Genomic DNA, 57,671 nt, shown 5'->3' with positions numbered 1-57,671 from the left:
AGCTTTGCCGCTTTTTCTACGGCATCCAACACCTCTTTTTTCCCCGTGAACTCATAGTAGGAAATAAGGGCATTCAGGATGCGGCTTTGCGTCCAGAGCTCCCCGTTTTCGCCTTTGAGCATACTCAGGCGATGGCTTTTTTTGTAGATACCAATGTAACCGTCTTCCTCCTGGTGCTGCAGCACATAGTTCACAATGGAATCTGCTTTCTGGATCAGTTTCGGATTGCCGGTTATGAAAGCACTCCGCACCACCAGGTCGGCAAAGTAGCCTTCGTGTTCGCCCCACCACCAGGTTGTTTTCCGTATCGTGTAATCTCCTTTTTTGTCGATATCGAAGTTGGTCACCTTATCCGGCCCGAATACCTTGTGCTTCATGGTAGGCTGCATCTTGTCAATAGCAGACAGGTAACCCTGGGTCATGTCCCGTTCCACCAGGTTCCGGAGCCAGCCGCCTGCCTCCACTTCGCTCAGCCTTAAAAGTTTAAAACCTTTTAAATTTACCTGGTCGTCGGGCTTGAATGCAACAAGCCCGGCAAACAGCACTAACAAACCGAAAAGTATTCCTTTTTTCATAAGTATATATTAAAAAATTATGCGCGGCCTATCAGCCTTAAAAATGCCGGCTTACCCGGCAGCCATGTTTCTGCTACCACAGGTATAAGCTGCTGAACCTTCAGGACCAGCAGTAAAACAATATTAAGTATCCAGGCGCAGGAGGCTTATAACTATTTTAGTTTATGCTGTAACAATTGTGTATTGCAGCAAAAAGGCTAACAAATAGTAGCAAACCGAACAATAAAAAGAGGTACTCCTGTTATGCGCCTCTAATGTTTGCATGTTTTTACAGAAGATTCCGGCAACCCGATACAGCCACCTTTGCCTGCGCAAGAGACTACCCTGCTATAAAAGGAAAGCGGCTACCGGAATCCGGCAGCCGCTTTCCTTTTATGGCAGCATCTGTTACAGGTGCCGGATGTACTATTGAAGATTCGGATTGATATTCACCTCACCCAACGGAACAGGCCAGGTTTCATCCTGCCCCACCCTGAATGCTTTTTTGGTCACAAACCAGCGTTTTTCCGGATCTGCAAATGCGCCATCCTTTCGTAGGGTTTTAGCTGTTGGGAAAGGGGCTCCAAAAAACCTGCCTTGCAGCACTGTTCCTGCTATACCCCAGCGTAGCAAGTCCCAGTAACGGATGCCTTCGCAGGCGAGCTCATTTCTGCGCTCCCGGCGCAGTATAATGCGTAGTGCTGCCGGATCGGTAGTTGTTACCGGTGGCATGTTTACCGAGGCCCTACCTCTTACTTTATTCACGGTAGCGTCCAGCAAGCCCTGGTCTATGGCATCTCCAGCTTCCAGCTTTGCTTCCAGGTAGCTCAGCAGCACCTCTGCGTACCTGATAACGGGAATATCATTGCCGACCCGCTGCGGGTCACCGGCATAAGACTCCACCATATACTTTCGCAGCGCATATCCTGTGCGAGTAGCAGCTTTTGCATTTGTTACCTGGTCAGCAGACGTAGTTGAATCCGGGTGGCTCACATATTTTAAACCACCGAACGTAGCACCATTTACAAATATCGTGTAGCCAAGCCTCGGGTCCCTGTTCTTCCTGATATCGGTGTGGTCATACCTGGGATCTGAAAAGGAGAATGGGGTGCCATCGGTAAACTCATACGATTCCACCAGATTGCCCAGTGGGCAGAAGAACACCCAGCCTCCTGCCACCGCCATATGTGTTTTTTGCCTCAGGGCGTTGCCCAGCAGGTTCTCCACAAACACACTGCTGAAGATTATCTCGTTGCTGGTTTCATTTGAACCGTTGAAGAGGCTTTCGTAGTTGGGGTCTATGATATTGTCGTTAAAATCGATGATGGCTTTGTAGGTCTTTGCCGCATCAGCAAATTTACCGGCTGCCAGTTCCGATCTTCCCTGAAAAGCAAGGGCAGCCTGTTTAGAAGCTCTTCCAAACTCAGCGGAAGGAATGTCCTTATGACGGGGCAGGTCGGCAGCAGCAGCAGCAAATTCACTGATAATAAACTCGACTACCGCTTGTTTCGACGTTTTTGTTATGGTGTTGGCCTCATCTACGGTCAGCACTTTGGTTACAAGCGGTACCGCGCCGAAGTGTTGGGACAGGTAAAAATATTCTGCAGCCCGTAGAAAGCGAGCTTCAGCCACCATACGCTTAAGCTTTTCCTGAGAAACCGGGGCTTTTACAACATTTTCCATAAAGTAGTTACACCGGGCAATTTTGGAATAGCTGTTGCTCCAGTAATGCTGCAGCAATCCGTTGTTATTTACCAGCGTACCGTTTGTCAGCCTGTTCAAGGGTGAGCTGTCGCCTCTTCTGTCATAGGCATTATCGGTTGCCATTTCCGGAAAAAGCAATCCGGAATAAGACCACCAGTCAGTCGGATTTACATCTCCGCCATTATACCGGTGGTTTCCCCTGTACACACCCGTCAGCGCTAACAGCGTATTCTGCTCAGATGTCCAGAAGGTAGTATTGGAGAAACTGGACAGAGGACTTTTATCTAACTCCTTTTCACAGGAAACGGACACAAACAGCAGCAGCAGGAACAACGCCGGTACTTTGCCAAAACGATTTTTATATATCTTTTCCATACACATATTCATTTAAAAACCAGCAGTAACGCCAAAAGTATAATTAGCCATGATCGGATAGTAGTTGATGAACCCGGCATTGATTTCAGGATCCCAACCCTCCCTGTAGTTACTAAGGGTAAGCAGGTTCTCAGCACTAAGGTTAAAACGCAGGTTGGCCAGTCCTACTCGTTTAACTGCAGCAGCAGACAGCGCATAACTTAACTGTATGTTCCTTAGTTTAATGTACGATGCATCTAATACCCAGTAATCTGACAGCACGGTATTGGGGGTGCCACTGTTAGGCACCAGCTCGAACCGGGGATATTTTGCATCAGGATTCGGGTTTGCTTCTGTCCATCTTTCCTCCATCTGCCAGCGCTGCACATTACCATCGTTTGTAAAGAAAGCATGTCCGGCATGGTTGGTAAGGCGGCCCTGCACACCCGACACCGCCTGCACCAGTGCGTTTATACTGAAGTCCCTGAAGCTTCCGCCCAGTGATAAGCCATAAGAGTATTTAGGAATAGTGCTGCCAATGATAGTGCGATCATAAGCCGCGTTAACCACACCATCGGGTACACCGTCCGGTCCGCTTATGTCTTTGTATTTCACATCTCCCGGCTTGGGAGAAGGATTAATGGCAGACTGATTACTGGTTTTGGTATAGTTATCCACATCTGCCGCATCCACGTACAGGCCGTCTGAAATATAGCCATAGTAAGGCCCGATAGGATAACCAACAAACAGGTTAGAACCGTTGCCTACCATGCCATTTGGCTGAACGATATTGGCTATGCCAAGATCCAGCACTTCATTGTTGACGATAGAAAAATTGGCTGCCATAAAATAGTTGAAACTGCCGATACTGTTCCGGTGATCAAGTGTAAATTCCCACCCTCTGTTTTCCAGCGAACCGGAGTTTGTTCTGCCTATGCCAAACCCCAACACGTTAGAAACACTGGCGTTTGGCGAAACCAGGATATCGTAGGTGTAGCGGTTATAGTAGGTGGCGCTAAAGCCCAACTTCCCGTTCCAAAGCCCGGCATCCAGACCTACATCATATGTTCTGGTAGACTCCCAGTGGATGTTGGGGTCTACAAGTGTTGTGTTGGCAACACCTGTATTTACACTGTTGCCAAAGCCATAATTCTAGTTGGTGCTGAATACCTCCTGGTACGGGTAGTTGCCAATATTCTGGTTACCCAGTACGCCATAAGACGCCTTCAGCTTTAGCTCGTTCAGGAAATCAAGCCTGTTCTGCAGAAACTTCTCTTCCAGAATCCGCCAGCCAACTGCCACCGACGGGAAAAAGGCGTATTTGCGGTGTTTGGGGAAGCGGGAAGAGCCATCGTAACGCATGGTGCCTTCTGCTAAATATTTATTGGCGTAGTTGTATTTAACCCTGCCAAAGTAAGAGTCAAGGGCCGATTCGCCGGCACTGCCTCCGTTGGTCAGCCCGTCCACAGCGCCTGCATCCAGTACTGTAATGACGTTGCTCGGAAAATCGATTCTGGATGCACTTGTGTTCTCGTTAAAATAAGCTTCGTAAGAATGCCCTGCCAGCAGGCTGACAGTATGTTTGCCAACGTCGCGGGTGTATTCCGCTAACTGCTGCAGCGTTTTGTAGGTAGCATGTGCGTTCTCTACATGTAAGGTAGAAGGGCCCAAAAAGACATTGGCATTAAGCCGTTGCGTTGCCAGGAAACTATCTTCCCTTCCGTTCATTTGTGTGTAGCCGGCAATTGCAGAAAGCTTCAGTCCTTTCACTACCTCCCAGTCCAGCCTCATATTACCGTTCAGGTCGGTTGTTTTGTTTTGATAGAAGCCGTCGCTTTCAAGCAGCGAAATGGGCGTACCATTGCCCACTGCCCCCAGTCCATAATCTCCGTTGCTTAGTTTGGCCGGGTAAATGGCCGGGAACCGCACCGCCTGACCGATAATTCCCAGAGTTCCTTTCTCGCCTGCCGATACGGAGGCCGGGCTGTTTGGCTGGTGGTCGACTACATGTATGCTGGAGAGCCTGGTTGTAAGCTTTAAGGCAGAAGAAAGTTCAGACGTCAGGTTCAGGCGCAGGTTGTACCGGTTAAAATTGTTTTCCGGGATAATACCATTCTGGTACATATAGCCCATCGACAGTAAATACTCTGAACCTGCGTTCTTTTTAGCAACAGTAAAATTATGGCCGGTCTGCAGCGAGTTATCGTTAAAAATTTCGTCGATGTAATTGATGTTCGGGTAATTATCCGGGTCGCTGCCATCCTTAAACTTCCGGATCTCTTCATCCAAATAACCACCTGCGCCACCGCCGGTAGCTTCATTCATCAGGGTGGCATATTCCCAGGAATTAACAAACTTTGGAAAGTTGGTAGGCCGCTGAATGCCTGCATAAGCGTTATAAGTAATACTAAGCTTTTCGCTTTTCCCAGTTTTAGTAGTAATGAGAATAACACCGTTTGCTGCCCTCGATCCATATATGGCTGCAGATGATGCATCTTTCAGGACAGACACGTTCTCGACATCATTCGGGTCGATATCATTCATCGAGTTCACCGGTATGCCGTCTACCAGAATCAGGGGTGCTGCCCCTGCTCCGAACGAACCTACTCCACGTATCTGGATGCTTCCGCCCGGCGCTCCCGGCAAACCGGAACGCTGAATAACGGTTACGCCCGGCATCTGCCCTGTAAGTGCCTGTTGCAGCTGGGGGGTAGTTCTGTCGTTGATTTCCCGGGCGCCTACCTGAGAAACAGACCCAATCACTTCCGACTTTTTCTGGGTTCCATACCCTACTACAACTACTGCATCCAGGCTCTGCGATACCGGATGCATTTTTACATCTATCCTGGCCCTGGAGCCGACCCGGACTTCCTGCTCAGTATATCCGACAAATGAAAATACCAGGATGCTGCTTTCATTTATTACTTGTAAGGAGTAGTTGCCATTCAGATCGGTGGTTGTTCCTGTTGTGGTTCCTTTTATCCTGACACTAACACCTGGCAAGCCCTCTCCTTTATCGTCCTGTACCTGCCCGGTAACATTAACAGGCGTTTTTGCTTCCGGTTCAACCGGCATTCTCCTGATGATCACGGTTTTATTTTCGATCACATAGGTGAGGGGCTGTCCGGAAAAACATTTATCGAGCGCCTCCGGAAGGGTAGCATTTTCAAGAGTTAGACTAACCGGCTTTACGTCCTTCAGCATCTGAATATTGTACAGGAAGTTGTACCCACTCTGTTTCTTTATTTTGATTAATACCTGCTCCAGCGGCGAGTTCCTTTCTGACAATGTAATGCGCTGCGCATTACTGGCTGCACTTACCTGCAGTAACAGCGCAATATTAAGGATTAGGGTAAGCTTTGTTACAACCAACGGCTTGCCCGGAAAGCTGTTTATCAACTTGCTTATTGCGTGCGTATAAAAATTCATACATTTGTGTAGTTTAGGTTTAAATTGTGAGGGATAACATCAACAGCTATTCTTCAATGACGAATCTGACATGTACCAGGGGCGCGGCAACGTTCCTGGTACTTTTTAGCGGAAAAAGCTTCTGAACCTATGGCATAACCGTTACCCTCCTTCCTTCAATTTTATAGTGTACAGCCCCTGTTAGTTCTAACATTCTCAGAACTTCGGTTACATTTTCGGAGCGCGAAACCGTACCGGCAAAATCTTTCCCCGCCATATCGCCCTGGTAGGTAACATCTACATCGTACCACCTGGAAACTTTCCGCATTATACTTTTAATGTCTTCGTTATTGAACGTAAACAACCCGTTTTTCCAGGCTATAGCTTCTTCCACATCAGCGGCCCCTACCTGTATGTTTCCTTTTTCCTTGTTTAAAACAGCCCGCTGGCCCGGCTCCAGCAGTACCTTCTCTGCAGTGGTACTCACCTTTACAGCTCCTTCCAGAAGTGTTGTTTTCAGGTCTTTTTCATTTTCGTAGGCCATTATATTGAAATGGGTACCCAGTACTTCCACCTCCATGCCGTTCACCGCTACCTTAAATGGCTTGTCTTTATTTTTTGCAACTTCAAAATAGGCTTCACCGGTCAGCATTACCTTCCTGACAGAGCCCCTGAACGCCGCCGGAAACCGCAGGGAGGAAGCCGCATTCAGCCATACTTTCGTACCATCTGCCAGTACTACCTGGTACTGCCCGCCCCGGGGCGTCGCAATCCTGTTATATTGCTCTTCCTGGTTGCCTGTGCCGGCAGCATCTTTATAAGCAACCTGACCTTCGTGCAGAACAATCCTGACAGGCCCCTGACCGGGTAAGGTACCTTTCCGGGTATTATCCAGCTCCACTTCAGAGCCGTCTGCCAATGTCAGAATTGCTTTATTTGTTCCGGGAGCAATCTCTTCAGCGGCACTTTCCGCTGCATTGGCTATTTGCTCCTGCACATCTGGCGGCTTGTTTAACAACATATAAACGCTCCCGGAAAGCAACAGCAAAGCGAGCGATGCCGCTATAAACCAGCTCCTGAGCTGAACATCCTTGCCACGTTCAGGCTGATTAATTGTATCTTTCAGCCTGCTGTAAATCAAGTGTTTTGTTTCATCCTGGTCTCCCATCGCCTCGGTTTCCCAGGCCTGGTCTTTCAGTTCAAACTCGTCCTGCCAGTTTTTTAACAGTTCTTCTTCCCGGGGCGTACACCTGCCCGAAAGATATTTCTCATAAAGCTTTATATATTCGTCTCTGGTCATTGCTATGGCTGCTGCGCTTTCTACAGCTATAGAGACATATGCGCAGGCGCACACACATGTTTTTTTCAGATTTTTTTATTTTACACCTGAACAGCCTGGAGCAGTGGCTTTGGTGGCTCGTGGTGCAGAAAAACGAAAACCGGAATTATCTGTGAGGCCGGGATAATTCGCGGTTTTTCCAGGGTTCCAGCATGTGGTGGTTGCGGGGTAACAGACACTAAATTATACAGAACTGCAGGGAGTCGCTTTACTGAAGCAGGCTATGATTACGGGGCAAAGCCACAGTGCCCGCCTTTAATATATTCGGGGCAAATTATTCAAAAAAGCTTTTACGCACGAACATTAATTAGTATATTGAGATTCTTAATTACTCCCTGGTATAAACCAGCTGTATTAATTACTCTGAGCGCTTCGCATCATCCGGCAAACACAAAGCGCATGCACGGCAATTAAAATCTCTATATATATCTAGTGCGTATGTCATCTACTAAAACGGATGCTGCTTTATGGGAAGCTATCAGGCAGGATGATGCCCATTCATTTTCAGTTCTGTTTGACCGTTACTGGTCTACGCTGTTTACCACCGCTTTTGCTTACTGTAAAGACAGGGAAGCCTGTTCTGAAATTGTGCACGACATTTTTCTAAACCTCTGGCAAAAGCGGGGTCAGCTGCAGATCAGTTCATTCCCCCATTACCTGAAGGCCGCTACCCGCTACCATACTTACCGGCACATGCAGTCGGCAAAGGTAATTCCGCTGCTTTATTCTGAGGATCTGCATGCTGTCAGGGTGGAGAGCACCCACCACAGCGGAGAGGAAGAAATGCGTTATACGGAGCTGGAAAGCCAACTGGAAAATTCGTTGGAAAACCTGCCCAAACGTTGCCGTGAGATATTTTGTTTAAGCCGGAAAGAGGACTTAACCAACGACGAAATAGCTGACCGGCTGGGTATTTCGAAGCGAACCGTAGAAAACCAGCTAACGCATGCGTTGCAGCATCTCAGGCTGGTTCTGAAAGAACTGGTTACCTGTTTTATTTTGTTTGCACTTAGCCAGAATAGCTAGTGCAAACAAAATAAAAACAAGATTTATGACAGGATTGCAGGATTTTTTCCCGCTAAACAGGATAATTACAGCGCAGTAACACTGAAAAACCCACTGCACCTGCCACCACTCCCTCTGCTCCTCACAGCACCCTAGAGCGCCTTGGCACGACCGCCTTTGTCCACAATTTCCTGCAGGATGCGCTGCATCTCTTTTACCTTCTCCGGATTGGCGGCAGCTACATTTTTCTCCTCCCGCACGTCCTGCTTCAGGTTGAACAACTGCGGCTTTAACATCACGCCACCATCAATGTCCTTGTTCTTCATCCAGTCCGGCACCCTGGAACCCGGGGCAATGTATTTCCAGTCTCCGGCACGCAGGGCCAGCACAAAGGCTTCTTCTATGAGCGTTTCGCGGCCTTTGCCGGAGTGGCCGAGCCAGGTCTGGAGCATGTTTTCGCTGTCGGGAGCATCGCCTTCTTCCAACTCCTGCCCTGCCAGGGCTGCCAGCGAAGCAAACAAATCTATCTGGCTTACCAGTGCGTTGTTTACCCCGGGTTTTATAACGCCTGGCCAGTAAGTAATGGTGGGCACCCTGGTACCTGCCTCATATGCACTGTATTTGCCTCCCCTGAACGAGCCAAAGGGGTCGTGGTCGCCGAGCAGTTCCACGGCCTGGTCGGCATAGCCATCATCCAGCACCGGGCCATTGTCGCTGGTGAAGATGATGAGGGTATTATCAGCAACTCCCGCTTTTTCCAGTGCCTTCATGATTTCGCCTGTCACCCAGTCCATCTGCACAATAGCGTCGCCGCGTGGACCCATGCTGCTCTTGCCCGCGAAGCGCGGGTGGATGATGCGCGGCACGTGGATGTCGTGGAAGGAGAAGTACAGGAAGAAAGGATTGTCTTTGTTTTTGCTGATAAAGGTGCGGGCCTTCTGCGTGAGCACATCCGGAAAGTCTTCGTCTTTCCAGCGGGCTGCTTTACCGCCCGCCATATAGCCAATGCGGCTCACGCCGTTGATGATGGTCTGGCTGTGCTGCGTGTCGGCTTTCATCGATAAGAGATCAGGATGCGAAAGGCCGGTTGGCTCGTTTCCTACCTTCCCGGCATAACTTACCAGTATCGGGTCGTTCGGGTCCAGGCCCACGACGCGGTGATTTTCCGTGTAAACAGTTGGCACACGGTCGCCGGTGGCGGGGATGAGGAAGCTGTAATCGAAACCAATTTCGTTCGGACCGGGCGCAATGGAATCGTTCCAGTTGATAGAGCCATCGCCCAGGCCCAGGTGCCATTTGCCCACCACACCGGTTTTATAGCCTGCTTTCTGCAGCATGCCTGCAATAGTTGGCGTACCCGGACGAATCAGCAGCGGGGCATCGCCGGGCAGAATAGCCGCCTCGTTGCGGAATGCGTGTTTGCCCGTGAGCAGTGAAAAGCGCGAAGGCGTACAGGTGGCGGCGGTGCTGTGGGCATCGGTAAACCGCACGCCCTCCCGGGCCAGGCGGTCTACGTTGGGGGTTTCCACACCTTTTGCGCCATAGCTGCCCAGGTCGCCGTAGCCTAAGTCATCCACATAAATAACCACGATGTTGGGCTTTTTCCCTTTTACATTTTCGACATAGGCATTCTCCTTACCCGGACCGGAACAGGAAACCAGGAGTGCCAGGAGCATCAGGTACAGTAGTCTTTTCATGCTAGTTGTGTATGAAATCAAGTTGTTGCTTTTTGGTTTAATCATCGTCATCGGCAGCTCTTGCTTTATTACCTTTTCTGCCATTTGCCCTCCCGGTTGCCCGTGTCATCTCTCGCTCCTGCTGCGGGGTCTTGATGGTAGCCATGGGAGCTTTGGTGGCTTTCATCCAGGCCTGCAGATCTTGCAGCATTTCGTCGCGTTTGGCTGGGTTGGAAGCCGCTATGTTGTGGTGCTCGCCCGGGTCAGCTTTGAGGTTGTAAAGCTCAACCGCGTTATTTGTAGCGCGTTTGTCCCATCCGCCATCAAGTTGCCATTCCTCGTGGTACAGCATCACCTTGTAATCGCCCTTGCGCATCACGGTAACAGGCTGGGTTCGCCAGTCGTTGTTTCTGCCTCTGATAACGGGTCGGTCCAGGTAGCCCGGGAAATGCCAGAATATTTTATCGCGGGTAGTGGAGGTTTTCTGCCCGGTAAAAAGCGGCAGCAGGTTTTCGCCGTCGAGTTGGGTATTGGCCGGGAGTTTAACGTTAGCGGCAGCTACAAAAGTCGGGTAAAAATCAATGTTGGTGATGGGGGTTTCATTTACAGCACCTGCTTTTATATGGCCCGGCCAGCGGACAATAAAAGGTTCGCGGATGCCGCCTTCGTAAAAGGAGCCTTTGTTCCCCCTGAGGGGTTCCTGGATGGTATTCTGGGCGCCGCCATTATCGGATGTAAAAACTACCAACGTGTTTTTATCCAGTCCTTCCTTTTTGAGGTGCGCCAGCAGCTGCCCTACGCTGGCATCAAAATCGTAGATACAGGCGGCATACATCGGGTCTTTATTATATTTCCCTGGTTTTTTAGACTTAAATTTTTCGAGCGATTCCGGCCTTGCCTGGTGCGGACCATGAACGGCATGGTGCGAAACAAACGCAAAGAAGGGTTTATTTTTGTTTGCCGAAATAAAATCGCAGGCCGCCTGTGTGATTCCGAAAATGCCTTTGGGGTCGTCTGTTGCCTTAACTTTCCGGTTTTTCCAGTCGGCATCAGATTCCTTGAATATATCAAAACCGTGGTTATCAGGCATCGTTTTGGTTCTTTCGTCACCGATATGCCATTTGCCGAACTGACCTGTGGTATAGCCTCCGCTTTTCAGGGCTTTGGCCATCGTAAAGAAAGCAGGCTTGAGATAAGTTGTATTTGGAACCGGAGCCAGCCGCATTGCCTCTGTAGGGCCTTTTGCCGTGATGGCAACAGCAAATACACCATGTCTTGGGTTATACAACCCCGAGATCATACAGGCACGGCTGGGGGCACAGTTGGCACCACTGGCGTAAGCGTTTGTAAACCGCATTCCCTCCTTTGCCAGCTTATCGATATGAGGGGTTTCGTAATAATCAGCACCGTTAAAGCCTACATCCATAAAGCCCAGGTCATCGGCGAAGATCAGTACGATATTGGGTTTGTCTGATGATGCAGCTTTCTGGGCAAAAGCCGACTGGCGCAGCAGCAGGTTTATTCCCAGGAAAAGAAGGAGTGGTACTATCCGGTTTTTTGTCATATAATTTACATTTTACAGATGTTACGCTAGACGTTTTTTTGTCCCCCTTTGAAGGGGGTTGGGGTTGATTTACACCTGCGAACAAAATACTGCTGTACTGGTTGTAGTTCACATTTTTTCCTTCAGCCCGTGCATCATCCCCCTTACCCCCTTCAAAGGGGGACTTTTTCTTAACTTGTTATTTTTGCGTAACATTACATTTTCACGGCCATCACTTTGTTATTCTTGCGGCTCTCTTCGGCCATAAAACCCATGAGGTGCGACTCGATGGAGGCATCGATGGTAGAAGTGAGCAACCTGGGATTCTGCTGCGCCACGGCCTGCACAAAATCGCGCACCAGCAGGAAATCGCCGCCGCCGTGGCCGCTGTCTTTGTACTCTTCCACGTCCTCGGCTTTGGGCACCAACGTCACCGATTTGCGGGTGCGGAAGTCGGTGACCACCAGTTCCTGCATGTCGCCCACCATGTCGCCCATCGAGCCCATAACGCGGGTGCGGCGGCCGGCATAGGAGGTAAAGGCCTCCATGGAGAAACTGGCCGTGATGTTATCTGCGAAGCGAATGCTGGCGATGTAATGGTCGGGCTGGTCGTTCTCCATGCGGTAAACACACCGGCCGTAGTTGGTGGTATTCAGTTTCTCCATTATCTCCGCATCGTGTTTCGACTTATCAGGAGACAAGTCCAGTACCTTTACCCGGAAACTGCGCCGTTCGTAATATTCCTTAATGGCGGAATACGGGCACTCCCGCTCCACTTTACAGCCGTCGGTACAGCGGGCAGTGCTTCCTTCCGGGGCATTTTCTTTGCGGAACCACTTCAGGTCGCCCATGGCTACAATCTGCCTGCTGGGCTTATCGACCAGCCATTTGATAATATCGAGGTCGTGGCAGGATTTCCCCAGGATGATAGGAGTACTTTCCTTGGAATTATGCCAGTTGCCGCGCACGTAGGAATGGGCCATATGCGTGTGGTTGATGGGCTCCAGGTGCTGTACGCTCACAATCTCGCCGATGGTTCCCTGCGAGAGCAGTTCCTTCATCTTCACAAAATAAGGCGCATAGCGCAGCACGTGGCAAACGGCTACAATACGCCCGGTCTTTTTAGCCAGCGCCAGTATCTCGCGGCACTCTTTCTCGGTGGGTGCAATCGGTTTTTCCAGCAGCACATCGTAGCCCATCGCCAGGGCTTTCATGCAGGGACCGTAGTGCAGGTTGTCGGGCGTGGAAATAATAACAGCATCTGCAAATTTGGGTTGTTTGAAAACATCTTCCCAGGTATCGAAACGGTTCCCCGCTGTAATCTTATGGTCTTTGGCGTACTTGTCGTTACGGAAGCTGTTGGGGTCCGCCACCCCTACAATCTTTAGCTGCTGCGGAAACCTGGTGGCATAGCGGCCATACACCGTGCCCCGTCCGCCGGCACCCAACGTGATCGCGGTTACAGGTTTGGCCATGGTGGTATGCAACGGGTTTGGAGGCAAGCTGTAGGCATATTCATTTTTGCCCAGTTGGGCTAGCGTTTCGCCGCTTATAATGGTGGCACCTACCGTGATGCCCAGGGTTTTTAAGAGGTTTCTGCGGTTCATTGTTGGTTGTTCCTAAACTTCTGTTCTCGATGTGGATGGCTGTAGCTACCAGACAAGCTGTTACAGCAGCTCTATCAAAAATAGCGGAATCGGTACCGGCGGCTTATCACGATTGTGGCTATTCCTAAGACAATTGTAGCGTCCTGTAAAATTGCAGTGCAGGTGAAGGGTATGCAGCCGGTTTACAGGAGGAGCAGAGGCTGTGGTGACAGGTGCAGAAAAGAAATAAGCAGTTATGGTAGGGACAGTCCCTGCAAACAAAACAGCAGTACCTCCGGAAGAACGTCCTCCGGAGGTGCTGCTGTAAAAATCAATCCCAGCTTATTCTTTAATAAAGCGGGAGGTGTAGGTTTGTTTCTCGCCTGTTACCTTCACCACATAAATACCTGCTTTCAGCGACTTGATGCGCTTGTTCAGTTTCTCGTTGATAGTTGCCAGCGAGCCTTTTTGCGTGAACATGGTGTTGCCGTTACTGTCGAGCAAGCGGAGCGTCAGGTGCTGGTTCTCTGCTTCTTCTGCAACCGTTAGTGTTACCTGGTTTTTAACCGGGTTCGGGTACACGAATACGCCGCCGTTTTCTTTTACCAGCGTTACCATTACCGGTTTCCCGTAAACGTTGCTGCCATCATGGGCTGTTTTTCGGAGGCGGTAGAAGGACCTGCCGTAGTGCGGGTTGTTGTCGAAGCTTTCGTACAGCACGGGCGCATCAGCTTCCGGGTCGTGTGCTATCACAATGCCTGTTTCTTCAAACGTCTTCCCGTCTTTGGATCTTTCTACGGTATAAGAGGCATAGTCGCCTTCGGAGTCGGTGGTCCAGCTCAGCCTTACTGAATTTTCGGCAGGCGTAGCGCTGAAGTGCCTGGCATGTGCCTTCAGAATCTCCGATTTCATCATGACCATAAGCGCGTTGGCGTTAGGCCGCTCGGAGTTATCGGATGGGCGGTTGCGTGTTTCGTAGGTGCCGTCTTTGGCGCGCATCAGGAAGGTAGTGGAGCCGCCGCCGTCGAGGTTCGCAGCATCGGTGGCGCCAATAGCCTGGTAGATTTTAGACATATCCCGCAGCGATAAACCGGCAGAGTGACCTACCCGGCGTCCGTCTACCCACATGAACACCACATGCTTCGGACTCAGTACACCTACGGTAGTGCGGGGCTCAATGCTCTGGTCGATCAGGTGTTCGGTCATTATTTCGCCGTAGTGCACCAGGTAAAAGCGACCGCCAATAGCTTCTTTGAGTACGGAAGCCGTGGCATCGTAAATACGCTTGTCGCCTACCTCGGCTGTGCCGTCGTTTTTGATACCAAAGTAGAATTTACCTTTTGGAGACTCTTTGATGATTTCGCCGTTTTTATGCACCACGCCATCCGGCTCGCCTGTCCAGGAATAGTAGTCGCCGTTGCTGGCAGCCACTACCTGCCGTTTGCCGTTTGCAGCATTCTTATAAGGAATCATGTCGCGGATGGTCTGGCGGGCCCAGGTGCTTTTGTTGTAAGGAGTACCGGCCTCAATAGTTACATTCGGGTTGTTCAGGTTTACTTTCAGGAAGAAAAGTGCAATGGGCACGCCCCTGTTGCTGATGTAGGACAGGTTGGTTTCTTCCACACCCGGATAGCGCTGGTAGGTTACGTTTGATTTTATTTCGCGGATCAGGTTTGTTTTCTGCTGGATAAGCGAAGCGAATTCCCTGGAAGAAACATCCACGTAGGGTTTCTCCTTTATCGTACCCGGGGTAAAGGCTACGCCTCTGAATTGCGTTTTGGCCGGTGCCTGTGCCAGTACAGCTGGCGCATGGGTAGCAGCATCGAAGGTAGTGGAAATGGCGCCTTCGTCTGCAAATTTCAATAAGGCATTTCTGGTAACGGCATACAGCACGACATTACCGGCAACAATATCTCCGGTTAAGCCCAAAATATCATCAGTGGTACCGGCAACTGTTACAGCGCCTTTAGCCACCCACTGGCCTCCTTCGAACACCCACTTATAAAGGCTGCCCTCTTCGCTGTCGGTTACGTAGAGCAGGTCCGGTTCCGGTGTGCTGGTGTCATGGTCGAGCATGAGCATCTGGTCGGGCGATGCAGAAGTCGGATTGCCTGGCAACGGTGTACCTGCTGTTACGTTACCGGGTCTGTAGGTATAGCCTTCGCCTACTTTGCCTATTTTAGGACCGTTGCTGCCATCGCTGGTAGTGTAGTAAAGTTGTTCGTTGTAGATGTAAACGGAGTTATAGCCGGCGGCATCGTTCAGAATAATGGAGTCGTTTTTGGCGGCGGTTCCTACTGCTTTGTGCCTGATACCGGTGGCTGCACTGGAACCGACGTACCAGACACTGGCGCCGTTATGGGTAATGGCACCACGCGGATTAGCCAGGTTGGCTCTTACTCCCGTGCGGGTGTCGATGTATCCGTCGGGCGTAATAACGCCAATGGTACGCTGTGTGGTGTTGGAGTAGGTTGTCCAGTCGGGTTCTGTAATAGGTTTTGTATTGTACCCAATCATGGTCAGGAAATAGCCGTTGGGCGAGAGCGTAATTAATCCTTCCTTATGCCGGATACTACCCGATAAGATGCGGTTACCGCTGTCATCGTCGTCATCTTCGGAAGAAGAAGTGGTAGGCATCGCCAGCGACTGCACTTTGTTACCGGTCAAATCGAATTCATCAATAAACACCGGTACTGCCCGGTTGGTATTAAGCGGTGGCAAATTAGTAACGCCATCGCCGTAGCGGGAGATAACCAGGTTGCCGGGCACAAAGGCCTGTCCGAAGGCAAGGCTGCTACAGACAAAAGCTGCAAAAAACAGTAAGCGTTTTTTCATGCTGAAGAGCGTGTTTTTTAGTGAAACATAAATTGGAGCCATCATCCTGCCAAGCGGCCTGATGTTGACAGACAATATTAAGCTCCTCTTATATAAGCCACTATCACAATTGTAGAAACAACTAACACATATTAGTTAAATGAGTAAACTGACGAAACTTTATCTCCATAATAAGCGTGCCTGCTGCTGCTTATGAGGTGCAGAGGGTGTGGTGGCTGGAGCAGAACTGTTTTTACCTTGGCCTGCTGCCATCGCCTGGTCTTTATGCAGTGTTATGAATAATAAAAAAGCGCTTCAGGCCTGCTTTGGTAAACAAGCCTGAAGCGCAGCAAAGCATACTCCGGAGAGCGTGTTACAAGCTCAGTTTCTTAGCTTCCTTTTACCGGGAAAGTGAGTTTTCGGAGCGTTGTAGAGCCAAGCGGGTACAACTTCTCGGTTTTCTCTTTGCCATCTACCTCAAACGTGGCAGTCAGGAAACTGTAGGGCACATCCCATGGATAAGCCTTGTTGGCTGCCCGGTTACGGGACACCGACATGCCTGAATTTTTAGCTCCGGGTTTCAGCACCAGCTTGTACTTCTCAAAAATCTGGCTGGCCTGCTCCGGGTTCTGCGGAAACATGTTAAAGGCATAAAACCCTGGCTTAAACGTCTTCACGGTATCGCGGCGCTCCTGTATGGGCAGGCTGTAGAGCAGCGGGCCGTTCTGTACGTACGATTCACCGTTTACGGCCTTCAGCGCTTCTACTTTGCTGTCGAAGGTTACCGTTATTTTGTCGCCTGTTTTCCATTTACCCGTAACTACGTAATAGCCGTCTTCAAACTTTGTTGTAGCCTTACGGGCATTCACATTAGTCTTTGTTGCCCATTTTGGTTTGCGGAACAGCACCGAAAATTCGGCTGGTTTGTCTGTGGTAATTTTAAAGGTTACCTGGTTTTCGAAAGGATATTCCGTTACTTCGTTGATAGTTACGTTGGCACCGTTGATAGCAGTAGACACGGAAGATGGTCCGAAGGCGGTAGCTACCAGTCCTTTTTCGTCCTGGGTTTTCATCCAGAGGTTGCTCACGAAGTAGGGGTACAGTTTGCCCGCGCTCAGGTTGCAGCAGGCCGGGTTGTGGTTGGCCGAATACTGGAACCGGAAGTTATCGTTTTTAGGATAGGCTTCTTTGCGGTTGTCCATAGAACAATACGACAGCGCCGACATATCTGCCAGGCGGGCACCCTGACTTGCATTGAAAACCACATTCTCGATCTCATCGGCCAGGGCAGCGTTGCCCGATTTCTGCAGGCCTGAGAACGAACTGATTACCCGCTCGGTCATGGTGCAGAACTCGTAGTGCAGGTCCGGGTTACCGGCACGTTCTTCTACCAGCTCATCGCTCACCAAAGCGCCACTGGGCACTGTAGAGGCGTTCATCTTGTAAAAGATGTTGTTAAAGGCAGTCTGGAATTTCGGGTCTTTGGTAAGGGTTGCCAGCCAGAGCACCGTGCGGTTTCCTTCAACAATATGCACGCCATGCTCTATAAACAACTGGTCCCGGTTCAGGAGCTTGGCCATCTGGTTGTCTTTGTTGTTGGTGATTTTGCTGGTGGAGTAGTCGTTGTAGAGCCAGAGGCCAAAGTCGGCATAAGTCTGGTTGCCTGTATAGCGGTGCAGCATCTCCAGGGTCTCTAAAAACATGAGGCCGTGCGAGGTGCCGCCACCATTGCTTTTAGGCGCTTTAAAATACGATGCTTTGCCGGGGCCATAATGCGCCATGGTTAGTTGCACAGCCCTTTCCACAGCCTGCAGCACTTCCCGCTTTCCGGTAAATTCGTAGTAAGCCAGCAGCGCCCCCAGCATTCTGCTCTGTGCCCACAGCTCCCCGTTTTCGCCTTTGAGCTTGTTCAGTCGGATGTCTTTCTGATAGATACCGATATAGCCATCCGCCTCCTGGTGTTTCAGTACGTGGTTTACAATAGAGTCGGCTTTGTGTATCAGTTCCTGGTCACCGGTCAGGAACCCGTTCCGGATAATCAGGTCGGCCCAGTAGCCTTCATGCTCGCCCCACCACCAGGTTTCTTTCCGGATGGTGTAGTCGCCGTTCTTGTCGATGCGCATGTTCGATACTTTAGCAGGCCCAAACACATTGTGCTTCAGCGTTGGCTGCGTTTCTTCCAGGATAGAGAGGTAACCCTGCTTCATGTCGCGGAGCATCAGGTTCTTAATCCAGCCTTCGGGCTTTACTTCGCTCAGGGGGAGCAGCTTTAAACTTTTTGGACCGGCAGGCTTCATTTCGGCCGTAAACGAAGCAAAAATGGCGGATGTAACCAGCACGCCTGCTAATAGTACTTTTTTCATTAAAGGTAGTATGGTTAAAATAGGAGAAATTCAAATGCTTTTCGGTTTACTTCCGGAGTATTGCGCTGTGCAGGGTGCCGTCCGGTGCCTTAAAATCAAGGCCCAACAACCGGGCAACCACAGGCGCAACATCCTGTACCCCCATCTGTTTGATAACAACGCCTTTGTTTATACCGGCACCTGTTGCGATAAACCCGGTCCTGATTTCCTGAAAATCCGGGAAGTACCCGTGGGTACCGCCTTTCTTGGCGGGCTTTACGGCTTCCCCTTCCTGTGCCCCGCCATAGGCTACCCCTTTTGCAAAGGCCAGCGCCAGCACTGGCTCCGGATTGGCACCAACGGCATCCATTTCTTTCCGGTCTACCACCCGGAACAGCTTCTTCTGATGGGCGGGTAAATTTGCCAGCAGCTGCTGTACTTTCCGCAGTGTTTCAGTATCGTTTTTGTCTTTCAGGTACAGGAAAGCAGCACCGCCCGCCGGATGAAATTTTGCTTTCCAGCCGTTGTTACCGAGTAAGCCGTTTTGTGCCAGCCAGACGTTCGGCGAAAGGCTCGTGGTTCTGGTAACCATGCCGTGGTCGCCGGTAATAATGATGGCCGTCTGGTTTTTAATACCGGCTTTCTCAACCGTTTTCAGCACTGCCCCCACCAGGCTGTCGACCAGCACCAGCGACTCCCGGATATGGTTTCCATCTCTGCCATAACTGTGCCCGGCATGGTCCATCGACAGGAAGTGAATAGCCATCAGGTTGGGTTTCTGGGTGGCAATAATATGGTTCGCCATCCGGCCAACGGTCCTGTCTAAATTGTCGTGGTTGAAATCGGATCTTTTGAACTTCGTGTTGGTGGCCTTTTCGATATCATCCAGTAAGGTGGCCGGCGAAACAAGCGGACGTGTAATACTCAGCTGGTCTGTCTGCTCATCTTCATCTGCCCGGCGCACCGGGAAATTAAAATCGATCGGGGCACCTACGGTTACGGGCCACATAATAGAGCCCGATTTCATCCCGGCTTTTTTAACGGCATCCCAGAGCGTAGGTGTTTTGATATAGTTGCTCTCCCAGTACCACTGCCCTTTAGCTGCTCCATAAGGCGAATTGTAGTAAACGCCATGGCGTGCAGGCAGCGCACCTGTTACCAGGGTGGTATGCGAAGGGTAAGTGACCGACGGAAACACACTGTTCACGCCTTCGGCATAAACACCCTCGGCTAATAACTTTTGCAGGTTTGGCGCAGGCCACGAACTATCCCTGTAAAAATCAGGACGAAACCCATCGATGCTGATCAGGATTACATGTTTTGCCGACTGGCTGAAAGCAGACGCTCCAAAAACCAGGTACAGGACAACAGCTAAGTAAATTCGTTTCATATAAATCAGTTATTTTTTACGGGAACAAGTTCTACATCATCAATCCATACCTCGTCGCCAGGGTTTAGCTTACCAAAATAGAGCGCTAACTGGTAAGGACCGTTTCCCGGTATCCTGAAAGGTTTGGAAGAGGCAAGCGCTCCTTTTGCAGAAGTGTGTATTTCTTCGTCCACCACTTTATCAGCCTTTCCGTCCGGTTTTTCGAGCCGCAGGAAGAAGGAGGTGTTTTTGTTCGCTTTTGAGTTCAGCCTGACGACATACTCCTGCCCTGCATCCGCTTTAAAATTCCAGATCATGGCCAGGGCATTGGGTTTGTCTCCGGGTTTAAGCATGGTAACTTTTACGGCATTCTTTCCGCTCATTTTACCACTTGGGTCCAGTTCTACGCTGCCTTTTACGCCCTGGGCCTGCTTTACATTCCAGCCCCCCAGTTTGTCGTCGAAGCTGCCGTTGATGCTCCTTTTATAAACTTCCATGCGCACGTTGTACTTGCGGGTATCCATCGGGAAAGCACCTATGCTTTCGGCCCACTTATGCCATGCTTCGTACATGGAGTTTACCCGGTCCGGGTATTTAGCTGCCAGGTTGTTCATTTCAGAAGGGTCGGCATCCATGTCAAACAGCTCCAGGCTGTTTTTGGAGAGTTCCGCATCTTCTGCCGTCTTGGCTACCAGTTTCCATTTGCCGTCGCGCATGGCAATGTTGGCTTCGTGCTCCCAGTAAATTACGCCCCGGTGGTTTGTCTGCCCTTTAAAGTGCGGCGCCAGGCTTTTGCCTACCATTTGCGGAATCGCTTTCCCTTTGTAGACCTGTGGATAGCTGGCTTTGCCAAGCTCTACACAGGTAGCCATGATGTCGGCCACATGCCCGTATTCGTTCACGAACTTGTTGTGGAGCTTTTTATCGATACCAGCCGGCCAGTGTGCAATGAGCGGTGAGGCAATGCCGCCTTCGTAGGTGTAGTGTTTGTATTCTTTAAAAGGGGTGCTGCCCAGGTTGGCCCACTGGATGCGGTAACTCTCAAAAGTGTCTTCCTGGCCGTTTACTTCTTTGCTTTTCCCGCTGCTGATAAACTCGGCGCAAGCGCCGTTATCGCTCATAAACAGGATAAGCGTGTTGTCCAGTTGGTTCTTCTCTTTCAGCTTCTGCACAATGCGGCCGATGCCCTGGTCCATGTTATCGATCTGGGCGGCATAAATAGCCATACGCATGGCCATCTCGTCCTGCTTTGCCTTCGGCAGCGACTCCCAGGCTTCCACTTCGGCATCGCGCGGCGAGAGCGGTACATTTTTAGCCAGCAGGCCCAGCTGCTTCTGTTTCTCGTACCGCTGCCGGCGCAGCTTGTCCCATCCGGCTTTGTAGAGTTCCTTGTATTTGTCTATGTCCTTCTGCAGGGCGTGCAGCGGCCAGTGTGGCGCGGTATAGGCTACGTACATAAACAGGGGATCATTTTTGCGGGTAGCAAAATGCTTGTCGATGTACTGCACGCTGGTGTCGCTGATGGCATCGGTCAGGTAAAAGTTATCGGGCGCTTTGTACCGTTCGTTGTTGCTGTAGATAAAGGGCGTAAAGTAGTTGGCTCCCCCGGGGATGATACCAAAGTACTGGTCGAAGCCCCGTTGCTTAGGCCAGTTGTCGGTTACCATGCCGTTGATTTTTCTTTCGTTGGTCAGGTGCCATTTGCCGGTCATGTAGGTACCGTAGCCTGCCTCTTTCATTACCTCAGCGATGGTCACACACTGGTCGTTCAGGTTGCCTGCATACGCCGGCGTTCCCAGATCGGCAGCTGCCATCCAGCCCATCCCTGCCTGGTGGGGATACAAACCGGTCATGAGCGAGGCGCGGGTCGGGCAGCAGCGGGCGGCGTTGTAGAACTGCTTGTAGCGCACGCCCCCTTCCGCCAGCTTATCCAGCGTCGGGGTTTTTACTTCGCCACCGTAGCTTCCGATATCCGAAAAGCCCAGGTCGTCGGCCAGGATAACAATTATATTCGGCCGCTGTTGCGCTTTCCCGGTAAATGCCAGGCCACACAGTAAAAACAGCAGTGCCGTGGTCTTCACAAAGCTCTTCATATCCATAAAATTCACTTCAAAAAAATTTACTGCAGCTGTCACCATTTCCGCTGCTCCTTAGTTAGTCAATATTTTGTTCTGCACCTGCCACCATAGCCACTGCTCCGGCTTAAAGCACCACAAACACAGAAGAACGGGCCGGAACAGATTTGGAAAATTTATCTTTGTGCGCCCCTAAGCTTTTGGCACCGTACACCTCTTTTACAGTTTTGCTTCCTTTCAGGCCCAGGTCGCTCCAGTTGAGCGTAATTTCTTTGCTGGCGGTGGCGTCGCGGTTGAGGAGCAGTACAGCGTACCGTCCGTCCTTCAGCTTTTTGGCCCAGACCTCTGCTTTGCCTTCTGCTTTAATGCGATGGCCCTGCTCGGTCGGGTCCTGGTTGATAGCGATAGCTTGTTTGTTGGTAATAAGCTGCTTTTCTTCCTCCGTCATCACGCGGGGGTCGTTGCCTAAAAACAGTGGGGAGCTCATGATGCACCAGAGGGCAAAGTGCGCTTTCTGTTCTTCCAGGGTCAGCCCCTGGCTGCCTGTTACCAGCATATCAGGATCGTTCCAGTAACCGGCGCCTGCTCTTTTATAGTGCCTGTTGTTTTTCTCCACAATAGCCATTACACTGCCGGGCTTTTCCGAATCAAAAATAGCCCCGCCGGATTGTTTGGATTTGATATCGCCGGTGGTGCGGCCCATGTTCGTAAGTACCGGGTACCAGTCGAAGAACTGGTAGGCGCTGGCGCTGAGTACCATGTCGCGCCCGCTGTCTTTCATCAGCCTGCTCCAGGTGGCATAGGCCGTCTCGAGGTTAGTTGGTTTTTGCCAACCTGCTTTCCAGCGGGGGTCGTTGCGGGGGTAATCGGGTTGCTCGTCCATCGAGAAACGGCACTTATCCAGTTTTATAAAATCCACGCCCCAGTCGGCCATCTGTTTCACGTGAATTTCTTCGTGGCCCCAGCCTCCTACTTTGTCCATGCCGCAATCATGCGAACCGGGGGTCGTGTGCAGGCCAAACTTCAATCCTTTGGAATGGGCATAATCGGCCAGAGCTTTCATGCCGCCCGGAAACCTTTCGGGGTGCACCAGCAACTCCCCGTTCGGGCCGAGTTTGGTATCGCGCCAGCCGCCGTCTACCACCACGTAGTTATAACCGGCCTCTTTTAGTCCGCTGGCTGCCATAGCGTCTATCACCTCCCGGATTAATTTTTCGTTGATGGCTTCTTTCCCGAACCAGTTCCAGCTGTTCCAGCCCATGGGCGGCGTATTGCCCAGCTCTTTCCGTACCTGCGCCTGCGAACCTGTAAAAACGAAGGCCAGTAGCAGGGTGAATAAGATTCTCATGTTGCAGTGTTACCCTTTGTTATTGCTGTGTTACCGTCCACTCCTTTGGCGCCCTGAAACCTTTCCGGCCTTCTGCGTAAGGTGGCACTGTTACCTTCGACTGAATGGCATCGTATCTGGCAAGCGCTGCTTTCAGGGCAGCATATTCTTTCGGAAACTTTTTGGCCACATTCTCTTTTTCGGACGGGTCTTTCGCTATCTGGAAAAGCTGGTCTTCCTTTAACTCCATTTTCGGGTTCTTATCCGAAGCCGTAATCAGTTTCCAGTTGTTGTTCACGATAGCGCCGGAGCCGAGGTAAAAATTGCGGTCAATCTCCTGCTTTTTACCAGTCAGCACCTGAACCATGCTCATGCCATCAAAAGGATTTTTGGGTTGATCGTTTACACCCGCAATTTCCAGCAAGGTCGGCATCACATCAACATAGCCCATCACCTGGTTTATTTTACCGGAAGCTTTCATGCCATTGGGCCACCTGATTACAGCCGGTACACGCACGCCGCCTTCCCACTCCGTAAATTTTGCACCTCTCAGTTCTCCACTGGAAGAGCCGCCTATATGGGGCGCCGGGCCGTTGTCGCTAAAGAAAAGTACAATTGTATTGTCATCTATTTTCAGGTCTTTGAGCGTTTTCATGATTCTGCCGATGTTACTGTCCATGTTGGAAACCATGGCCGAATAGGTTTGCTCCTGGGTATTGCCTCTGCCGGACTTGCTCTCGGCTTCGTCGTTCTGATTGCCACCGAAAGCTGGTTTGCTGCTGTCGTAGCCGTACTGCTCCATGTCTTCTTTTTTAGCCTGCAATGGTCCGTGCGGGGCATTGTAGGCCAGGTAGATAAAGAACGGCGACTGCCCGTTGTAGCTTTTGATGTTGCGTATAGCTTCGTCGGTAAGTAAATCGGTGGAGTACCCTTTGTCGCGGCTCATACTAAAATCGTTGTGCCAGTCGAGGCCGCCTTCTCTTTTATGGGTAAAATAGTCGATCGCCCCGTTCAGGTGCCCATAAAAGTGCGTGAAGCCGCGGCTCATGGGGTGATATTTGATGTCGGAGTGGCCCAGGTGCCACTTGCCCAGCATCGCCCTGTTTTTGTAGCCCGCCTTTGCCAGCATCTCCGGCAGAAACACCTCGTCGCTATCAACCCCAAATTTAGACCAGGGTGGAATAACAGTGGTGCGCAACCCAAAACGGTCCGGGTAACGCCCTGTCAGCAAGCCGGCCCGGGTAGGCGAGCATACCGCCGCCACATAAAAGCGGTTCAGCTCCGTTCCCTCTTTCGCCAGCTGGTCGATGCTGGGCGTTTTGATGCTGCTGCCATGATAGCCCACGTCTCCCCAGCCCATATCATCGGCCAGGATAACAATAATATTCGGTTTCTTGCCCGACACCTGGGCGCTACTTCCAAACGCCTGCAAAAGCAGCAGGACCAACAATACGAAAAACCTGTTTATCAACTTCATATACATTTTTATCTTACAATCATTCTCTGGCTAGAAGAGCGGTATTAACTTTTTTTCCTATTTGACGCATTTTTCTTTTTGGGTGCGCCGGGTGCAGCCTGTTTTTCTGCCACGTCCTCATTTTTGTAGGGCACCGACTTCTGGAACCGGCCCGGTATAGCCTTAGCCAGTTCTGCAATAACCGGTTTCATAGCTGCTTTCGCGGCCACGTTGTGATGTTCGTAGGGGTCGGTCTGGTGATCGTACAGCTCTTCCGAACCATCCGGGTAGCGGATGTACCGGTATCGCTCGCTCCGCACCGAGGAGTAGTTCTCGCCGAATGTTGTTAAACCCGGGCGGTTCCACTGGTATTCCGGATTGTGCAGCACAGGTACCAGGCTCTGCCCATCCAGTTTCTGTTTAGGCGGTGTCAGGCCGCAGTACTCTACCAGCGTTGGGTAAATATCGATCATGTTGGCTGTCTGCGGGCAGGTATACGCTTTTCCGCCGGGCAGCCTGATCAGGAATGGCACGACATCGGCCTGTTCCCATAAGGTTTGTTTGGTCCAGTGGTCTTTGGTGCCGGTATGAAAGCCGTTGTCCGATGCAAACACTACAATGGTATTTGCTGCATAGGGGCTTTTATCCAGCGCTTCCAGCACGCGCCCCAGGTTCCAGTCGGCAAAAGAGGTGTTGGCGCAGTATGCTTTGAGGTAATCCTGCCAGGCTTCTTCCAGCGAAGTACCTTTCCTGGTTAACTGCTGCATCCCCTGCGACAAGTCCTTTCCCATTGGCGGCACATCCGCCAGGTCATTCTTCACATAACCGGGCGGCTTCGGGAATTTAACGCCATCGTACAGGTCAAAAAAACGTTTGGGTGCGGTATAAGGCGAATGTGGCCGGTAAAGCCCGTAATACATAAAAAAAGGCTTCTTATGCTGCTGCCCCAGAAAAGCAGTGGCTGCATCGGCATTTACTACATCCGTAAAGTCCGTATCGGGTCCTTCCCAGGGTTTTATATCCATCCAATGCCCCCTGCCGGTTTCAAAGGGCCCGTAGTTGCCGTGGAAAACCTGATTATCGAACATGTCTTTTTCACGTGTACCGGGCAGTTTTACATGGAAGGTTTTGCCGCCGCCCCAGGTGGTGTACCCATTCCGCTTAAACAGTTCCGGCATAGCTTCCACTTCGGTCAGCAGGCCGGAAGCGTTCCACACATCCGGCCCGTTGCGGTACACGCCCGTATGGTGCGGATATTTCCCGCTAAAAAAGGAAGCGCGTGACGGAACGCAGACCGGGGCTGCACAAACGGCGTTCTTAAAAACGTAGGACTGCGAAACCAGCTTTTCAATGGCAGGCACTTTGAGCACCGGGTAATCTTTTAAAAGGCTCCACATATTCATGTCGTCTACCACGATGAAGAGCACGTTTGGTTTCTGTGGCGGCGCCTGTGTATCCGGCGCCCCCCTGAACGCAGCCTGTGCCAGGCCAGTAAGCAGCAGGAGAAAAGGCAGGATGTGTGCGATTCGCTTTATCATAAACTATTGGTTTCCTTTTTTTGTCCGGATGGGTTTGCGCCGGCTTTTGTAGCTGCCACGAAGCGCTCTGCCCGTGGCAACGCCTAACAGGCATTAGCAATTGCACAAATATACTTCTTCCGGGAAAGCTGACTTATAATTATTGTGGCTTTTGCTGTCAGAATTGTAGCTGTTATGACGGATAGTAACAGGTAAAGTGTTGAAGAGCTGCCTGGTGCCCTGTTCAGGACTGTAAAAATTCTGCTGCTCCTGCCACCACAACCACTGCTGCTGTGCTGCACCGCTTACATCGTCTCTTTAGCCGCCAGTTTCTGCTCCAGCTTAAAGCCGGTGGTAAGGCGGATGTCTTTGGAGGAGCTGCCGATGGCTATTTCAAATTCGCCAGGCTCGGCTTTCCAGTTGTGGGTTTTGACGTCCCAGAAAGCCAGGTCCTGCGGCTGCACCCAGAAACCGACATTTTTGCTTTCGCCAGGCTTCAGGTACACCTTCTGGAAAGCTTTCAGTTCTTTTACCGGACGCTCCACCGATGCTTCTTTGTCGGCTATGTAGAGCTGCACCACCTCAGCGGCGGCCTGTTTACCGGTGTTCTTCAGCCTGAACTGGATGTAAAGCGAATCTTTTTCGCTGATAACAGGTTTTGAAATTTTGGGACTGCTGTAGCTGAAGGAGGAATAAGAGAGGCCATGCCCGAAGGGGAACAGCACTGGTTTATTGTAGCGTTCGTACCACCTGTAGCCCATAAAAACACCCTCGTTGTAAGGAATGTGCACCAGCTGGTGCGGCTTTACATGTTTGGCCAGTTCCTTTTTGCTATCTTTTTCGTTGCCCTTCCAGTACTCTTTGTAGTGCGAGTTTTCACCGTGCCAGTAGGGTTGGCCGCCCAGGTAGTTAAACTGCGGGTCCGGCGAATCGCGGAAGTCCTGCTCCAGCGTGAAAGGCAGCCGGCCCGATGGGCTCACTTTGCCGCTGATAATATTGGCCAGCGCATTTCCCCGCTCCTGCCCCAGGAAGAAGGTCCACAATACGCCTTTTACTTTGTCCAGCCAGGGCATGGGCAGCCCGTTGGCCGAGTTCACCAGCACAATTACGTTCGGGTTGAGGGAGGCCAGGCGCTCAATCTCTTCTGCTACGTCTTCGGGCGCTTCAAACGGCACATCGTAGCCTTCGCCTGCTTTCTTGTTCAGGCGGTACAGCACCACATCCGCCTTTTTCACCTGCTCGTCTGCAGGCTTTTCAATTACTTCGAAGTTTTTGCCGTACACCTGCTTCAGGCCTGCGGCGTAGTTGGTGTGGTCGTAGCCGGCTACAAAACCACTGCCCGTGCCGCTATGCAGTTCCGCCGGACCAGTCAGCAAAATTTTCTTCCCGGCCTTCACCGGCAGAATGTTGCCTTCGTTTTTCAGGAGGCAGATGGCTTCTTCGGCCACCTGCCGGGCAGTAACCTTATGAGCGGGTAAGGTGCTGAGGAGGCCCTGGTCTTTGGGGGAGCGGTCGTACACGCCCATCTCGAAGAGGGTGAACAGGTTGGGGTAAATCATTTTTTCCAGCTCCGCTTCCACTTCCGCTTTGCGGCCCGGATACCGCTGCACAAACTGCTGGATGTATTGCTTGAAGGTGATGTTGCCGGGCATGAGCAGGCTCAGTCCTGAACCTGCTACCAGGTACTGGAGGTCGGGGTGGTAGTTGGTGTTCTGCCAATCGGTCATGGCCACGCCGGTAAAGCCAAACTCCCTGCGCATCACGTCCATGAGCAGGGGCTGGTGCATGGAGGCCGGAATGCCGTTGATGGCGTTGTTGCCCGACATCATGCCTTTGAGCTTCGCCTGCTTCACAGCCGCCTCCCAGGGCGGCAGGTAAATTTCGCGCAGGGTGCGCTCGTCCAGGTCGCTGCTGGCAATGTGGCGGACAAATTCCTGGTCGTTGGCGATGAAGTGTTTGGCCGTGGCAATGACGCCCAGGCTCTGCAAGCCGCTGATGTAGTTGACGGCGATGGCGGAGGTAAGGAAAGGGTCTTCGCCCATGTACTCGTAGTTGCGGCCACCCACCGACAGGCGCTGCATGTTGATACCCGGCCCCAGCAGGATATCGATGCCGTGTATTTTACATTCCTCCCCGATGCTTTTGCCAAACGCTTTGGCAAGCGCAGGATTCCAGGTAGCTGCCAGTGCGATCATGGGTGGGAAAGAAGTGCTCTTATCGTCGCTGGCAATCGACTTGAGGCGGATGCCCTGCGAGGCGTCGGCCATGGTAGCTGGTCGCAGCCCCAGCCGCGGAATGCCCGGAAAGCCAAAGTTTACATGTCCGCCTGTCAGCCGCAGCTTTTCGTCAAATGTCAGGTGCTTCAGCACATCTTTCGCCCTCGCTTCGGGGCTCAGGTTGGCATTCTGGTACACCGCCCCAGCAGGAAAAGCTTTGAAGGCAGTTAATGGCTGCAGTTCTTTGTCGTCTATCCGCTGGGCGAATAGCGAGGAGGCCGTGAGGCAACAGGCAAGCAATGCTGGTAGAATTTTCATGGGAAGCGTATTTGATAAATCTTTTTGTCAGGGCTAAATTACACACCCCCGGGTACAGCCTTTGTAACAGAAGTGGCTATTGCTAGCATATTTGTAGACGGTCGTACCTGTAGCTGCTGCTCAAACGGCAAACCCGGCAGGTTTTTAAAACATGAGTGTCCGAAACCTTTTCTGCACCTGCCTCCATTGCCTCTGCTGCAAAAGCACCTGCAGCAAAGACCTCGCTTGTGCGCAGCTCCTGCGAGTGTCTGGGCCTTTGCTTCAAACGCTTACTATCTTGCTTTTAAAAAATTGCTTTGGGATTTACAGGAATGTCTCTTTAGCAGGCTTTTCTGCCGTCAGACACTCACAGGAGCTGCGCACAAGCGAGGTCTTTTGCCTGGTTTTATTTCTCCAAAAATGCCAAGAATTTGAAACCTCCCCTCTCACGCCAGAATCCCCTTCACCACCTCTCCCGCTACATCTGTCAGCCGGAAGCGGCGGCCCTGGCTTTTGTAGACCATGCGCTCGTGGTCGATGCCCATCAGGTGCAGCACGGTGGCCTGCAGGTCGTGCACGTGTACCGGGTTTTCGGTGATGTTGTAACCAAACTCGTCGGTGGCGCCATAGGTGAAGCCTTTTTTGATGCCTGCTCCTGCCATAAAAATAGTGAAGCAGCGGGGATGGTGGTCGCGGCCAAAGTTATCCAGCGTAAGCTTGCCCTGCGAATAGTTCGTGCGCCCGAACTCGCCGCCCCATATCACGAGCGTCTCATCCAGCAGGCCGCGTTGCTTCAGGTCGTTGATGAGGGCAGCCGAAGCCTGGTCCACTGATTTGGCCATCAGCTTGATGTCTTTGGGCAGGTTGGCGTGCTGGTCCCAGCCCTGGTGGTAGAGCTGCACAAAGCGTACGTCTTTTTCGAGCAGGCGGCGGGCGAGCAGGCAGTTGGCGGCAAAGGTACCGGGCTTTCTGGCATCCTCGCCGTACATGTTGTAGATGTAGTCGGGCTCTTTGCTGATGTCGAGGGTGGCGGGCACGGAGCTTTGCATGCGGTAGGCCATTTCGTACTGCGAAATGCGGGAATTGATTTCCTCGTCCTGCACATTTTTATATTGCAGCTGGTGCAGCTCGTTCAGGTGGTCGAGCATGCGGCGGCGGCTGGCCTGGTCCATTCCCTTCGGGTCGTTGAGGTAATACACGGGGCTGTCGCCGGAGCGGAAAATAACGCCCTGGTGCTCCGATGGCAGAAAGCCGTTGCCCCAGAGCTTGGCATACAGCGGCTGGTCCCCGCTACGGGCCCGCGACAACAGCACCACAAAGGCCGGCAGGTTCTGGTTTTCGCTGCCCAGTCCGTAGCTTATCCAGGAGCCCATGCTGGGCCTGCCCGCCTGCTGACTGCCGGTCTGGAAGAAGGTGATGGCCGGGTCGTGGTTAATGGCTTCGGTGTGCATGGACTTGATAAAGCAAAGCTCATCCACCACCTTCGCCGTATGCGGCATCAGGTCCGATACCCAGGCGCGGCTTTTGCCGTGCTGCTGAAACTGCGTTTTGCCCATCGCCAGCGGAAAAGATTTCTGGTTGGAGGTCATGCCCGTCAGGCGCTGACTGCCCCGAATGGACGCCGGCAATTCCTGCCCGAACATATCAGCCAGCTTCGGCTTGTAATCGAACAGCTCGAACTGCGACGGACCGCCGCTCTGGAACAGGTACACCACCCGCTTTACCTTTGGCGGGAAGTGTGGTAACACCAGCCGGTCGTTGTCGGCAGCCAGCAGCGATTGGGGCAATAAAGAAGACAAAGCTGCCAGGCCTACGCCTGCCATCGCGCCGCGGGTCAGGAATTCCCGCCGGCTCATCTGTCGTGCTACTTCATCGTGGTGGTGACACATGGCTTTCCTTTTTTAGCGTTTGATGATAAATTCGTCGAAATTCATGAGCGTACTGGCTACCACGGCGCAGGTGGCAACAGTGGCGACAGGCAGACGCTTGTCGCGCGGGTACTCTCCCTCCTGCAGCAGCTTTTCTGCGCGTGCGGGGTTGGCTTTGTAGGTTGCCAGTTCCTGCCGGTACAGCTTTAGCAGGATGGCTAGTTCCTCTTTCCGGGGATGGCGGCTGGTCAGGCTGCGGAAGGCATGGGTAATCTGCTTTTCCGGGGAGTCTCCTCCCGTCCGCACCATGTGCTCTGCCAGCACCCGGGCGGCCTCCACAAACTGCACATCGTTCAGCAGCACCAGGGCCTGCAGCGGCGTGCTGGTTTTCTGGCGCTGGATGGTACACATGTAGCGGTCCGGGGCATCAAAATTAATCATGGCCGGGTGCGGAGCGCTGCGTTTCCAGATGGTGTACATGCTGCGGCGGTAAAGGCTGTCGCCGTGGTCCTGCTTGTAGTTCATGTCGTTGCGCACGGCCAGCGCTTCCCATACCCCCGGCGGCTGGTAGGGGTGTACGCTTCTGCCGCCGATGGTGCGCACCAGCAGCCCGCTGGCCGCCAGCGCATTGTCGCGTATTATCTCAGCGGAGAGGCGGTAGGAAGGGGCGCGACTGAAGAGTTTATTGTCCGGGTCTTTGGCCTTGTGCTGCGGCGAAGGCACCGACTGCTGACGGTAGGTAGCCGACATCACCATGGTTTTGAGCAAGCGCTTCACATCCCAGCCGCTTTCGCGGAAGGTCACGCTGAGCCAGTCCAGCAGTTCGGGGTGCGAAGGCAGCTCGCCCTGGTTCCCGAAATCATCCGGCGTTTTTACGATGCCCTGCCCGAAGCACTGCTGCCAGAACCGGTTTACTGCCACCCGCGCAAACAGGGGCTGCTGTTCGCTTGCCAGCCACTGCGCCAGGCCCAGCCGGTTTTGTGGCAGGTTCTTGTCGAAAGGCAGAATGTAGCCGGGCGTGCTTGGGCGCACCTGTTCGGTTGGCAAATCGTACAGCCCGCGGTCCAGCAGGAACGTAGCCCGCGGCTGGGGCAGCTCCTGGTAAATCATCACTTCTTCCTGGTCGGTGAGCAGGTCGTTTTCCTGGCCCCGCAGCTTTACCAGTTTATGCTGCAGTTGAGCATAATCTTTGTCGATGGCCAGCACATAGTAGCGGAACAGCTTCTCTTTTTGCATTGCGCTAAGATCAGATGCAGGCCTTTGCAGCAGCTGCTGTAACAGGTTTTCCTGCCCTGCCAGTTGCAGCACCTCTAGTTCAGACAAGGCACGTTTATAAGCCCTGAACTCATCAAAAGCCACATCGGTAACCGATCCCCTGAACTCACGGCCCAGCATGAACCGCTGTACACCGGAGTTGTTCTTTTTATGCCGGGCATGGAGCAGGCTCTGCTGCAGGTTATCGTTTAGCACCTTTACCGGCACAAGCTTTCCATCAATATAGAATTTCACACCTTTGGCTTTGCTGCTGCCATCGTAGTTAAGCAGCAGGTGGTGCCACTGCTGCGTGGCCAGCTTTAGCGTGGTCCTTAACTCGATGCCGTTGGCGGGGTACACGTGGGTCAGCTTGATGGAGAGTGTCTGGTCTTCGTTCAATTCGCAGTGGTAGCCCCGCCACCCGTTCAGGTCACCGCCGGTTTTGCTGAACAGCGGTCCTTTTTCATTATTTTTAAACGTTTTCACCCACACACTGATGGCAAAAGGCTGGTGCCGGTCCAGGTCCAGCACCTTGTTGAAGGTAACGCCCATATCGCCTTCTACTTTTAAGGCCTTTCCGGATTTACCGGGTACCTGTACCGGCGCCTTGCCCTCTAAATTAGTGGAGCGCGTGGCCGTGAGCACCTGCGGCACAGGATCTTCTTCCTGCTTTGCCCTGGCACCAGTAACGGGCTTTCTTGCAGGTGCAGCTTTGCCCTTTTTTCCTTTTGCCACAGGAGCCTGCTTCTTAGGCCTTATCACCGGCAGGGTATCGTTGAACGAAACATAGCCCAACAGCCCTGCCTCCGAAAGCTTTTGCTGCTGAGGCGCTTTGGCGGCCTGCGTCAGCCACTTTTCAAACGAAGACCGGTACGCCTGCCAGTCCTGCGCCTGCTGCTCGAGCGGCGCTACCTGCGTATGGATGTAGGCCAGCAGCTTTTCGGTTTCGGCGTTGGTCAGAATCAGCGACGGGCTGGCCTCGCCGGCATAAGGCACTTCACCGGTTTCGTTGTTATTGTTGAAGAAGGCATAGAGCTGGAAGTACTCTTTCTGGGAGAGCAGGTCGTATTTGTGGTCGTGGCAGCGGGCGCACTCGGTGCTCTGGGCCAGGATGGCTTTGCCAAACACGTTCACCCGGTCTGCCACATACTCCACCCGGTACTCCTCGTCCACGATGCCGCCTTCCTGGCTCTGCGGGTGGTTCCGCAGAAAGCAGGTGGCAATGAGTTGCTCTTTGGTGGGATTGGGCAGCAGGTCGCCGGCCAGCTGCCAGGTTATGAACTGGTCGTAAGGCAGATTTTTGTTGAAGGCCGAAATTACCCAGTCGCGCCAGGGGTAGGCGTTGCGGTAGCCGTCGTCCTGGTAACCGTGGGTATCGGCGTAGCGGGCCACATCAAGCCAGTCCACGGCCATGCGCTCACCGTAGTGCGGCGAACGGAGCAGGCGGTCCACTACTTTCTCGTAAGCATCCGCCGATTTGTCGGCTAAAAAGGCATCAATCTCCGCCAGCGTCGGCGGCAGCCCCGTCAGGTCCAGCGACAGGCGGCGTATGAGGGTTTCCTTGCCGGCTTCCGGGTTGGGTTTCAGCCCTTTCTCTTCCAGCTTTGCCAGCACAAAATGGTCAACCGGATTGCGGACCCAGGCTTTTTCTTTTACGGCAGGAACAGTGGGTTTGGTGGGAGCTACTAAAGACCAATGGGGCTTAAAATCAGCGCCATCCTGTATCCATTTGATAAGGGTGGCTTTTTCTACAGCCGTCAGGGTTAAGTGCGACTCCGGCGTAGGCATCACCAGTTCCGGATCGGAGCTGACGATGCGGTGGTACACTTCGCTCCTGGCCAGGCTGCCCGCCACAATGGCTTTGCGCCCGCTTTCATCTGATTTTTTATCGAAGCCTTCCTGTAAATCCAACCGAAGGTCGCCTTTGCGTTTGCCTTTGTCCGGGCCGTGGCAGGCATAGCAGCGGTCCGACAGAATGGGTTTTACGTGGATGTTATAATCCAGTACCTCCGGCACCTGTTCCATGGCAAGGGCCACGTCGGCAGGCAAGTCCGGTTCTGTGCAGCTCCAGAGGCATAAGCAAAATGCTGCCAGGCAGGCTAAATTGATACGGTTCATAAGCTGGTCGTATTAGCAGATTCGCTTCCAAAATTCACTTCCAGTTGCTGGCCACGGGCTTTTTGCAGCGCTGCCACGCCCTGCGGCGTTACCCGGGTCTGCCAGAGGTGCACCGCCCGCAGGTGCTCAAGCGCCTCCAGCACGGGCAGGCTTTTGTCGGTGACGGAGGTGTTGTAGAGGTTCAGGTAGCGCAGCGAGGGTAATTTTGCCAGGTGCGCGATGCCCTCGTCGGTTACGGCGGTATTGTCCAGGCTCAGGCGGGTCAGGTGCTTTAGCTGCGCCAGCTGCTCCAGGGCTTTATCCGTGATTTGGGTGCCGGACAGGTCGAGCCAGAGGAGCTGGTCGCGGAGTTTGAGCAGGGCTGCCGCCTGGCTGTCCGAAAAATCCGGCACATTGACCAGGTTCACGCCCAGGGCGTTCTGCTCAGGTGTGAGAAAGGTAACGGCCATACCCATTTGCTGCAGTTGCTTTACATCGGCCGGACTGGCTTTAGGCGCGTTCAGACCGGCAAATTCGCTGTCTGCTGCTGCCACCATTCCCGCTGCTCCTGCTAAGCGGCTTGCGTGCAGGTCTGTCAGCAGCTGCTTTGTTGTTTCGTCTGCTTCTGCTTCGGCTACTGTCTTTTTAAAGTCGCCACCAGCCCGGGCTATCCACCAGTAGATTAGTTTTATTTCCTGCTCCGTTAGCTGCGGCTTGCCTTTGGGCGGCATGCGTTTGTCATCTTCTTCGGGTAACACCAGGCGGGCGTACAGGTCGCTTTTCTCCGCCTGGCCCGCGAGCAGGATTTCGCCATGCTTGCCGCCTTTGGTTATAAACTTTTCCGCATCGAGGCGCAGTTTTCCTTTCTGTTTGGTGGCGCCGTGGCAGTTGTAGCATTTCTGCTCCAGTACCGGCTTTACCAGGTGCTCAAACACTACAGCTTCCTGCAGGTTTTGAGGGGGTGGCGCAGCCGTCGTTACAGCAGGAGCCTGGCCCAGGAAGGCGTGCAGCGGCTGCGTGAGGTAATCTTCGCCATGCGTCAGGTTGCCGCCGTAGTGGCCGGTGGCAAACAGCAGGAAAGCCACCGCTCCCACGCCGGCAACTTGTAACCGGGTTCCGGTATTCCGGTTCAGGAGCAGGTAAATAAGGCCAGCGCCTGCCGACAGTCCTATGCCGAGCCACATGTGGGTAGCTACCGCTTCCGGGGCGTAATCGCCTTCCAGCGAGAGCGCGTAACCGACAAGCGAGGCAAACACGGCACTGCCGCAGCTTATGAGCCAGAGCATCGGAAGCAGTTCCCTGAACCGGGCGTACCGGTTGGTGAAGGCCAGGAAATGCAGGCTCACCGTCAGCATCAGCACGCCAATAGGGATGTGCACTACCAGCGGGTGCAAACGGCCTGCAAACTGAAGCAAATGTTCCATAGGTACGGTGTGTAAGTTCTTTTATATCTGTTAGCGGCCCAATGTCTTTAACTGCTATTTCGCAATGTGATTTTTTGTCCCCCTTTGAAGCTAATCTTGCAAGGAAAAAATTGAAATATTTTAAATGCCTATTGTTTTTTTCATTGTTACCTACCGCAAGTTTGAGCGCAGCGGTAACTTGTGGTCCTCATTAGGGCCAGTTTTCAACTGGCGTGCGTATAATAGCACGGTTAACCAGACACGCCAGTTGAAAACTGGCCTTATAAATAACCACAAGTTACCGCTGCGCTCAAACTTGCGGTAGGAATCGTTTATTAGTTACATTTTCCCCTACAAGATTAGCTTCAAAGAGGGACTTTTTCTTCACTTGTATTTTATGCGTAACATTAGTCATTAGCTTTAGGAATTTCCAGGTGTAGTTACAAACTACACCCAGAGCTCTGCCTGTTGTTTTTCTAAAGTTGACAGCATTGGTTAGCGGCCTCTCAGGCCAGGTAGCGTTTTTTCAGCAGTTCCATCATGTGCACATTTACCTCCCACTGGCTGGCCAAAGGCTCGCGGGAATAAGGTTTGGTGGGCATGTAGTTGGGCGGACCAAATTCCGGGGTGATGGTGAGATAGGGGCTGCCCCTGTGCAGATGCGCTGCCACTACTTTGTCCCACCAGGCCAGGTGGGCATTTACCGCCTTCTGCCACTCGGGCGCCCGCGGGTCGTTTACCTGCGGCCCCTGCTGATGCCCGATGCGGGCGTGTACGTGCTCGGTGCGACTAATGGCCAGTTCTACCGCCTCCTGCTGGTTTTCCAGCAGGCTCTCCGACACGTTGCACCAGTGCGAGATGTCCAGCGTCAGGCGCAGGTCGGGCAGCGCCTCTATGAACTGCCGCGTCACCTGGGCCGCGAAGCTGAACTTACCCCGGTGGGTTTCGTGGATAATTTTCACCCCCGTCTCCCGCGACACCCGCGCAGCCACCTCTATAATGCTCCGGTTCTGTTCAAAGGAAAAGAAGTCTTTGCCGGTCTGGCAGTTGATGAAAAGAGGTTTCAACGCGGCCCCGCTTCGCAGGATTTCTTCAAAAACCTTTTGGTGCACGCTTACATCCGACGGTCCGGGCAGGGCCATGACCACCAATTCTAACCGATATCGTTTTAAGGCCGCCAGCATTTCCTGCAGCTCTTTCTCGTTTTTGGGTGCCGGTGTTTCCACACCGTCGTAGCCAGCTTCTTTTACCCGCCTGCAGAACTCGTCCCAGGAGTCGGTGGCGCCCCAGCGGGGGCACATGAATTTCAGCTGCAGCTTCTTGTTCGGGTTCCGGGCATGGGCTAAAACAGGCGCCAGGGCCACTGCGCCGGTAAGGGCGGTCAGGAATTGGCGGCGGGAGAAGGTGGTCATAGCAGAGGGAATTAAGTGACAATAATTATTCAACAACTATTCTCCCGGTTCTGGAATTGCATCTTACCAGATACATGCCTTGCGTCAGATTTTTTGTATCGACGATGATTCGTTCTGCAGCGTCGGGAGTAGCAACATATTCCCGCACCAGGGCACCGGTAATGCTGTAAAGGGCAACCTGTACCGGTTTAGAAAAGGTTGACGTATTTAAAATGAAGCAAGCCTCCCCAGCTTTAACCGGGTTGGGGTAAACACCCATGGCCGAGGTCTTTCCTGATTTAAATTTCAGACCGGTTACTCTGCTTTTGAGCAGACCGGCGGTTACGGTACTTCCCTGGAATTCGTTGGCAGGCATGGCAAGCTGCAGGGAGGTGGAGTTGCCAGCAGGATTTTCAACAGCCGCTTCACCCGTGTACAAGCCCCCGATGGTTACCGTAACAGCACTGAGCGGCCTGGATTCGCAGTAAGGATTTGCAGCCGACACATACACCGAATCGTTTTTCCAGCGCACTTGTATGGCAGCAGGCTGGTCTGTTTCTACAAATCCCAGCCCTTCCGGCAAATCCAGCCGGGCAGCTTTGTAAAAAATTGCCTGCACAATCTTTTTATCCGGATCGGCTACAGCCTGCACGGTAGAAGTGTTGGAAACGACAACAAAGGGCGTATTATTTACTTTGCCGGTTAATTGCTCCAGGCTTACATTCGGGTAAACAGCGTAGGCATATGTGTCATCCGAAGGATAGTTGCCGTGCTGTATGTTTAACCAGGCCAGCGGCGTAGCGCCAACTGTTTTTACTTCGTAGTTTACATTGGTGTTGGTAATAAACTGGTAGCCAATGTTGTTGATGTGCGCCCAGTTCGAGGCGACGGGAGAAAGGGCCTGGTTAATGTCGAGGGTTGCCGGCGTGCCGTTTTTATCTACCTGGAACCCGCCTTTGTATTTTACCTGGTTTACCGTAGTCGCATACGGCACATTGTAGTTGGCTCCCGCTGTAATGTCTGCCCCCAGTGCCACAAAATAATCATCAAAATAAAACCAGGATTTAGCAGCAAACAAATTGATTTCATTTACTCTTTTACTGAACAGGAAGCCTGAAGCGCCGGTTTTCCCGTCAGATACGCCTCCAGCAAAAGCATCCAGGTTGTTCCCGTTTTTACCCCATTGTACCAGGGGCAGTGCAGTAGTAGCAGTTTTTTGGGGAGCGGTAATACCCGGCAGGCGCCGCCAGTTCATATCATCCCATATTTCGGAATATTCTGTGCCGGTGAGGTAGATAAAATTGACCCCGGAACCGGTATAAAAGTTATTAATACCTTCGCCATTGCCGCTCTCACTGCAGGTAGTCCTCGTAGAGGTCATGCGGGAGGTCGTAAAATAATTGGCTCCTTTATGCACCATGTAATCGTGCCGCCAGAACATCCTGTTGCCTTGCTGTACGTTGGCTTCGCTGGCAGCTGTACTTCGGCCCATCCAGTTGTAGAGTTCCTGCAGCTTTGGCTTTTGCGGCGTGTTGTACTGCAGCAGACTGTTTAAGGCTGACAGGCTTTTCTGGTAGCCATCGCTTGTCGCTTTCCTGCCCAGCTGGTGATGGTCGAACATGTTGCGGTAAACCACCCAGCTTATGCCTTCCAGGAACAGGTTCTCGAATATGGTCATTTTAGCAGCCGGTATTTCGAAGTAGGTGTTGGTGGTAAGGGTAATGAAATTCATCATGCCACCGATAAATTCTTTTCCGTAGCTACCCATGTAGAGCTGGCGCCCAAAGTCGATATGCTGCGAAAAACTATAGTCCGGCTGAATTCCGTTAGTCTTTTCCTGATTTTCGATTTTAATGAGGCTGGAAAGTATTTCTGATACTTCAGAAATGGCTGTTGCATTTTGGGTGGCAATAGCAGTAGCCAAAGTATATTTACAAATCTCAGAAGTATTGGCGGCGTCGGGCTCCGTTCTGTAGGAGGCCACTTTTTCAGGGCTCCACTCAAACATCAGATAAGACACCAGGCTGTTATATTCTTCCGGTCGCTGTGCTTTCAGGTCTGCTGACATCAACACAAAAGAGGGATACAAGGAATTTGCCCAGCCAATAGAGCGCCACCACCAGTTGGTGTCGGTGGGGTTATAAGTAACCCACCAGTTCCAGGCTTTGCAGTAGGCATCCAGCAGTTCCGGACTTTTGTGTTGTGCTCCGGGCGTTTGGTAGGCCCGGGCAATAGCTGCCATCTCGTTCAGGTGGGGGCGCGGCTCCCCGGTATCTTTGGTGGGCTGGACAGTAGGATACGTTACATTCAGGAAGGTGCCATCGCTTTTCAGGTTACCCAGGTTATAACTGCCGCCCGGGCTGTAGAGGCTGTTGTAGAGCCTGGCATACATTGTTTCGTAATCGGCTGCAGTTTGTGCGGCTGCCTGTGTAGCAGCGGTCAGCAGCAGAATGAACAAATACGCTATTCTGTAAAATGGATGCATAGGACACGATTCGTTTAACAACATGTAGGGAATGCGGCCGGCAACCGTTCAGCGGCGTTAAATTCCTCCGGTAGCCTTACTGAGCAGCGCTTTTGAAGAGCAGAAGCAATGGTGGCTGGTGCAGAAAAGTTTCCGGTTGCAGGGTGCAGTGGCTATGATAACAGGTGCAACCCGTTTTATTGAAAATACAAAGCCCCACCCTACTTTCGGGGTGGGGCTTTGTATGAACTACCAGAAAGATGCAGGACTACTCCTTTTAGTTATTCCTGGCCTGTGGTTTGGGCAGCACGTTGTGCTGCTGTGCCCACTCCAGCCATTTGGCCGCCAGTTGATCCACCATTTCAGGGTGCTTTGCTGCCAGGTTGTGAACCTCGGTGCGGTCGTTTTTCAGGTTGTAAAGCTCCCAGGGTTTGTTGTTCAGAGCAACCAGTTTCCAGTCGCCATGCCGTACGGCTTTGCGGCCGATATGCTCGAAGAACAGGTACTCGTGCCCCTGCCGCTGCTTGCCCTGCAGCACCGGCACCAGGCTTTTGCCTGCCATCGGAGTTATTTTGTTGCCTTTGTATTGAGCAGGATAAGTGGCGCCAGCCAGTTCGGTAAAGGTGGCCATGAAATCGAACACGTGCCCTACCTGGTCGGTTACGCTTCCTTTTTTAGCTTTGAGGCCCTGGGGCCAGTAGGCAATCATGGGCGTGCAGAGACCGCCTTCGTACGATTCCGTTTTCCAGTAGCGGAAAGGGGTGTTGGCTACGTTGCTCCACATTTTATCATGCGAGGCAAAGGTGTTTTCCGGCCCGGGCAGCACTTCCTTGTTTACCGGGTAAATGATTTTTTCGCCGGCACGCGTCTCACCCGGACGGTCGTAACCGGGGCCGTAGTTCTGGGCATTGTCGGAACTGGAACCGTTGTCGCTCAGGAAGAAGATAAGGGTGTTATCCAGTTCACCGGTTTCTTTCAGGGCTTTGATGATGTTGCCGATGCCCTGGTCCATGCGGTCTACCATGGCCGCTCTTACCGCCATGGCTTCGATGTCCCATTCCTTGTCCGGGTTATCCTCCCACTTGCGCTCTTTGTCCCAGCGCGGCGACAGGATGTTTTTATCTTTCGGGAACACGCCCTGCTTAATCATTTTTTTATAGCGCTCGTTGCGCACTTCATCCCAACCGGCGCGGTAGATGTCCCGGTACTTGGCAATGTCTTCGGGCAGGGCATGCAGCGGCCAGTGTGGTGCGGCATGGGCTACATAAAGAAAGAATGGTTCGTTTTTTTTGCTGAACTGCCGCACATAGGCCGAGGCGCTGTCGTTAAGGGCATCGGTGTAGTAGTAGTCTTTGGGAACCGTAGGTACAGGCTTGTTACCGTTTACCAGGCCAAAGGGGTCGAAGAAGTTAACCACGCCCCACATGTTGCCATAGTACTTGTCGAAGCCGCGGCTGGTCGGGTACTGCTCCAGCGGCGAGAACAGCGGGTAGCTTACCTGGTTGGCCTGCCAGCGCAGGTGCTCTTCTTTCGGCTTCTTCTCTTCGGTGTTGGACAGGTGCCATTTGCCTACCATGCCTGTCTGGTAACCGGCACTTTTCAGCACCTCTGCCAGCGTAACGGTGTTTTCGGTCAGGAAGCCCCGGTAGCCCGGTACTCCCTGGTCGGCATTCATGTTGCCGATGCCGGCCTGGTGGTTGTAGAGGCCCGTCATCAGAGCGGCCCGGGTGGGGCAGCAGCGCGAGGTGTTGTAGAACTGGTTAAACCGGAGCCCTTCTTTTGCCAGGTTGTCGAGGTTGGGGGTCTGTATTTCGCCGCCATAGCAGCCCAGGTCAGAGTAGCCCATGTCGTCGGCCATTATCAGGATGATGTTGGGCCGCTTGTCCGGAGAAGTTTTTTTCTGGGCAACTGCCGGGGCAACTGTTAGTGCCAGCAACAGCAGGCAGGAAATATGCTTTAATTTTACTTTAACTGTACTTCTGAACATTATTCGTAAATTTGATATGTATGCTTAACCAGGTATTCTCCAGCAGCAGCAATATGAGCAAATACTGCAGTAAAGCAAACAGCTGTTAGTGTTTTTTTGCCTGTGCCCCTTTTTTATTCTTTTTCGCGGCGCCTGCCCCTGCTTCTGAATCATTTTCTTCGTGCAGGGCTTTCTTCGGTTGCCTTTCAAAAGCTTTCATTTCTGTTTCCATCCCCCGGTCGCCCTGCTGCTTCATAAAAGAAGCCAGTTGTGTTTTCAGCTCCAGCTGTACTTTGCTGTATGTTGGCTTTCCTGCCAGGTTCACTAGCTGGTAAGGGTCATTTTCCACATCATACAACTCTTCGGCCGGACGGGAAACATAAAATTCAGCTCGCCTGGCATCTGCCGGTTTCCCGGTTTTTGCCCAGGATTCTACCAGTTTGCCGCTGGTAGCCACGTTCTGGAATTTGGCAGTTGGATTCAGGTTTTGTATATAAAGGTACTTTTCGGTTCGTGCCGACCGGATGGGATAAGCTTCGCTTCCTTTTATCACACCCCGGGTGGTGTGTACGCCATACACATAATCCCGGTGCCTGTCGGTTTGCCCCAGCAGCACCTGCTTAAAGCTGGTGCCGTCGAACGCGGCACTTCCGTTAGCATCTTTCCTGCCAGTCTTTACGGCGGCAGGGTCTCCGCCTGCCATATCGACCAGGGTAGGCACCACATCTACATATTGCGCCATGGCTTTGCTGCGGCTTCCGGGTTTGATATGGCCCGGCCAGCGGACGATAAAGGCCGTTTTAAGGCCGCTGTCGTAGGTGGTCCATTTGGCAAACGGAAACCCGGAACCTTGCTCGCTCGTGAACATCACAATGGTATTCTCTTTCTGGCCTGACCGTTCCACTATGTCCAGGCACGCTCCTACCAGGCTGTCCAGGTACGTTATTTCGGCATAGTACAGCGACAGTTGCTTGCGGGTAGCTTCGGTATCCACCATATCGTCGGGCACTTTAATTTTACCAGGAGGATAGGCTGCAGCACTGCCCCGGTTCAGGGGGCTGTGCGGCTGGTTGCTGGCCACCACCAGGAAATAAGGTTTATCTTCCGACTTCTTTATAAAATTCTCGGCCAGGCGCAGGTCGATATCCATTCCCTCGCCATCGTCGTGATCGCGGCCGCCAAGAAACTGAAACGGGAAAGAAGCCTCGTTGCCATAGTGTTTCTTCCCGAGGAGTGCTGTGTTATAGCCCAGGGCCTGCAGATGGTGGGCCACGCTTTTTGTTCCGGGATAAACCTGGCTGTGGTTCGGGTAAGCGCCATTGCGTACCGGGAACATGCCGGTGTAAAGTTGCTGGCGCGTTGGAGCACACATGGCAGTGGCGGTGTACATATTATCCAGGCTTACACCTTCCCGGGCCAGCCTGGCCATGTTAGGCGTTCGCACCTGCCTGCTCCCATAAGGTTCTATGTCGCGGAAGGTAAGGTCGTCGGCTACGATGAGCATGATGTTCGGCTGCTTTGCCTTTTTCTGCTGCGTTGGCTGGCCCAGGGCCAGGCCACCGTGCAGGAGCGCAACCAACAGCAACAACCCTGTTTTATAGAATTTGTACGGTTTCATTTTTCGTCAAGCGTGAATTGTAAATGTACTGCCGCTGCAGCTCCGGTTACTTATAGGGGTCTACCTCCTCGCCCTTGGGCAACACATGGTGGGAGTTCGCCCATTTATACCATTCCGTGTCCAGCTTCTTCACAATATCCGGGTGCTTACCGGCCAGGTCGTGGTGTTCGGTCCGGTCCTTGTCCATATCGTAGAGCTCCCAGTTTTTGTCTTCCAGTTTCTTCACAGCTTTCCATTTGCCCCACCGGATGGCGCAGTTGTTCTGGTGCTCCCAGTACAGGTACTCGTGCTGTTTGCCCTTCCCGTTTTTAAAGGCCGGCACCATGCTGATGCCTTCGGTAGGAATAATTTTGTTGCCGTTGTGGAAAGTGGCGGGGTATTTTGTGCCGGCCAGTTCCACAAACGTAGGCATAATGTCGATGATGTGGTGCGGCGTGTCGTACCATTTGCCTGCCTGCGCTTTAATGCCTGCCGGCCAGTAAGCAATAAACGGTGTAGCAATACCGCCTTCGTAGGTTTCTACTTTAAAGCGTTTGAAAGGGGTGTTGGAAGCGTTGGCCCAGCCCTGCCCGTACGATACAGCCCAGAACTTGAACGGGTCGTTTACTTCTGCAAAAGGCTTGCCGCCCAGTTCTTTGTAAGGCTCTGCACAGGCTCCGTTATCAGAGAAAAACAGGATGAGCGTGTTGTCCAGCTTCCCGGTCTGCTCCAGGTAATCGAGCAGTTTGCCGGTGTTGTAGTCCATGTTGTAGACCTGGGCGGCATATACGGCCATCCGGAAATCCACCTCTTCCTTCTCCTGCTGCGTCAGCTCGGTCCAGGGCCGCATCTCGCGCTGCGCCAGCCCCCATTCGTTTTTTATGAAGCCCAGCTCCAGCTGTTTCTTAAACCGCTCCTGCCGCACTACATCCCAGCCTTTCATGTACTTGCCTACAAATTGTTCGTAGTCTTCTTTTTTGGCCTGTAGCGGCCAGTGCGGCGCCGTGTGCGCCATGTACAGGAAGAAAGGCTTATCGTCCTGCTGCTCTTTAATAAAGTTGATGGCGTTGTCGGTAAAAGCATCGGTGTCGTAGAAGCCGGCCGGGAAGGAGTATTCTTCCGGTCCGTTGTCCGATGTTACGCCCCGCGGCGGATAGGGCTGCAGGTGGCTGGCTCCCCCGGATAAAATGCCATAGAACCGCTCGAAGCCCCGCTGCAGCGGCCACTTTTCTTTGCCATGCATGCCCACATGCCATTTGCCCGACATATAGGTATGGTAGCCTGCCTCCTGCAGCACCTCCGCCAGGGTAACGCTGTTGCGGTTCAGGTAGCCCCTGTAGCCATGCACGCCCCAGTCGTTTACGCCCTGTTTCTCCGGATCTTCGCCCATGTGCCCCACGCCTGCCTGGTGCGGCTGCAGCCCGGTGAGCAGGCTCGCACGGGTCGGGCAGCAGCGGCCCACGTTGTAAAACTGCGAAAACCTGACTCCTTTTTCGGCCAGCTTATCGATGTTGGGGGTTGGAATTTCTCCGCCGTAGCAGCCAATATCGGAGTAGCCCATGTCGTCGGCCATAATCAGGATGATGTTTGGCTTCTGCTGCGCCTGTACAGGCAGCCAAAGGACGAAGCTCAGGCAGAGCCCCGCAAGAAAAGTAGTTGAGATGTACGTTTTCATGAAATCTTGCAAATTAGCGCATGTTTTAACTGGTGCAGGCAAGCCTTTTTCCTGATACTGCCAGAAGCAGCCTTCCGGGGGAACTGCTGCTCTGCCCACCAAAGCCTTTGCAGCACAGGAGGCGGCATTGCAGCAGAGGCTGTGGTGGCTGGTGCAGCAGACCTGTAGCCTCCGGTCAGCATGCGTTTACTTCAGGCCTGGCAGGTACAGGTACTCCCCTTCTCCGGGTATGGAGAAGGGGCCGGGGATTAAACCAACTGTCCCCAATCCTGAACAAAAGAAACTAAACACATTAATTACCAGATAGAAACTGCTTTTCCAATGTTAGAGAAAACAGGTGTAAGGCTATAGCTAAGCACAATTTCGTTACCACCCGTGTACACATGGTTTGCATTGCCGGTAGCTACTTCGCGGGTATACCCCAGCCTGAACTGCTTCAGTTGCAGGCCACCGCTGAAAGTGTAGGCCAGTTCCTGACGGTAACCAGCGCCTACCCAGAATATGTTATTGTAAACACCTTTTACCTGTCCTTCTGCCACACCTTTATAGTTTGCGTCGTAGCGGTACATCCCATTCACAACCAGGCCCAGCTGGTCGGTAAGTCCGTGACGGAAACCGGCCTGTGCAATATGCTGCATGGCATAAAAATCTTCCAAGTATTTGCTGTCAGCGCCAGTACGTTGTATGGCATCCTGCACGGCGTAGCCTACATAAAAGTTCTGGCCTGCCAGGGCAATGCCCAGGTTTAAGCCATACCGGTTCTGGCTGTTGCTGCCGTTCAGCATGTTTTGGTAGCCCTGGTCGTTTTCTTCATTCAATACCAGTTTATCGCTGTTGAGCCTGATGTTGGTGTAGGTTAAAGAAGCGCCGCCGCGCAGCGAAAGTTTCGCGGTAAGCGGTACAATAGAGCTGTAGTTAAACGCATACTGGCTTTCCTTTATGGGGCCGAACGTATCGTGCAGCAGCGAAAGACCGAAGGCATTCTGCACCCCCTCCTGGGCCACGCTCAGCTGTGAGGCATCGGCTGAAAAAAGGGAATTATTTTTTATATCCGCCAGGTTCAGTTCACCGGAGATAAACATAGCCCGGGGCGCATCTTCAAAGTTTGTCCACTGGTCACGGTAAAAAGATTTTACCATGGAGCCTTCGTGTCCTGTAAGGGCAGGATTATAGATTTGCCTGAACTGCGAAAAGTTGCCGGTGTGTTTCCTGTTCTGTGCGTTGGCACCCAGGGAACAACCGATTATGAGCGCTAGGATGAAATACTTTTTCATAATTTCTTATTCTTTAATGATTGTTACCACACCTTTCTTAACCGTACTGATCTCCGGAATCTGAATCACATAAAAGTAAGAGCCTTTAAGTACCTTGCCCTGCTGGTTTTTGCCGTCCCAGCCTTCCAGCGGATTTGTGGAATGGAACAGTCGCACCCCATCGCGGTCGAACACCTCAACCGAAACCTTTTTGTAATGTTTTAAGTCGGAAATGAGCCAGGTGTCATTCTTCCCGTCGCCGTCCGGTGTGAAGGCATTTACAATGGTAATGTCCGGCCTTACCTGTACAAAGGTTTCTACTGAAATACCATTCGGGTTTATCGTACCCCTGTTCGGGATGATGGTTCCTACTACCGGGTAGCGCCCTGATATGTAGCCGTTGTAGTTAACAGCGCCTGCGCCCCACTGCATCTTCACCATTGCCTTCTCGCCTGTATCGTAGGTTACTTCCAGTTCTTTAGGGAAAGGGACATAGGTAAACGAGGTGCGCATCGGTACCTGCAAAACCGGCGCTGATGCCACACTAATGATTTCGGGGATAATGACCACAGGTTCTTCCGACACCACCATGTCGTCTATGTCAATAGTGGCCTGGTAGTTAGGGTTACTGGCAAACTTCAACTGACCGAGCGGCTTGGTGGGTGTTACGGCCTCGCCTTCATCAATAGCCAGCACCTGTGCCGTGGGCGTAACTACCCAAAGGTCCGAGGCGTCATCTGTCACGGCACGAACGCTTCCGTCAGGTGCTTCGTAACCAACCGGGTTACCGCTGTTGTTGATGTACCATATAAGGGTTACTGTGCCAGAAAAAGTTGCACTGGTTTTAGAACCAACATCCAATACAAACTCACCCGGATTAGCAGCAGGACTTACCACCAACCGCGAATGAATAGAAGCATTACCTGGTTGGGCTACAGCAGTAGGAAATGCATCGCCTACATAAAACTGAAAGCCGGAAGAAACGTTCGTGGGATTGTTGCTAATAGTTACCTCCATCGAGTATTTGATGAAGCTGCCCGGCTTACTGAACTGGTTACTTGTAAATCCACCCCTGTTAACACCAGAGCCGGTATTTTTAATAAACTGCAGTTTATTTGCGAGTGTGTTTACTTCGTTGTTCCCGTTAGCAGACAATGTAATGAACTGGTTTGGGCCGGAACCAACATAGGTTGTGTAGTCGGTAGAGGAGTTGAAGTCCTGGGAGAAGTAGACCTCCTGCGCACTTAATTTATAGGTGCTGAAAATGATCATGCTGCATAGCAGTAAAAATTTTTTCATGACGTTATATTTTATGTTTCAAAATAACTTTGAACTGGTTATAGTCCTCCCCGGTAACCTCCAACCCCTACAATGGAATCCGGAGCAGGTTTCCGGTAAGGAAGCAGGCAGCCAGGCAAAACCTGCTGCAGCTGCCTCCCGGAAAGGGAAATGAACAGATAATTAACTAACCAACACTTGTTGCAGCGAATAAGCCTACCAACCTGTATTCTGGTTCTGAACACCAACCTTCGGATTGTTAAGAATCTCATTGGTTGGAATCGGGAACAGCAGGAACTTCGGTACCGACACATTCAGGGCGTTTTCATAAACTGCATTGGATGTACTCCAGGCATTGTTTGCCGTCTGCCATGCCGGGAAAACAGTAGTATATTTCGGCTTTCTGAGTTCCTCCAGGAACTGGTGCTCGTACATGGTTTTGGTTGGATCCTGGGGGTGCTGCATCCGAACCAGGTCGAACCAGCGCTGCCCTTCGCCCAGCAGTTCCAGCCCGCGCTCATCAAAAATTTTCATTCTGAAATCAGCTTTGGTCATGGTAGTGGCAACCGGTAAGTCGGCCGGAACAGCACGCGGAGTGCCATCGGCTTTTCGGGCGCGGTCTCTTACTTTGTTAAAAGCATTGATCGCAGCGGCTGTAGGCCCGTTCAGTTCGTTCTCAGCCTCCGCCTTGATTAGGAAAATTTCGGCAAAGCGGATGATAAAGAAATCGTTGCCATGGTTTCTGTCGTCTTTCCCGTTCGGGTCGATGTATTTCCCAACCAGGGGCGTATTCACACGGGTGGCGCCACCTCCGTCAGGATACATCACCGTTACGCCGCCACTTGGATTTACACCTCTTGTGTAAAACGATACCTCGTTGCGGAAATCCATCTGAAAATCGACATCGCCGGGAGTGCCTGTTACATAATCGCCGGTACGGTAGAAATCGCCGAACCAGGGCATTACGCGTATCTGGCCGCCGCCGCCTGTATTCGGTGCACCCGTAGTACCGCGTGTATTCGCCACCATAAACCGCAGGGCAAATTCAGAACCTGCAGCCGGCTGTGCCCTGTTCTGCTGGTCTACCTGAAAGCGGATACCAAACAATACTTCGTTGTAGGCATTTGCTTCCTGCTGGAGGTCAAACAAACTTTTAAAGTTAGATATCAGCGTGTACTGGTTGCTGGAAATTACCGAGTCGGCATAAACTACTGCATTCTGGTATTGCGCTGTGGGGTCCTGCCCTCTGAGCGACAGCTGGTTACCATAGGTCAGATAGGCCTGCGCCATCAGCCCCTGCGCTGCGCCTTTGGAGGCACGCCCCAGTTCTGCAGCCGGAATCTTTTTGTATAACGGCAAGCTCTCGGAGGCCTTTTTGAAGTCTGCAAAAATCTGGTTATACACCTGGTCTACCGAACTCCTGGGGAGGTAAAAGTCACTGTTAATATCGGTCGCATTCAGGCGAAGCGGCACGCCGCCCCACATCCTTACCAGGTAGTAGTAAGAGAAAGCCCGGATAAAGTGTGCTTCCCCGTAGGCACGTTTTTCAAAATCCGGGTCCAGTTCCAGCTCGTCGAGCGTTTTTATCAGCGCATTGGCTGATGCAATGGAAAAGTAAAACTGGTTCCAGAAAGAGTTGGTGTTCCCCCCGCTCAGGGTTCGGTTTCCGTAAGCGCCATACTCTGAACCAGCACTCGAATACAGGTCGTCTGCCATCAGCGTGAGCATCATCATGCCCTGGAATTTAAAGGCCGAAGCATCGTTAAAGCGGGCATACAAGCCGTTAATAACCGCCTCTACATCTTGCTCATTTTTAATCAGGGCAGGGGTTGGTGTATCGAGCAACTCTTCTTCGATACTGCAGGATTGTACCAGTGGCATAAATGCCAGCACAAACAGGATTGGAATATATTTGAACAACTTCATTTTTTTATCACTTTAAGTTAGAAATTAACTTCTAAACCAGTTGAGAAGGTACGGGCCTGACCCATAGTACCTAAATCCACACCTCTGTTGATAGCCAGGTGACCGAAAGCGTTGATGTTTGGATCGTACCCGGTGTATTTGGTCCAGGTATGCAGGTTGGTTCCGGATACAAAAGCTCTCACAGAACGGGCGCCAAATCCTTTTGGCAGGTGGATCAGGTAACCCAGGTTCACATTCTGTATGCGCAGGAAAGAGGCATCTTCCACGAGCCAGTCCGGAACGCGCTGGAACAGCCTGGTACCGTTGGTAGTTACTTTCGGATACTTGTTGCTGGTGCCCTCGCCTCTCCAGCGGCCATCGTAGGCATCCTGCAGCAGGTTGTAGTTACCGGTAGTGTTGTTGATGCCTACAATCCAGCGGGTCAGGTTGATGAGCTCGTTGCCGTAGCTGCCAAACATGGTTACCCCCAGCGTAAAGCGCTTGTACGAGAAGTTGGTATTAAAACCATAGGTAAAGTCAGGGTTCGGGTTACCGATAGCGGTTTTGTCGGCATCGTTAATCTGGCCATCGCCGTTCAGATCCACCCATTTTACATCGCCAGGTGCATAAAGCGATCTGGAATCATCGTTTCGCAGCGCAGGGTCGGCCATAATTTCTTCCTGGTTCTGGTAGATACCGTCAGTTTTATAACCCCAGAAAGTTGAGATCGGCAGCCCCGGCATGGCCACGTGCACCGGCTGGCTCAGGAGTACAGCACCACCTGCAAAATAACCACGTCCGTATATTACCCCGGCAGGGCCCATATCAATTACCCTGTTTTCGAACTTGGAAATATTGCCGCTCACGGTAAGCCTGGCATCGCGGGAGCTGTAAACACTGGCAGTAGCTTCGATATCGATACCCTGGTTCATAACTTCACCCACGTTGGTAAAGTAGCTGCCATAGCCAGAAGAAGCAGGAAGCGCCAGGTTGATCAGCAGGTCCGTTGTGTTCTTGCGGTAGGCATCAATTGTTACTGTCAGCCAGTCGTCGGCAAAGCCAAAATCGACGCCAAAGTTATACTGCTTTGTTTTTTCCCAGGTCAGGTTGGGGTTCTCAAAATCGCTGGTTACATAGCCAGGCACAATCTCTGTCCCGATCACACCATAGTTTACGCCATAGTTAGCCTTCGTAGCACCAATGGCAATGTTTTCGTTACCGGATATACCGTAGCTGGCACGCAGTTTCAGGTTGTTAACCAGTTTAATGTTGTCCTTGAAAAAGTTTTCGTTCGACACATTCCAGCCCATGCCCACCGAAGGGAAAAGCTGCCATTTGTTTCCGGCGGCCAGTCGGGAGGCACCGTCGTAGCGGCCGGTGAGCATCAGGGTATAGCGGTTGTCGAAAGAGTAGTTGGCACGGCCCAGCACCGAAGCCAGCGCCCTGGTTTTGGTACCGGTGTACATACGGCCAGGATAAGTAGCCGTCTGCATGTTGTAATATATCATGGCGTTAGACGGGAAAGACATACCCGTAGCGCTGGAGGACTTGTTCTGCCACTTCTGGTAAGAGTATACACCAACCACGTTCACACGATGCTTTTTGGCAAACATCTTTTTATAAGTCAGGATATTATCGATCAGGTAGTTGGAGTTGTTGTTGTCGGCACGGGTACCGGAACCACCCGGAGCACTGTTACCGATAAAAGTACCGGTAGGATAATACAGCTCACGCAGCGAGTAGAGGTCGTTCACGCCGCCCCGTACGGTGTAGGTCAGGTTTTTGGTGATCTTGTAATCTAAGTTAACGTTAGTAACCAGCGTGCGCATCTGTGTTCTGTCCTTCACGAGCGTGGTAACCACGGCGGGGCTGTTTGCAAACTCTTCGTCCAGGGTACCGTCGTCGTTAAAACCACCACGCAGCGGGTTAAAGGCCAGGGCACCCATTACGGCAGAAGAACCCAGGATACCTGTCCAGTTCGATTCCTGCCCGTAGTTCCGGTCGGCCAGCGAGAAGTAAGAACGGATGCCAACTGAAATTTTCTGGGAAACATTACGCGTCAGGTTTACCCGGAGGCCATAGCGGGTAAAGTCGGCATTTTTCATAATGCTGTTGTTATTGGAATAGCTGCCGGTAATATAGTAGCTGCTTTTATCGTCTTTTCCGGAGAGTGACATCTGGTGCTGCTGCGATAAAGCGGGCTTGTAGATAACATCCTGCCAGTCTACATTAATGGTCCTGGAGATGGAATCCAGCTGATGCGCCACATACAAAGAGTCTTTTCCATCGTTCAGGTTTGCCTCGTTGCGGTAGTTCATATAATCGAGCGAGCTCAGCACTTTCAGCTTTTTAGGCACCACACTCACATCAAAGCGGTTGGAGTATACAACCCTGTCGCGCCCTTCTTTCCCGGATTTGGTCGTGATCAGCACCACCCCGTTGGCTCCCCTTGAACCGTAGATGGCCGTAGAAGAAGCGTCTTTCAGAATTTCTATGGATTCAATGTCGTCGGGGTTTAAGCTGGCCAGCGGGTCTGAGGGCGGAATTTCTGCGCCACCGTCGAGGGCTGCTCCTGCCATGGTCGCGCCAAAACCCGATTCGATCGGCTGCCCGTCTATTACCACCAGCGGCTGGCTGCTACCAGTAATGGAGGTCGTACCCCGTATATTAAAGGTGATACCGGAGCCTGGCTGCCCTGTGTTATTCATGATCTGTACACCGGACACTTTGCCTTGCAGGGCTTCCGGCACCGAGATTACTTTACTCTCGTTCACACCGTCCATACGGGCGGTACTGCTGGAGCCGGTAAAGTCGCTTTTCTGGATGGTACCGTACCCCACCACCACTACTTCTTCCAGGTCGGTTGCTTCCGACTTCAAGGTGATGTCAATCTGTGTTCGTCCGTCTACTTTAATTTCCTGTTTGGCATAGCCTAAGTAAGAAACTTCGAGTACGGCATTCTTTCCTGCTCTTATTGTGAAGTTACCATCCATGTCGGTTACAACACCCCTGTTGGTGCCCTTCACCTGAACAACCACGCCTGGCAGTGTCTCTCCGTCTGCAGATTTTACCGTACCCTTTACTTCATTGCCAGCTTGCTGATTGGTGCTGCCAGTTTTAACTACACCTGGCCCTTCGTCTTTTCTAATCCTGTTATTTAAATTCCCGTCGGCGTTATCGGCAAACGCCATGGCTGGTGCCTCCAGCATGCTCAGTGTGAGTAAGGAGACCATGAGTGGTTTAAAGTGCAGGTGATGTATCATGGATTTAATAAATCCATAAAACCCACTGCTTTTATAGTTTTGCATATTATTTAGACTTTAAAGTTAAAGATTAAGCAGACGGGAGACAGCAGTTCTTCCGCAATTTCCCCTGGATAAATTTAGTAGCTGAACTATTCCTTCTGTAGAACAACCTCATCCTTATACAGGGCTCTTTTTGTAGAATTCTAGCTATGCATAACACCTCCTTTCCTTTGTAGCGTTTATCTGCCTGATACTGGTTTGACTGAACCGGACCATGATCCTGTTACTGTTCGCCATCATAAATTCTGTTTTCTAACTACCTCATACCTGCCACCGATCGACTTTTTAAAATTCTTCGGAATTGCCCCGGATAACCTGCTGATCACGGGTTTCATTTCAGGTTTATGAACTACATTGTTGTTTTCATATGGATCTGTCTGATGATCATACAATTCCTGGCTGCCATCGGGGTAGCGGATGTACCTGTAGCGCTCATCCCGGACTGATGCATATTGTTCGCCGTAGGTGGTGAAGCCGGGGCGGTCCCATTTGTAGTGGGGGTTGTTCAGCACAGGCACCAGGCTTACACCATCCAGCTTGTGCTCCGGCGGGTCTAAGCGGCAGTATTCTACCAGTGTGGGGTAAATATCAATCAGGCTAACCGTTTGCGGACACTTGTATGCCCTCCCGTTTGGCAGGCGAATGAGCAGCGGCACGGCATCGGCCTGCTCCCAGAGGGTGGCTTTTTCCCAGCGGTGTTTGGTGCCGTTATGGAAGCCGTTGTCTGAACTGAAGACCACAATGGTGTTGCCGGCGTGCCCGTTTTTATCCAGGGCCTCCATAATACGCCCTATGTTCCAGTCGGCAAAAGAAGTGTTGGCGCAGTAGGCTTTCATCAGCTTCAGCCATATCTGTTTTTTAGTTAGCCCCTCCTTGCTAAACCTATTAAGCGAATCTACCAGGTTCCTGCCCATAAAAGGAATATCGTCCATGTCGTTTTCGGTATACCCGGGTGGCAGGGTCATTTCCTCGTCCTGGTACATGTCGAAAAAGCGTTTTGGCGCCGTGTAGGGCGTGTGGGGGCGCCACAGGCCCAGGTACATAAAAAAGGGCTTATCCTGTTTCTGTTCCAGGAAGTCGATGGCGGCGTCCACGTTCCGCACATCCGGAAAATCGCTGTCAGGACCTTCCCAGGGTTGTATCGTACTCCAGTTGTTGGGGCCGTACCAGTATTTCTCTTCACCAAATGGCCCGTAACCGCCTTTCGCAACCGGACGGTTATCAAACATTCTTTCTTCGCGCTCTTTGCCGATTTCAATATGAAAGGTCTTTCCCATTGCCCAGGTAGTGTAGCCATTCCTTTTAAAATTCTCCGGCAGTATTTCTATATCCTTTAAAAAGGTTTTCTCCCAGGGATTAGGGCTTTTGTTGTTGCTGTTTATATATACCCCGGTGTTATGCGGATATAAACCACTAAAGAATGCTGTTCTGGAAGGCATGCAGACCGGTGCAGCGCAGGAAGCATTTTCGAAATTATAAGACTGTGCAATCAGCTTATCAATGGCAGGTGTCTTAAGAACAGGATAGTCTTTTAAGACACTGTACTTATTCATATCGTCTACTACTATAAACAAAACGTTTGGTCTGCGGGCATCAGCTACCGTATCATGTGCTTTCTGAGGCTGCGCATAACCGCTCTTGCCCGAAATCAACAGAACCGCAAAACAAAGGTTAATAATTATCTTCATACTAACTAACATTTGTATTAATAGTAATAGACTTAGCTAACTACCTGTTTGTAATGAGCCTATAATCAAGGTAACTGACCTGCTTTGTATGAGTGCTCCGAAACAGTTTCCAAAACTACTTTGTTGATGCAGTTAGTTGCTACTACTATTGTAGAAGAGATTATAAATCTTGTAGCAGGGTGTAAGAAAGGGCATAAAACTTAACAAAACCGATAAAAATTAGCAACATACAGCTAACATAGCCTTTTTCGCAAGGCCCACTGCACAATCCCCTACTTCCTGTGTTGCAACGAATCCCACCACAGCGGCAGCCAATTAGCGGCGGCCTTTCCTGGTTCAGCCGACCCGGAAATATGCCCCAGGGCTCTAAAAACAGGTGCTGCGCCTTCCGCCAGGCAGGCTTTTCCTGGTATATTTTGGAGCATGCGGGCACCTGTTTTGAACGCTGCAGCAAATAATACTATCCTGCTTTTCCCCTGTCCGTAGCAGAACAGCAGCGACTGTGGTGGCAGGTGCAGCAAAGTATCCAGAACAGGTAGAAGCACTTTCTGATGCCGGCAAAACCGGATAGCTGTTCCAAAGCTGTTGCTATACACAGTCAGCAGGCGCTGCTCCTTTATATAGCCAGCCAGGCACATATTTCACATCGCGACAAAATTGCCAGGATTTTCCACATAATTGCTATGATGTATTCCGTCGATACGGTTTATTTGAATCAGATTTCCGGCTTTTAATAAGCGGCAGAAGACATCCCTTTTTCGCGCTCCCCGGAAGTAAAAGCTGCTCCCAGGCACCTTATTTTCCAGCGTTCAGGCAGCAGAGGCTGTGGTGGCAGGTGCAGAACACCCGAATGGCCAGGCAGGAAGAGGCAGGCACGGAAAGAGGTAAATTAATCGCGTGAAAAGACATTATCAGAATAAACTATTTATGCCTAACATCATGAACCAACTTAAGGAAGCGGCAACAGACACTGATTTTACTGTACCTTATCATTTTACGGAATGGTTACCAGAAAACCACCTGGCTCGTCTGGTTGTAAAGCTTACAAATAAACTCGATGCAAGTGTGTTCAACTGCCAGTTCCTGAAAAACAATACCACCACCTACGAGCCCCGTTTGTTACTGGCGCTACTCCTGTACAGTTACCTGACCGGGATGTTCATTTCCCGCTCAATAGAAGCAGCTACCTACAGTTCTGCAGCTTTTCAGTACATTGCAGGCAACCAGCACCCGGACCATGAGACGATAGCCGCGTTTCAGAAACGTTTTCTACCGGAGATAAAGGAGTGGGTTAAGGAAGTGCTGACTACCTGCAAGACCTTAGGAATCAGGAGCTGCTACCTTTAATGGGAAGATTACGGGCAGCCAGGTTTAGGTTGTGAGAAAACTACAGCTGTGTGTGGCCAGGTACTAGACCCAAACATCACCTTACCTCCCTGGACGTTAACTTAACTTCCGCCCCCTTCAGGGTTTTACCTTTCACTGTGAGTTTGATGTCGCCTGGTTTGGTAGTAGACTGCACCAGCACCACCAGTTTGCCATTAAACAACTTCATGGTGGGCAAATGGAACGGCTCGAGCGAGGTAGCGTCGCCGTTGCAGGCTGCCCGGAATTTCCCGTTACCACTCACCCGGAAGGTTAACTGGTCGCTTGACAAGGGGTACGGGTTTCCTTTTTCATCTACAACCGATACGGTTACAAAGGAAATGTCCTGTCCGTCAGCAGCTATCTGCGTGCGGTCCGGCTCAAGCACCAGCTTATAGGGCTTTCCGGCTGTCACCATTGTTTTTTCAGCTGCCGGTTTGCCGTCTTTGTCAAAAGCGACTACGCGCACCGTGCCCGGTTCGTATTTCACATCCATCCACATCAGGCGGTAACGGTGCAGCGGGCTTTCGTCGCTTTTGCGCTGCACGCCCATGCTTTTGCCGTTAATAAAGAGCTCGGCGCTATCGTAGTTGGTGTACACAAAAACAGGCGTTACCTGCCCTTCACGGCCGGCCCAGTTCCAGTGCGGAAGCATGTGCAGGGTTTCATCCTTTGTTTGCCACTGGCTCCGGTAGAGGTAGTAGCGGTCTTTGGGCAAGCCGGCCAGGTCGTTTATGCCGAAGTAAGAGCTGCGCGATGGCCAGTAGCTGTCGTAAGGCGTAGGTTCGCCCAGGTAATCGAAGCCGGTCCAGACGAACTGCCCGATTACCCAGGGCTTGGTGTCCTGCAGGATAAAGTCATCTTCCGGAATATTTGACCAGTTGCAGTATTCCAGGTCATAGGACGAAGATTGCCCGTTCGGATAAGTTATGTCAGCACCTTTGACTACCGGAAACTTGTACTCGCCCCGTGAGCTTACCGTAGAAGCTGTTTCCGAACCTAAGATGAACCCCTGCGGGAAGGCATTATTAGCTTCTTCGTATAAATGGGTGCGGTAATTCAGGCCCGGCACATCCAGCACGGCGCCAAAGCCGGAGGCCATCGTGGCTTTTACCTGGTCCATGCCTACTGTTACGGGACGGGTGGGATCTTCGCGATGGAAAATTTCCTGCAACCATTTGGCACGTTTTGCACCCTCAGCGCCCCGCTGGTCCGGAACTTCATTTCCGGAACTCCACATCACAATAGAAGGATGATTTCGGGTGGCATGTACCAGGTTGACGACATCTTTCTCGGCATCGGCCTGGAAGAAACGGTTGTAGCCATTCTTCACTTTGGGTTTTGCCCATTCGTCAAACGTTTCTGCCAGAAACATAAAACCCATCTCATCGCACAGCTCCAGCTGCTCGATGGAAGGCATGTTGTGGGAACTCCTGATGGCATCGCAGCCCATGTCCTTGAGAATCTGTAGTTGCCGGCGCAGGGCTGCTTTATTAACGGCTGCGCCGAGCGGGCCCAGGTCGTGGTGCAGGCACACGCCTTTGAATTTGCGCACCTGTCCGTTCAAGCTGAAGCCAACACCTGCCTGGTAGGCAATGGCCCGTATGCCGAAGCGGGTGGTGATTTCGTCTTTCAGTTCATTGCCCGCATACAGGCGGGTAACGGCGGTGTAGAGGTTGGGAGTTTCGGGGCTCCACAGCTTCGGATTTTTTACCGCTATGTTCTGCTCAAACTGGTTGGCGAAAAGCGTTTTCGCTTCATCTCTTGCCACTGTGTCGCCGGCCGCATTTACAATGGCAGTCACCAGGCGCACATTTTTTCCGGAAACTTTAGTTTTGATGTTTACTTTGGCCAGTCCTTCGGAAACAAAAGGCGTGGTGATATAGGTACCCCACTGGTCGATGCTTTCCTGGTTTTTTACAATTACCTGCACCTTGCGGTATAAACCGGCTCCGGGATACCAGCGCGACGACGAGCCTAAGTTTGACAACTGCACCGCCAGCGTGTTGGATTTACCGGCTACCATTTGCTTGCTGATATCGAAGTAAAAGTAATTGTACCCATAGTTCCACTCCCCCACCTTTTCGCCGTTCAGGTATACCCTCGGCTCACTCATAGCGCCCTCAAACAGCAGGATTACCTTCTGGCCCGGCTTGTAATGCGGCAGGGTAAAGTTGTTGCGGTACCAGCCTTCGCCAATATAAGGAAGCGCCCCGGTCCTGCCGGTTTTTTCGGTGGCTACCTTCTCGTTGTTCTGCACAATAGCTACCACCTGCTTGTCCACTTCCTTGTCAAAAGGACCGTAAATGGCCCAGTCGTGCGGCACGCTAACTGTTTCCCAGTTTTTGTCATTAAAGTCTTTCTGGAATGCCGTAGCACTCTGCCCCTGGTGAAATTTCCAGTTGTTACGAAGCTCGGTTGTTACCCGTACCTGGGCAAAAGCTAAATGAGAGAGCAGCAAAGAGAAAAATAACAGAACCTTTTGTTTCAAAAACATTAGCTGTACAGTTATATTAGCTGTAATTTAAACTTTTAAATTATAAAAAAATTCTTCCCGGAGTACCGTTGTGCCCCCAAAAT

At 51.9% G+C, this 57,671-nt stretch carries 32 protein-coding genes and 1 pseudogene (1 of these 33 only partly in view); 2 read left to right on the top strand and 31 right to left on the bottom strand.

Annotated features, from left to right (window positions below; translation table 11 throughout):
* From DCW36_RS10350 to DCW36_RS10330, 5 genes are all read right to left on the bottom strand, one after another.
* Nucleotides 1-575 carry the start of a beta-L-arabinofuranosidase domain-containing protein gene (locus DCW36_RS10350; RefSeq protein ID WP_114778558.1) on the bottom strand. 1,411 nt of this gene lie to the left of the window's left edge, so 575 of the gene's 1,986 nt are visible here — the first part of the coding sequence; it begins with the start codon at nt 573-575; its stop codon lies off the left edge, out of view.
* Nucleotides 576-980: 405 nt separating this feature from the next.
* A complete protein-coding gene (locus tag DCW36_RS10345) occupies nt 981-2,633 on the bottom strand; it encodes a RagB/SusD family nutrient uptake outer membrane protein (RefSeq protein ID WP_114778611.1) in 1,653 nt (550 codons plus the stop codon).
* Between the two features lie 12 nt (nt 2,634-2,645).
* On the bottom strand, nt 2,646-3,638 hold the full coding sequence (locus DCW36_RS10340) for a hypothetical protein (RefSeq protein WP_394344804.1): 993 nt from the start codon (nt 3,636-3,638) through the stop codon (nt 2,646-2,648).
* Nucleotides 3,639-3,764: 126 nt separating this feature from the next.
* Nucleotides 3,765-6,041 (bottom strand): SusC/RagA family TonB-linked outer membrane protein, encoded by a 2,277-nt coding sequence (locus DCW36_RS10335; protein ID WP_114778556.1) that lies wholly within the window; start codon nt 6,039-6,041, stop codon nt 3,765-3,767.
* 127 nt (nt 6,042-6,168) lie between these two features.
* On the bottom strand, nt 6,169-7,320 hold the full coding sequence (locus DCW36_RS10330; RefSeq protein ID WP_114778555.1) for a FecR family protein: 1,152 nt from the start codon (nt 7,318-7,320) through the stop codon (nt 6,169-6,171).
* Nucleotides 7,321-7,797: 477 nt separating this feature from the next.
* Between DCW36_RS10330 and DCW36_RS10325 the strand changes: the two genes are divergently transcribed.
* Complete coding sequence (locus tag DCW36_RS10325) at nt 7,798-8,385, top strand: RNA polymerase sigma factor (protein ID WP_114778554.1); 588 nt, start codon at nt 7,798-7,800, stop codon at nt 8,383-8,385.
* Nucleotides 8,386-8,516: 131 nt separating this feature from the next.
* Here the strand turns inward: DCW36_RS10325 and DCW36_RS10320 are convergent, their stop codons facing one another.
* The 25 genes and pseudogenes from DCW36_RS10320 to DCW36_RS10205 form a co-directional block, all read right to left on the bottom strand.
* Entirely contained in the window at nt 8,517-10,061 is a 1,545-nt protein-coding gene (locus DCW36_RS10320) for a sulfatase family protein (protein WP_114778553.1), read from the bottom strand.
* Nucleotides 10,062-10,098: 37 nt separating this feature from the next.
* Nucleotides 10,099-11,604: a sulfatase gene (locus tag DCW36_RS10315; protein WP_114778552.1), complete on the bottom strand. Its 1,506-nt coding sequence runs from the start codon at nt 11,602-11,604 to the stop codon at nt 10,099-10,101.
* 194 nt (nt 11,605-11,798) lie between these two features.
* Nucleotides 11,799-13,190 carry a Gfo/Idh/MocA family protein gene (locus tag DCW36_RS10310; RefSeq protein ID WP_114778551.1) on the bottom strand — a complete coding sequence of 464 codons (1,392 nt, stop codon included), beginning with the start codon at nt 13,188-13,190 and terminating at the stop codon, nt 11,799-11,801.
* A 321-nt stretch (nt 13,191-13,511) separates the two neighbouring features.
* A complete protein-coding gene (locus DCW36_RS10305) occupies nt 13,512-16,004 on the bottom strand; it encodes a phosphodiester glycosidase family protein (protein ID WP_164891097.1) in 2,493 nt (830 codons plus the stop codon).
* A 368-nt stretch (nt 16,005-16,372) separates the two neighbouring features.
* Nucleotides 16,373-18,346: a beta-L-arabinofuranosidase domain-containing protein gene (locus DCW36_RS10300; RefSeq protein WP_114778549.1), complete on the bottom strand. Its 1,974-nt coding sequence runs from the start codon at nt 18,344-18,346 to the stop codon at nt 16,373-16,375.
* 46 nt (nt 18,347-18,392) lie between these two features.
* Nucleotides 18,393-19,715 carry an alkaline phosphatase family protein gene (locus DCW36_RS10295; protein WP_114778548.1) on the bottom strand — a complete coding sequence of 441 codons (1,323 nt, stop codon included), beginning with the start codon at nt 19,713-19,715 and terminating at the stop codon, nt 18,393-18,395.
* A gap of 5 nt (nt 19,716-19,720) precedes the next feature.
* Entirely contained in the window at nt 19,721-21,832 is a 2,112-nt protein-coding gene (locus DCW36_RS10290; RefSeq protein ID WP_205702914.1) for an arylsulfatase, read from the bottom strand.
* A gap of 64 nt (nt 21,833-21,896) precedes the next feature.
* A complete protein-coding gene (locus tag DCW36_RS23025; protein WP_394344806.1) occupies nt 21,897-22,097 on the bottom strand; it encodes a hypothetical protein in 201 nt (66 codons plus the stop codon).
* 72 nt (nt 22,098-22,169) lie between these two features.
* A pseudogene (locus DCW36_RS10285) lies at nt 22,170-23,030 on the bottom strand (glycoside hydrolase family 27 protein); the annotation flags it as partial.
* Between the two features lie 106 nt (nt 23,031-23,136).
* Nucleotides 23,137-24,573 carry a sulfatase-like hydrolase/transferase gene (locus tag DCW36_RS10280; protein ID WP_164891096.1) on the bottom strand — a complete coding sequence of 479 codons (1,437 nt, stop codon included), beginning with the start codon at nt 24,571-24,573 and terminating at the stop codon, nt 23,137-23,139.
* A 44-nt stretch (nt 24,574-24,617) separates the two neighbouring features.
* A complete protein-coding gene (locus tag DCW36_RS10275; protein ID WP_114778545.1) occupies nt 24,618-26,090 on the bottom strand; it encodes a sulfatase in 1,473 nt (490 codons plus the stop codon).
* 284 nt (nt 26,091-26,374) lie between these two features.
* A complete protein-coding gene (locus tag DCW36_RS10270) occupies nt 26,375-28,603 on the bottom strand; it encodes a beta-glucosidase (protein ID WP_114778544.1) in 2,229 nt (742 codons plus the stop codon).
* A 425-nt stretch (nt 28,604-29,028) separates the two neighbouring features.
* On the bottom strand, nt 29,029-30,471 hold the full coding sequence (locus tag DCW36_RS10265; RefSeq protein WP_114778543.1) for a DUF1501 domain-containing protein: 1,443 nt from the start codon (nt 30,469-30,471) through the stop codon (nt 29,029-29,031).
* Between the two features lie 12 nt (nt 30,472-30,483).
* Complete coding sequence (locus DCW36_RS10260; RefSeq protein WP_114778542.1) at nt 30,484-33,822, bottom strand: DUF1553 domain-containing protein; 3,339 nt, start codon at nt 33,820-33,822, stop codon at nt 30,484-30,486.
* Nucleotides 33,819-35,225, bottom strand: a complete 1,407-nt coding sequence (locus DCW36_RS10255; protein ID WP_114778541.1) for a c-type cytochrome domain-containing protein — start codon at nt 35,223-35,225, stop codon at nt 33,819-33,821. The genes DCW36_RS10260 and DCW36_RS10255 overlap by 4 nt, the downstream gene beginning before the upstream one ends.
* Nucleotides 35,226-35,710: 485 nt before the next feature.
* Nucleotides 35,711-36,616, bottom strand: a complete 906-nt coding sequence (locus DCW36_RS10250) for a sugar phosphate isomerase/epimerase family protein (protein ID WP_240676121.1) — start codon at nt 36,614-36,616, stop codon at nt 35,711-35,713.
* 25 nt (nt 36,617-36,641) lie between these two features.
* Nucleotides 36,642-39,080 carry a polysaccharide lyase family 8 super-sandwich domain-containing protein gene (locus DCW36_RS10245; protein WP_164891095.1) on the bottom strand — a complete coding sequence of 813 codons (2,439 nt, stop codon included), beginning with the start codon at nt 39,078-39,080 and terminating at the stop codon, nt 36,642-36,644.
* Between the two features lie 256 nt (nt 39,081-39,336).
* Nucleotides 39,337-41,046: an arylsulfatase gene (locus DCW36_RS10240; protein ID WP_114778539.1), complete on the bottom strand. Its 1,710-nt coding sequence runs from the start codon at nt 41,044-41,046 to the stop codon at nt 39,337-39,339.
* Between the two features lie 85 nt (nt 41,047-41,131).
* Entirely contained in the window at nt 41,132-42,643 is a 1,512-nt protein-coding gene (locus tag DCW36_RS10235; RefSeq protein WP_114778538.1) for a sulfatase family protein, read from the bottom strand.
* A 46-nt stretch (nt 42,644-42,689) separates the two neighbouring features.
* The gene (locus tag DCW36_RS10230) at nt 42,690-44,297 is read right to left on the bottom strand and encodes an arylsulfatase (protein ID WP_114778537.1); all 1,608 of its coding nucleotides are present in this window, start codon (nt 44,295-44,297) and stop codon (nt 42,690-42,692) included.
* Between the two features lie 296 nt (nt 44,298-44,593).
* Nucleotides 44,594-45,571, bottom strand: a complete 978-nt coding sequence (locus DCW36_RS10225; RefSeq protein WP_114778536.1) for a PorP/SprF family type IX secretion system membrane protein — start codon at nt 45,569-45,571, stop codon at nt 44,594-44,596.
* A gap of 6 nt (nt 45,572-45,577) precedes the next feature.
* Nucleotides 45,578-46,849: a gliding motility-associated C-terminal domain-containing protein gene (locus tag DCW36_RS10220; RefSeq protein ID WP_114778535.1), complete on the bottom strand. Its 1,272-nt coding sequence runs from the start codon at nt 46,847-46,849 to the stop codon at nt 45,578-45,580.
* Nucleotides 46,850-47,044: 195 nt separating this feature from the next.
* The gene (locus tag DCW36_RS10215) at nt 47,045-48,754 is read right to left on the bottom strand and encodes a RagB/SusD family nutrient uptake outer membrane protein (RefSeq protein WP_114778534.1); all 1,710 of its coding nucleotides are present in this window, start codon (nt 48,752-48,754) and stop codon (nt 47,045-47,047) included.
* Nucleotides 48,755-48,771: 17 nt separating this feature from the next.
* Nucleotides 48,772-52,041 (bottom strand): SusC/RagA family TonB-linked outer membrane protein, encoded by a 3,270-nt coding sequence (locus DCW36_RS10210; RefSeq protein WP_114778533.1) that lies wholly within the window; start codon nt 52,039-52,041, stop codon nt 48,772-48,774.
* Between the two features lie 233 nt (nt 52,042-52,274).
* Entirely contained in the window at nt 52,275-53,726 is a 1,452-nt protein-coding gene (locus DCW36_RS10205; protein WP_164891094.1) for a sulfatase, read from the bottom strand.
* A 939-nt stretch (nt 53,727-54,665) separates the two neighbouring features.
* On the opposite strand from DCW36_RS10205, the gene DCW36_RS10200 reads away from it, so the two are divergent.
* Nucleotides 54,666-55,073 carry a transposase gene (locus DCW36_RS10200; RefSeq protein ID WP_164891093.1) on the top strand — a complete coding sequence of 136 codons (408 nt, stop codon included), beginning with the start codon at nt 54,666-54,668 and terminating at the stop codon, nt 55,071-55,073.
* Between the two features lie 76 nt (nt 55,074-55,149).
* On the opposite strand, the gene DCW36_RS10195 is transcribed toward DCW36_RS10200, so the two are convergent.
* On the bottom strand, nt 55,150-57,588 hold the full coding sequence (locus DCW36_RS10195) for a DUF4982 domain-containing protein (protein ID WP_114778529.1): 2,439 nt from the start codon (nt 57,586-57,588) through the stop codon (nt 55,150-55,152).
* Nucleotides 57,589-57,671 lie beyond the last annotated feature (83 nt).

Source organism: Botryobacter ruber (assembly GCF_003347595.2).
In the GTDB taxonomy this organism is placed as follows: domain Bacteria; phylum Bacteroidota; class Bacteroidia; order Cytophagales; family Hymenobacteraceae; genus Pontibacter; species Pontibacter ruber_A.
The sequence above is the reverse complement of the archived record's forward strand: the minus strand, read 5'-3'. Positions and strand labels throughout refer to the sequence as shown.

Coding starts and splice junctions, on each gene's coding strand:
- DCW36_RS10250 (WP_240676121.1), bottom strand. CDS start 36,616: ATGACCACCTTCTCCCGCCGCCAATTCCTGACCGCCCTTACCGGCGCA.
- DCW36_RS10270 (WP_114778544.1), bottom strand. CDS start 28,603: ATGAAAATTCTACCAGCATTGCTTGCCTGTTGCCTCACGGCCTCCTCG.
- DCW36_RS10300 (WP_114778549.1), bottom strand. CDS start 18,346: ATGAAAAAAGTACTATTAGCAGGCGTGCTGGTTACATCCGCCATTTTT.
- DCW36_RS10290 (WP_205702914.1), bottom strand. CDS start 21,832: ATGGTGACAGCTGCAGTAAATTTTTTTGAAGTGAATTTTATGGATATG.
- DCW36_RS10235 (WP_114778538.1), bottom strand. CDS start 42,643: ATGAAACCGTACAAATTCTATAAAACAGGGTTGTTGCTGTTGGTTGCG.
- DCW36_RS10225 (WP_114778536.1), bottom strand. CDS start 45,571: ATGAAAAAGTATTTCATCCTAGCGCTCATAATCGGTTGTTCCCTGGGT.
- DCW36_RS10260 (WP_114778542.1), bottom strand. CDS start 33,822: ATGAACCGTATCAATTTAGCCTGCCTGGCAGCATTTTGCTTATGCCTC.
- DCW36_RS10240 (WP_114778539.1), bottom strand. CDS start 41,046: ATGTTCAGAAGTACAGTTAAAGTAAAATTAAAGCATATTTCCTGCCTG.
- DCW36_RS10200 (WP_164891093.1), top strand. CDS start 54,666: ATGAACCAACTTAAGGAAGCGGCAACAGACACTGATTTTACTGTACCT.
- DCW36_RS10295 (WP_114778548.1), bottom strand. CDS start 19,715: ATGAAACGAATTTACTTAGCTGTTGTCCTGTACCTGGTTTTTGGAGCG.
- DCW36_RS10215 (WP_114778534.1), bottom strand. CDS start 48,754: ATGAAGTTGTTCAAATATATTCCAATCCTGTTTGTGCTGGCATTTATG.
- DCW36_RS10325 (WP_114778554.1), top strand. CDS start 7,798: ATGTCATCTACTAAAACGGATGCTGCTTTATGGGAAGCTATCAGGCAG.
- DCW36_RS10275 (WP_114778545.1), bottom strand. CDS start 26,090: ATGATAAAGCGAATCGCACACATCCTGCCTTTTCTCCTGCTGCTTACT.
- DCW36_RS10265 (WP_114778543.1), bottom strand. CDS start 30,471: ATGTGTCACCACCACGATGAAGTAGCACGACAGATGAGCCGGCGGGAA.
- DCW36_RS10280 (WP_164891096.1), bottom strand. CDS start 24,573: ATGAAGTTGATAAACAGGTTTTTCGTATTGTTGGTCCTGCTGCTTTTG.
- DCW36_RS10310 (WP_114778551.1), bottom strand. CDS start 13,190: ATGAACCGCAGAAACCTCTTAAAAACCCTGGGCATCACGGTAGGTGCC.
- DCW36_RS10210 (WP_114778533.1), bottom strand. CDS start 52,041: ATGCAAAACTATAAAAGCAGTGGGTTTTATGGATTTATTAAATCCATG.
- DCW36_RS10245 (WP_164891095.1), bottom strand. CDS start 39,080: ATGCATCCATTTTACAGAATAGCGTATTTGTTCATTCTGCTGCTGACC.
- DCW36_RS10335 (WP_114778556.1), bottom strand. CDS start 6,041: ATGAATTTTTATACGCACGCAATAAGCAAGTTGATAAACAGCTTTCCG.
- DCW36_RS10305 (WP_164891097.1), bottom strand. CDS start 16,004: ATGAAAAAACGCTTACTGTTTTTTGCAGCTTTTGTCTGTAGCAGCCTT.
- DCW36_RS10345 (WP_114778611.1), bottom strand. CDS start 2,633: ATGGAAAAGATATATAAAAATCGTTTTGGCAAAGTACCGGCGTTGTTC.
- DCW36_RS10330 (WP_114778555.1), bottom strand. CDS start 7,320: ATGACCAGAGACGAATATATAAAGCTTTATGAGAAATATCTTTCGGGC.
- DCW36_RS10205 (WP_164891094.1), bottom strand. CDS start 53,726: ATGAAGATAATTATTAACCTTTGTTTTGCGGTTCTGTTGATTTCGGGC.
- DCW36_RS10255 (WP_114778541.1), bottom strand. CDS start 35,225: ATGGAACATTTGCTTCAGTTTGCAGGCCGTTTGCACCCGCTGGTAGTG.
- DCW36_RS10230 (WP_114778537.1), bottom strand. CDS start 44,297: ATGAAAACGTACATCTCAACTACTTTTCTTGCGGGGCTCTGCCTGAGC.
- DCW36_RS10315 (WP_114778552.1), bottom strand. CDS start 11,604: ATGACAAAAAACCGGATAGTACCACTCCTTCTTTTCCTGGGAATAAAC.
- DCW36_RS10195 (WP_114778529.1), bottom strand. CDS start 57,588: ATGTTTTTGAAACAAAAGGTTCTGTTATTTTTCTCTTTGCTGCTCTCT.
- DCW36_RS10220 (WP_114778535.1), bottom strand. CDS start 46,849: ATGAAAAAATTTTTACTGCTATGCAGCATGATCATTTTCAGCACCTAT.
- DCW36_RS10320 (WP_114778553.1), bottom strand. CDS start 10,061: ATGAAAAGACTACTGTACCTGATGCTCCTGGCACTCCTGGTTTCCTGT.